Origin of the sequence: Salinarimonas soli (assembly GCF_008386575.1) — a bacterium.
GTDB classification, from domain to species: Bacteria; Pseudomonadota; Alphaproteobacteria; order Rhizobiales; family Beijerinckiaceae; genus Salinarimonas_A; species Salinarimonas_A soli.
The window spans coordinates 1-54458 of sequence record NZ_VUOA01000003.1 but is presented as its reverse complement, the minus strand read 5'-3'; the positions used below and the strand labels follow the sequence as shown (position 1 = coordinate 54458).

57 protein-coding genes are annotated in these 54458 nt (G+C 71.3%); 36 read left to right on the top strand and 21 right to left on the bottom strand.

Annotated elements, in window-relative coordinates; translation table 11 throughout:
* The first annotated feature begins 123 nt into the window (after positions 1–123).
* The 4 genes from F0L46_RS00840 to ade all read left to right on the top strand — a co-directional run bounded on the left by F0L46_RS00840 (position 124) and on the right by ade (position 4149).
* Positions 124–1740: an ABC transporter ATP-binding protein gene (locus tag F0L46_RS00840; protein WP_149815132.1), complete on the top strand. Its 1617-nt coding sequence runs from the start codon at positions 124–126 to the stop codon at positions 1738–1740.
* A 64-nt stretch (positions 1741–1804) separates the two neighbouring features.
* The gene (locus tag F0L46_RS00835) at positions 1805–2035 is read left to right on the top strand and encodes a type II toxin-antitoxin system Phd/YefM family antitoxin (RefSeq protein WP_210247581.1); all 231 of its coding nucleotides are present in this window, start codon (positions 1805–1807) and stop codon (positions 2033–2035) included.
* Positions 2032–2451, top strand: coding sequence for a type II toxin-antitoxin system VapC family toxin (locus F0L46_RS00830; RefSeq protein ID WP_149815131.1), 420 nt, complete (start codon positions 2032–2034; stop codon positions 2449–2451). The genes F0L46_RS00835 and F0L46_RS00830 overlap by 4 nt, the downstream gene beginning before the upstream one ends.
* Positions 2452–2454: 3 nt before the next feature.
* Positions 2455–4149: an adenine deaminase gene (ade, locus tag F0L46_RS00825; RefSeq protein WP_149815130.1), complete on the top strand. Its 1695-nt coding sequence runs from the start codon at positions 2455–2457 to the stop codon at positions 4147–4149.
* 10 nt (positions 4150–4159) lie between these two features.
* On the opposite strand, the gene F0L46_RS00820 is transcribed toward ade, so the two are convergent.
* Together F0L46_RS00820 and F0L46_RS00815 are read right to left on the bottom strand one after the other, a co-directional pair.
* The gene (locus tag F0L46_RS00820; RefSeq protein WP_149815129.1) at positions 4160–4912 is read right to left on the bottom strand and encodes a class I SAM-dependent methyltransferase; all 753 of its coding nucleotides are present in this window, start codon (positions 4910–4912) and stop codon (positions 4160–4162) included.
* A gap of 59 nt (positions 4913–4971) precedes the next feature.
* Positions 4972–6996 carry an AI-2E family transporter gene (locus F0L46_RS00815; RefSeq protein ID WP_149815128.1) on the bottom strand — a complete coding sequence of 675 codons (2025 nt, stop codon included), beginning with the start codon at positions 6994–6996 and terminating at the stop codon, positions 4972–4974.
* A gap of 179 nt (positions 6997–7175) precedes the next feature.
* Here F0L46_RS00815 and thrC point away from each other — a divergent pair, with 179 nt between their 5' ends.
* The 3 genes from thrC (at position 7176) to F0L46_RS00800 (ending at position 12948) form a co-directional block, all read left to right on the top strand.
* The gene (thrC, locus tag F0L46_RS00810; protein WP_149815127.1) at positions 7176–8591 is read left to right on the top strand and encodes a threonine synthase; all 1416 of its coding nucleotides are present in this window, start codon (positions 7176–7178) and stop codon (positions 8589–8591) included.
* Positions 8588–9877, top strand: coding sequence for a M16 family metallopeptidase (locus tag F0L46_RS00805; protein ID WP_149815126.1), 1290 nt, complete (start codon positions 8588–8590; stop codon positions 9875–9877). Before thrC ends, F0L46_RS00805 begins: the two co-directional genes overlap by 4 nt.
* 188 nt (positions 9878–10065) lie before the next feature.
* Positions 10066–12948 carry an EAL domain-containing protein gene (locus tag F0L46_RS00800; protein ID WP_438646652.1) on the top strand — a complete coding sequence of 961 codons (2883 nt, stop codon included), beginning with the start codon at positions 10066–10068 and terminating at the stop codon, positions 12946–12948.
* Between the two features lie 189 nt (positions 12949–13137).
* On the opposite strand, the gene F0L46_RS00795 is transcribed toward F0L46_RS00800, so the two are convergent.
* On the bottom strand, positions 13138–13749 hold the full coding sequence (locus tag F0L46_RS00795) for a YqgE/AlgH family protein (RefSeq protein ID WP_149815124.1): 612 nt from the start codon (positions 13747–13749) through the stop codon (positions 13138–13140).
* A gap of 127 nt (positions 13750–13876) precedes the next feature.
* Here F0L46_RS00795 and F0L46_RS00790 point away from each other — a divergent pair, with 127 nt between their 5' ends.
* Both F0L46_RS00790 and F0L46_RS00785 read left to right on the top strand, forming a co-directional pair.
* A complete protein-coding gene (locus F0L46_RS00790; protein ID WP_149815123.1) occupies positions 13877–14713 on the top strand; it encodes a protein-disulfide reductase DsbD domain-containing protein in 837 nt (278 codons plus the stop codon).
* Positions 14714–14761: 48 nt separating this feature from the next.
* Positions 14762–15247, top strand: a complete 486-nt coding sequence (locus F0L46_RS00785) for a peroxiredoxin (RefSeq protein ID WP_149815122.1) — start codon at positions 14762–14764, stop codon at positions 15245–15247.
* A 34-nt stretch (positions 15248–15281) separates the two neighbouring features.
* On the opposite strand, the gene F0L46_RS00780 is transcribed toward F0L46_RS00785, so the two are convergent.
* From F0L46_RS00780 to ispH, 4 genes are read right to left on the bottom strand one after another with little or no spacing between them, the layout of a single operon-like run.
* Positions 15282–15770 carry an NUDIX domain-containing protein gene (locus F0L46_RS00780; RefSeq protein ID WP_149815121.1) on the bottom strand — a complete coding sequence of 163 codons (489 nt, stop codon included), beginning with the start codon at positions 15768–15770 and terminating at the stop codon, positions 15282–15284.
* Positions 15770–16231: a ribonuclease HI gene (rnhA, locus tag F0L46_RS00775; RefSeq protein ID WP_149815120.1), complete on the bottom strand. Its 462-nt coding sequence runs from the start codon at positions 16229–16231 to the stop codon at positions 15770–15772. Before rnhA ends, F0L46_RS00780 begins: the two co-directional genes overlap by 1 nt.
* Positions 16228–17193 carry a homoserine kinase gene (locus F0L46_RS00770; protein ID WP_149815119.1) on the bottom strand — a complete coding sequence of 322 codons (966 nt, stop codon included), beginning with the start codon at positions 17191–17193 and terminating at the stop codon, positions 16228–16230. Before F0L46_RS00770 ends, rnhA begins: the two co-directional genes overlap by 4 nt.
* 3 nt (positions 17194–17196) lie before the next feature.
* On the bottom strand, positions 17197–18165 hold the full coding sequence (gene ispH, locus F0L46_RS00765) for a 4-hydroxy-3-methylbut-2-enyl diphosphate reductase (RefSeq protein WP_149815118.1): 969 nt from the start codon (positions 18163–18165) through the stop codon (positions 17197–17199).
* Between the two features lie 183 nt (positions 18166–18348).
* Here ispH and F0L46_RS00760 point away from each other — a divergent pair, with 183 nt between their 5' ends.
* From F0L46_RS00760 to F0L46_RS00745, 4 genes are all read left to right on the top strand, one after another.
* Complete coding sequence (locus tag F0L46_RS00760) at positions 18349–20169, top strand: monovalent cation:proton antiporter-2 (CPA2) family protein (RefSeq protein ID WP_149815117.1); 1821 nt, start codon at positions 18349–18351, stop codon at positions 20167–20169.
* Positions 20169–21527, top strand: coding sequence for an MATE family efflux transporter (locus F0L46_RS00755; RefSeq protein ID WP_149815116.1), 1359 nt, complete (start codon positions 20169–20171; stop codon positions 21525–21527). Before F0L46_RS00760 ends, F0L46_RS00755 begins: the two co-directional genes overlap by 1 nt.
* 244 nt (positions 21528–21771) lie before the next feature.
* Positions 21772–22662, top strand: a complete 891-nt coding sequence (locus tag F0L46_RS00750; protein WP_188311804.1) for a DUF937 domain-containing protein — start codon at positions 21772–21774, stop codon at positions 22660–22662.
* Positions 22663–22700: 38 nt separating this feature from the next.
* Complete coding sequence (locus F0L46_RS00745) at positions 22701–23138, top strand: hypothetical protein (protein WP_149815114.1); 438 nt, start codon at positions 22701–22703, stop codon at positions 23136–23138.
* A 215-nt stretch (positions 23139–23353) separates the two neighbouring features.
* Here F0L46_RS00745 and F0L46_RS00740 read toward each other — a convergent pair whose 3' ends face one another.
* Positions 23354–24610, bottom strand: coding sequence for a glycerate kinase type-2 family protein (locus F0L46_RS00740; RefSeq protein ID WP_149815113.1), 1257 nt, complete (start codon positions 24608–24610; stop codon positions 23354–23356).
* 178 nt (positions 24611–24788) lie between these two features.
* On the opposite strand from F0L46_RS00740, the gene F0L46_RS00735 reads away from it, so the two are divergent.
* From F0L46_RS00735 to F0L46_RS00710, 6 genes are all read left to right on the top strand, one after another.
* The gene (locus F0L46_RS00735; protein ID WP_149815112.1) at positions 24789–25073 is read left to right on the top strand and encodes a hypothetical protein; all 285 of its coding nucleotides are present in this window, start codon (positions 24789–24791) and stop codon (positions 25071–25073) included.
* Positions 25074–25136: 63 nt separating this feature from the next.
* Positions 25137–25487 (top strand): DUF6152 family protein, encoded by a 351-nt coding sequence (locus F0L46_RS00730; protein ID WP_149815111.1) that lies wholly within the window; start codon positions 25137–25139, stop codon positions 25485–25487.
* A 6-nt stretch (positions 25488–25493) separates the two neighbouring features.
* Entirely contained in the window at positions 25494–25955 is a 462-nt protein-coding gene (locus tag F0L46_RS00725) for a hypothetical protein (protein ID WP_149815110.1), read from the top strand.
* Positions 25956–26050: 95 nt separating this feature from the next.
* Positions 26051–26611, top strand: coding sequence for a polysaccharide biosynthesis/export family protein (locus F0L46_RS00720; RefSeq protein ID WP_149815109.1), 561 nt, complete (start codon positions 26051–26053; stop codon positions 26609–26611).
* A 43-nt stretch (positions 26612–26654) separates the two neighbouring features.
* On the top strand, positions 26655–27839 hold the full coding sequence (locus F0L46_RS00715) for a glycosyltransferase family 4 protein (RefSeq protein WP_240539795.1): 1185 nt from the start codon (positions 26655–26657) through the stop codon (positions 27837–27839).
* An 89-nt stretch (positions 27840–27928) separates the two neighbouring features.
* Positions 27929–29446, top strand: a complete 1518-nt coding sequence (locus F0L46_RS00710; protein WP_149815188.1) for an undecaprenyl-phosphate glucose phosphotransferase — start codon at positions 27929–27931, stop codon at positions 29444–29446.
* Between the two features lie 43 nt (positions 29447–29489).
* Here the strand turns inward: F0L46_RS00710 and F0L46_RS27560 are convergent, their stop codons facing one another.
* The gene (locus F0L46_RS27560; RefSeq protein WP_188311803.1) at positions 29490–30986 is read right to left on the bottom strand and encodes a CBS domain-containing protein; all 1497 of its coding nucleotides are present in this window, start codon (positions 30984–30986) and stop codon (positions 29490–29492) included.
* Positions 30987–31136: 150 nt separating this feature from the next.
* Between F0L46_RS27560 and F0L46_RS00695 the strand changes: the two genes are divergently transcribed.
* Positions 31137–31883, top strand: coding sequence for an SDR family oxidoreductase (locus tag F0L46_RS00695; RefSeq protein ID WP_149815107.1), 747 nt, complete (start codon positions 31137–31139; stop codon positions 31881–31883).
* A gap of 3 nt (positions 31884–31886) precedes the next feature.
* Here F0L46_RS00695 and F0L46_RS00690 read toward each other — a convergent pair whose 3' ends face one another.
* Entirely contained in the window at positions 31887–32642 is a 756-nt protein-coding gene (locus F0L46_RS00690; protein ID WP_149815106.1) for an SOS response-associated peptidase, read from the bottom strand.
* A gap of 113 nt (positions 32643–32755) precedes the next feature.
* Between F0L46_RS00690 and F0L46_RS00685 the strand changes: the two genes are divergently transcribed.
* Both F0L46_RS00685 and F0L46_RS00680 read left to right on the top strand, forming a co-directional pair.
* Positions 32756–33280: a hypothetical protein gene (locus F0L46_RS00685; RefSeq protein WP_149815105.1), complete on the top strand. Its 525-nt coding sequence runs from the start codon at positions 32756–32758 to the stop codon at positions 33278–33280.
* Positions 33281–33334: 54 nt separating this feature from the next.
* Complete coding sequence (locus F0L46_RS00680; protein ID WP_149815104.1) at positions 33335–33778, top strand: DUF1810 domain-containing protein; 444 nt, start codon at positions 33335–33337, stop codon at positions 33776–33778.
* A gap of 22 nt (positions 33779–33800) precedes the next feature.
* Here the strand turns inward: F0L46_RS00680 and corA are convergent, their stop codons facing one another.
* From corA to F0L46_RS00655, 5 genes are all read right to left on the bottom strand, one after another.
* On the bottom strand, positions 33801–34742 hold the full coding sequence (corA, locus tag F0L46_RS00675; RefSeq protein WP_149815186.1) for a magnesium/cobalt transporter CorA: 942 nt from the start codon (positions 34740–34742) through the stop codon (positions 33801–33803).
* 40 nt (positions 34743–34782) lie between these two features.
* Positions 34783–35634: an SDR family oxidoreductase gene (locus tag F0L46_RS00670; protein WP_149815103.1), complete on the bottom strand. Its 852-nt coding sequence runs from the start codon at positions 35632–35634 to the stop codon at positions 34783–34785.
* 31 nt (positions 35635–35665) lie between these two features.
* The gene (nfi, locus tag F0L46_RS00665; RefSeq protein ID WP_149815102.1) at positions 35666–36364 is read right to left on the bottom strand and encodes a deoxyribonuclease V; all 699 of its coding nucleotides are present in this window, start codon (positions 36362–36364) and stop codon (positions 35666–35668) included.
* 80 nt (positions 36365–36444) lie between these two features.
* Entirely contained in the window at positions 36445–36972 is a 528-nt protein-coding gene (locus tag F0L46_RS00660) for a SixA phosphatase family protein (RefSeq protein WP_149815101.1), read from the bottom strand.
* Between the two features lie 5 nt (positions 36973–36977).
* A complete protein-coding gene (locus F0L46_RS00655) occupies positions 36978–38465 on the bottom strand; it encodes a M81 family metallopeptidase (protein WP_149815100.1) in 1488 nt (495 codons plus the stop codon).
* Between the two features lie 160 nt (positions 38466–38625).
* Here F0L46_RS00655 and F0L46_RS00650 point away from each other — a divergent pair, with 160 nt between their 5' ends.
* Complete coding sequence (locus F0L46_RS00650) at positions 38626–39450, top strand: S1 family peptidase (RefSeq protein WP_149815099.1); 825 nt, start codon at positions 38626–38628, stop codon at positions 39448–39450.
* Positions 39451–39460: 10 nt separating this feature from the next.
* Here the strand turns inward: F0L46_RS00650 and F0L46_RS00645 are convergent, their stop codons facing one another.
* Complete coding sequence (locus F0L46_RS00645) at positions 39461–39973, bottom strand: flavin reductase (protein ID WP_240539794.1); 513 nt, start codon at positions 39971–39973, stop codon at positions 39461–39463.
* Positions 39974–40251: 278 nt separating this feature from the next.
* On the opposite strand from F0L46_RS00645, the gene F0L46_RS00640 reads away from it, so the two are divergent.
* Genes F0L46_RS00640 through F0L46_RS00620 form a run of 5 tightly spaced genes read left to right on the top strand, consistent with a single transcriptional unit; the run spans position 40252 to position 44593 of the window.
* Entirely contained in the window at positions 40252–41172 is a 921-nt protein-coding gene (locus F0L46_RS00640) for a branched-chain amino acid ABC transporter permease (RefSeq protein WP_149815098.1), read from the top strand.
* A 4-nt stretch (positions 41173–41176) separates the two neighbouring features.
* Positions 41177–42577 carry a high-affinity branched-chain amino acid ABC transporter permease LivM gene (livM, locus tag F0L46_RS00635; protein ID WP_149815097.1) on the top strand — a complete coding sequence of 467 codons (1401 nt, stop codon included), beginning with the start codon at positions 41177–41179 and terminating at the stop codon, positions 42575–42577.
* Positions 42577–43461: an ABC transporter ATP-binding protein gene (locus F0L46_RS00630; RefSeq protein WP_149815096.1), complete on the top strand. Its 885-nt coding sequence runs from the start codon at positions 42577–42579 to the stop codon at positions 43459–43461. The genes livM and F0L46_RS00630 overlap by 1 nt, the downstream gene beginning before the upstream one ends.
* Entirely contained in the window at positions 43458–44240 is a 783-nt protein-coding gene (locus tag F0L46_RS00625; protein WP_149815095.1) for an ABC transporter ATP-binding protein, read from the top strand. Before F0L46_RS00630 ends, F0L46_RS00625 begins: the two co-directional genes overlap by 4 nt.
* Positions 44240–44593, top strand: coding sequence for a DUF6867 family protein (locus F0L46_RS00620; RefSeq protein WP_149815094.1), 354 nt, complete (start codon positions 44240–44242; stop codon positions 44591–44593). The genes F0L46_RS00625 and F0L46_RS00620 overlap by 1 nt, the downstream gene beginning before the upstream one ends.
* Before the next feature lie 446 nt (positions 44594–45039).
* Here the strand turns inward: F0L46_RS00620 and F0L46_RS00615 are convergent, their stop codons facing one another.
* The 5 genes from F0L46_RS00615 to F0L46_RS00595 all read right to left on the bottom strand — a co-directional run bounded on the left by F0L46_RS00615 (position 45040) and on the right by F0L46_RS00595 (position 48336).
* Positions 45040–45759 (bottom strand): TetR/AcrR family transcriptional regulator, encoded by a 720-nt coding sequence (locus F0L46_RS00615; protein WP_149815093.1) that lies wholly within the window; start codon positions 45757–45759, stop codon positions 45040–45042.
* Positions 45760–45822: 63 nt separating this feature from the next.
* Positions 45823–46638 carry a pyrroline-5-carboxylate reductase gene (gene proC, locus F0L46_RS00610; RefSeq protein WP_149815092.1) on the bottom strand — a complete coding sequence of 272 codons (816 nt, stop codon included), beginning with the start codon at positions 46636–46638 and terminating at the stop codon, positions 45823–45825.
* Between the two features lie 72 nt (positions 46639–46710).
* Entirely contained in the window at positions 46711–47211 is a 501-nt protein-coding gene (locus F0L46_RS00605) for a type III secretion system chaperone family protein (protein WP_149815091.1), read from the bottom strand.
* Positions 47212–47487: 276 nt separating this feature from the next.
* Positions 47488–47751: an accessory factor UbiK family protein gene (locus tag F0L46_RS00600; RefSeq protein WP_149815090.1), complete on the bottom strand. Its 264-nt coding sequence runs from the start codon at positions 47749–47751 to the stop codon at positions 47488–47490.
* Between the two features lie 171 nt (positions 47752–47922).
* On the bottom strand, positions 47923–48336 hold the full coding sequence (locus tag F0L46_RS00595) for a flagellar assembly protein FliX (protein ID WP_149815089.1): 414 nt from the start codon (positions 48334–48336) through the stop codon (positions 47923–47925).
* Positions 48337–48561: 225 nt separating this feature from the next.
* Here F0L46_RS00595 and F0L46_RS00590 point away from each other — a divergent pair, with 225 nt between their 5' ends.
* The 8 genes from F0L46_RS00590 (at position 48562) to flaF (ending at position 54182) form a co-directional block, all read left to right on the top strand.
* Positions 48562–49689, top strand: a complete 1128-nt coding sequence (locus F0L46_RS00590; RefSeq protein ID WP_149815088.1) for a flagellar basal body P-ring protein FlgI — start codon at positions 48562–48564, stop codon at positions 49687–49689.
* An 85-nt stretch (positions 49690–49774) separates the two neighbouring features.
* The gene (locus F0L46_RS00585; RefSeq protein WP_149815087.1) at positions 49775–50134 is read left to right on the top strand and encodes a rod-binding protein; all 360 of its coding nucleotides are present in this window, start codon (positions 49775–49777) and stop codon (positions 50132–50134) included.
* Positions 50118–50600 (top strand): hypothetical protein, encoded by a 483-nt coding sequence (locus tag F0L46_RS00580; RefSeq protein ID WP_149815086.1) that lies wholly within the window; start codon positions 50118–50120, stop codon positions 50598–50600. Before F0L46_RS00585 ends, F0L46_RS00580 begins: the two co-directional genes overlap by 17 nt.
* 120 nt (positions 50601–50720) lie before the next feature.
* Complete coding sequence (locus tag F0L46_RS00575; RefSeq protein ID WP_149815085.1) at positions 50721–51098, top strand: flagellar protein FlaG; 378 nt, start codon at positions 50721–50723, stop codon at positions 51096–51098.
* 451 nt (positions 51099–51549) lie between these two features.
* Positions 51550–52413, top strand: coding sequence for a flagellin N-terminal helical domain-containing protein (locus F0L46_RS00570; RefSeq protein WP_188311802.1), 864 nt, complete (start codon positions 51550–51552; stop codon positions 52411–52413).
* A gap of 126 nt (positions 52414–52539) precedes the next feature.
* Positions 52540–53403, top strand: coding sequence for a flagellin N-terminal helical domain-containing protein (locus tag F0L46_RS00565; RefSeq protein WP_149815083.1), 864 nt, complete (start codon positions 52540–52542; stop codon positions 53401–53403).
* A 16-nt stretch (positions 53404–53419) separates the two neighbouring features.
* Positions 53420–53824 carry a flagellar biosynthesis repressor FlbT gene (gene flbT / locus F0L46_RS00560; RefSeq protein ID WP_149815082.1) on the top strand — a complete coding sequence of 135 codons (405 nt, stop codon included), beginning with the start codon at positions 53420–53422 and terminating at the stop codon, positions 53822–53824.
* Positions 53796–54182 carry a flagellar biosynthesis regulator FlaF gene (gene flaF / locus F0L46_RS00555; protein WP_149815081.1) on the top strand — a complete coding sequence of 129 codons (387 nt, stop codon included), beginning with the start codon at positions 53796–53798 and terminating at the stop codon, positions 54180–54182. The genes flbT and flaF overlap by 29 nt, the downstream gene beginning before the upstream one ends.
* Positions 54183–54458 lie beyond the last annotated feature (276 nt).

The following is a 54458-nucleotide window of genomic DNA, read 5'->3' as shown; positions in this document are numbered from 1 at the left end:
GGACGTGTCTCCACCTGAGACGCCCCCTCACCCTCGCGCTACCGCGCTCGCCTCAGCCCCCGGCAAGGGGGGCTGAGNNTCCCCGCGCGGCGGGGAGAGGAAACAGCGTCCGGAACCCCACCTATGACCGACCTCGCCCTCGACGTCCGCGGCCTCACCGTGCGCCTGCCCGCCGGGGCCGACCGGGCGCATGCCGTGGAGGAGGTCTCGATCCAGGTCAGGCGGGGCGAGATCGTCTGCATCGTGGGCGAGTCGGGCTCAGGCAAGTCCGTCACCGCCTTCACTGTGATGGGGCTCCTGCCGAAGGGCGACCTCGTGCCCACGGCCGGCGAGGTGCTGCTAGAGGGCGAGGACGTCCTCAAGGCCGCCCCCGCCCGCCTGCGGGAGCTGCGCGGTACCCGCATGGCGATGATCTTCCAGGAGCCGATGACGGCGCTCAACCCCGTCGTCACGGTGGGCGACCAGATCGACGAGGTGCTGCGCATCCACACGAGCCTCGGGCCGGCCGAGCGCCGGGCCAAGGCCCTCGACATCATGGGCGCGATCCGCCTGCCCGATCCGGAGCGGATCTACGCCTCCTACCCCCACCAGCTCTCCGGCGGCCAGCGCCAGCGCATCATGATCGCCGCCGCCATGGTGCTCGACCCGCATCTCCTCATCGCCGACGAGCCCACCACCGCCCTCGACGTCACCACCCAGGCGCAGATCCTCGCCCTCATCAGGGATCTCCAGGCCCGGCGCGGCACGGGCGTCCTCTTCATCACCCACGATTTCGGCGTGGTGGCCGAGATCGCCGACCGGGTCGTGGTGATGCAGCGCGGCCGGGTCGTCGAGGAGGGCCCCGCCGAGGAGGTGCTGCGCCGCCCGCGCCACGACTACACCCGCATGCTCATCGGCGCCGTGCCTGGCCTCGACCCTGAGCCCCGCGAGCCCGTCGCCGGCCCCGTGGCCCTGGAGACGCAGGCCCTCGACAAGACTTACGGCGCGGGAGGCCTGTTCGGCCGGGGGCGGGTCGTTCGCGCCGCAACGGACGTGCACCTCCAGGTGCGGCGAGGCGAGACGCTGGGGATCGTGGGGGAATCGGGATCCGGCAAGACCACGGTGGCCCGCTGCATCGCCCGCCTCGTCGACCCGACCTCGGGCGCGATCCGGCTCGGCGACGTGGACATCGCGCGCCTTCCCGAGCGGCGCCTGCGGCCCCATCGCCGGCGGGTCCAGATCGTGTTCCAGGACCCCTACCGCTCCCTCAACCCGCGCCGGACGGTCGGCGCCTCCGTGATCGAGGGGCCGATGAATTTCGGCCTCGCCCGCGACGCCGCCCTGGCGCGGGCGCGCCAGCTCATGGAGCTCGTCGGCCTCTCGCCGGACGCCCTGGAGCGCTATCCGCACCAGTTCTCCGGCGGCCAGCGCCAGCGCATCGCCATCGCCCGCGCGCTCGCCATGGAGCCCGAGATCCTCATCGCCGACGAGGCGGTCTCGGCCCTCGACGTCTCGGTGCAGGCGCAGGTGCTCGACCTCCTCGACGACGTGAAGCGCCGCTTCGACCTCGCGCTCCTCTTCATCACCCACGACCTTCGCGTCGCGGCCCAGATCTGCGACCGCATCATGGTGATGGAGCGCGGATTGGTGGTGGAGGCGGGCCCCACCCACCGGGTCTTCACGGCGCCGGAGCACCCCTACACGAGGGCGCTGCTCGCCGCGGCGCCGGGGCGGGGGTTCGGGTTCGGGCGGGCGGCTTGAGGGGGCGGGCTTCGCAAATCGCGCGCTCCGCCTTAACTTGAGACGAGCAAGGGAGGCTCCTCTCGTGATCGAGGTGGCGGTCAAGGACATGGACGAGCGCCTGGCGACCCTTCTGCGGTCCGTTCAGGCGGGGGAGGAGGTCGTCTTCACCCATGAGGGCCGAGAGGTCGCACGGCTCGTCGCGAGCACGCCTAATGATCGTGGCGACATTGTCGAGCGGTTCCGACGTGTGAGCGGAGGCGCGACGCTCGGCGGCCTTTCCATACGTGATCTTATTGACGAAGGCCGCCGATGAGCGTCGTCGTTCTCGACGCATCGGCGGCGCTCGCTTGGTGCTTCGATGAAGAGCGAACGCCGCAGACCGAAGCACTTCTGCGCCGTGTCGAAGCCGGAGGCGCGCTCGTGCCAAGCCACTGGCCGGTCGAGGTGGCGAACGCGCTTCTCGTCGCCGAGCGACGGCAGCGCCTCAAGGCCCCCGCCGTTGATGGCTTGCTGGAGTTGATCGCGTCGCTTCCCATCAGCCTCGACGGCCGCGCCGCCACGAACCTCTCCGGCTCGCTCCTCACGCTCGCGCGGGAGAGGTCCCTCACGGTCTACGACGCAGCCTATGTCGAGCTCGCCCAGCGAACCGACCTGCCCCTCGCGACCCTCGACCGTGCTATGGCGCGCGCCGCCCGCGACATCGGCGTCCCCCTGGCTCTGGAACCCTGATCCATGCCCCTCCCCGCCCGCATCGCCCAAGGCCGCGGCAGCGCCCCCGCCGATCTCGTGATCCGCGACGTGCGCCTCTTCGACCTCGTCACGGGCGACCTGATCCGCACCGACATCGCCGTGTGCGGCGGGACGATCGTGGGGACCTATGGGTCGTACCACGGCACGCGGGTGATCGAGGGCCGGGGGCGGATCGCGGTGCCGGGCTTCATCGACACGCACCTGCACGTCGAGTCCTCCCTCGTGACGCCGCTGGAATTCGATCGCTGCGTCCTGCCCCACGGGGTCACGACGGCGATCTGCGATCCGCACGAGATGGCGAACGTCATCGGCACGGGAGCCTTCGACTATTTCCTCGCCTGCGCCGAGCGCACGATCATGGACCTGCGGGTGCAGCTCTCCAGCTGCGTGCCCGCCACCCATCTGGAGACCGCGGGCGCGCGCATCGAGGCGGCGGACCTCGCGCCCTATCGCGGGCACCGGAGCGGCATCGGGCTGGCCGAGTTCATGAACGTGCCCGGCGTGCTCGGCGGCGATCCCGCCTGCCTTGCCAAGATCGCGCTCTTCGCCGACGGCCACGTGGACGGGCACGCGCCGCTCCTGCGCGGCCTCGACCTCAACGGCTACATCGCGGCGGGCATCCGCACAGACCACGAGACGACGACCTCGGACGAGGCCTTGGAGAAGATCCGCAAGGGCATGACGGTCCTCATCCGCGAGGGCTCCGTCTCCAAGGACCTCCATGCGCTCGCGCCCCTCCTCGACATCGCGACCTCGCCGTTCCTGGCGCTCTGCACCGACGACCGCAACCCCCTCGACATCGCCGAGGAGGGCCACATCGACCACATGATCCGCACCCTCATCGGGCTCGGGCGCCCGCCGCTCGCGGTCTATCGCGCGGCCTCGCTCACCGCCGCGACGGCGTTCGGTCTGCGCGACCGGGGCCTGATCGCGCCGGGACGCCGCGCCGACATCGTGCTCCTCGACGACCTGGAGGCCTGCGCCGTCTCGGACGTGATCGCGGCCGGGCGCCTGGTGGACGAGGGTCTATTCGCGACGCGCGGCAGCGTGGCGCCCGTGGGGCTAGACAGCGTCAAGGCGGCGCGGGTGAGCGCCGACGACTTCCAGGTCTCCGGAGGCCTCGGCGAGAGCTCGGTCATCGGTGTGGTGCCGGGCCGGATCATCACGGAGCACCTGCGCCTGACGCTGCCGAGCCGGGGCGGGGTGCGGCACGTGGATCTGGAGCAGGATGCCGTGAAGGTGGCGGTGGTGGCCCGGCACGGGGTCAACCGCAATATCGGGCTCGGCTTCGTGAAGGGGTTCGGGATGAAGCGCGGCGCCATCGCCTCCTCCATCGGCCACGACAGCCACAACATCTGCGTGGTGGGCGCAGACGATGCCGATATGGCGGCGGCGGTGAACCGGCTCATCGAGATCCAGGGGGGCTTCGCGGTCGTGAGCGACGGCGAGGTGCGGGCCGAGCTGCCACTCCCCATCGCGGGCCTGATGAGCGACCGATCCTATGAATGGGTGCGCGACGCGCTCCATCCCCTGCGGGCGGCGGCCAGGGACCTCGGCGTCGTCCTGCCCGAGCCCTTCCTCCAGGTCGCGTTCCTGCCCCTGCCGGTGATCCCGCATCTCAAGATCACCGATATGGGACTCGTGGACGTGGACCGTTTCGAGCTCGTGCGGGAGTAGCGTCCCGCCCTCAGACCCGGCCGGCCCGGAGCGACAGGGGAAAGCGCACGGGGCGTTCCCGGGCCGGATCTCCCCACACCCGGGCCAGCGCCTCCCGCGCCGCCGGGACGGGGCTTGCGCCCAGCGCCTTCTCGGCCGCGCGCACGGCCGACCAGGTGTCGAGATAGCCGACGAGCGCATCGAGGGTCCAGGCGAGCTCGATCGAGAGCGGTGGCGCCTCCAGCTCGGCGAAGGGGAAGGGCAGCGAGCGATAGCCCTCCTCCACGTGCCGGCGCTCGGGCGGCCAATAGGGTCCGACCACGGTCCAGTAGAACTCGGCGAAGACCGGATCGACGGTCTCGTCGATCGTGAGGATGCCGTAGGTGACGAGCGCCAGCACCGCGCCCGGCCGCGCCACCCGCCGGACCTCGGCATAGAACGGCTCAAGGTCGAACCAGTGGGCGGCTTGCGCGACCGTGATGAGATCGACGGAGCCGGAATCGAGTCCGCTCGCCTGGGCCGGCGTGACACGGTACTCCACCCTCTCGTGCGGCACCGCGCTCGCGATCTGCGCCGCGCTGGCATCCGTCGCGATCACCCGGTCGAAGCGCCGCGCGAGGAGCCCGGAGAGCTGGCCCGTGCCGCAGCCCGCATCGAGCGCGAGCGCCGTGCGGGGCGCCAGATCCGCCAGATAATCGACCAGAGCCGCCGGGTAGGTCGGGCGGCGGGCCGCGTAGAGGCTGGATGCTTGCGAGAAATGGTCCTTGAACCCGGATCCGGTCATGCGCGCCCTCCCGGCCGACTATGGCGCGAGGGCCGGGGGCGCGGCAAGCCTGCCGACGCTCAGGCGCCGGCGGGCTCCGTAGCGGGGCGGCGGATCACCTCGACATAGGTGGGGCCGGAGGCGGGCGGCGCGGCAGGGGCGGGCTCGGCATTGCCGGCATGGGCCGCCTCGAGGCAGGCCTTCACCCCGTCGCGCAGCGAGGAGACGTAGTAGTCCGCCCCGATGGACTTGCGCACCGCCTCGTCCTTGAGCGCCTTGTCCTCGGCGGGCCACAGGCCGACGAGCAGCGGCATCTGCGGCGCGCGCCGGCGCAGGCGGCGGATGAGGTAGCGCAGATGCGCAGGGTTGCCGCTGATCTCCAGGTACGAGATGCACACCATGGCGACGCCTTCGAGATCGAGCCCCATGACGTTGGAGCGGGAGACCGCCCCATGCGGCACTACCCGGGCGCCGAGACCGTGCTTGCCCAAGAGCTGGGACAGCATCGAGGCGGCGGCCTCGTCGAGGGGACCGCGTCCGGCGATGCACAGGACCGCGCCCTCGCGGCGCCAAGCCGGGTGCAGGGCCTCGGTCGGCGGGAGTTCGGGCGAGACGGAGGGTTTCTTGTCGAGCGCCCGCTCGTCCGGCGTGGGACCGGCCAGGTTCTCCGCCCCCTTCGCCACCTCGGCCGGGGGATCCTCGTCGTCGTAAGTGTCGAGGTCGCTCACGAGCCCCGCCACGGCGACGCGCATGCGCTCGAGCTGGGTCCGGGAGAGGACCCCGCGCAGGGCGTCGTTCGCGGCGAGCTGGAGCCCCTTCAGGGCCACCTCGTCGTAATAGGACGACAGGGAGCGGTCCTTGAGAAGCTGCTCGGCATATTCCTCGGCCTCGTCCGGGTCGCCCGCGAGCATGCGCTGATAGAAGTTCTCGGCGGGCGAGAGGGCCGGACGGTCGCCGAGGAGCACGTCGAGGAACTCCAGCCGCTCCACGTGGCGGCCGAGCACCACGAGGCACAGGGTGAGCGGCGTGGCGATGAGCAGGCCGAGGGGCCCCCACAGCCATGTCCAGAAGATCGCCGAGACCACGACCGCGAAGGGGGACAGGCCCGTGCTCTGGCCATAGACCAGCGGCTCCACCACGTGGCCCATGATCGGCTCGCCGATGGCGAAGAAGGCGATGGTCCACACGACCATGGTCCAGCCCGGATCGACGGCGGCGGCGAGAAGGACCGGGATCGCGCCCGCCACGAAGGAGCCCACATAGGGCACGAAGCGCATGAGGGCGGCGAAGATGCCCCAGAGGATCGGGCTCGGCACCCCGATGGCCCACAAGGCCACGCTCGTCATCACCCCGAAGCCCGCGTTCAGGGCGAGCTGGGTGAGGTAGTAGCGGCTCAGGCGCTGGGCCGCGTCGTCCATGGCCGCCGTGGTGCGGTGCAGGTCGCGGGCGCCGAACAGCCGGATCAGCCGGTCGCGAAGGTCCTCCCGCTGCATCAGGATGAAGACCACGATGACGAACACGATGCCGATGGTCGCGAGCGGATGCAGGATGGGCAGCAGGAAGCGCCGCGCGAGATCCAGCGCGCTCATCTCCGCCTCTTGCACCTCGACGGGCAGGGGCTTGGGAGGTTCGGGGCGGCTCGTCGGAGCGGCGCCCACCTCGGGCGCGGGCTTGTCCGCCGCCTCGCGCAGGTCGCGGCCTGCGTTGCGCAGCCGGTCGGAGAGGCGGCCGAGGACGCCGTTCTGGAGGCCCGACACCTTGGCTCGGATCGTGCTCTCGTAGCGCGGCAGGTCGGAGGCGAGGCTCGCCATCTGCAGGCCGATGACCGTCCCGAGCGACAGGACGATCCCCAGCGCGATCACCACCGCCGCGACCACGGCCGGCACGCGCGGCAGGTAGAACCGCCGCAGCAGGTCGACGAGGGGAACCAGCACGAAGCTCAGGAGCACCGCGAGCACGATCGGGATGAACACGTCGCGCCCGAAATAGAGCGCGGCGACGATCACCACGCCGACCGCGAGGTTCATGAGGCTGGCGAGGCTCGGGCCCTCGGGCGGGGTGACCGTGTTCTCGGACGGGGCAGGCGGGGCTGGAGCGTCGGCCATGGATCCTCGACCTCGCGGCAGGGTGACGCCGCACAAGGGCAACGCCGCTTGCGACATTTCGATCCAGCCGAGCTTCGGGCCTGAGCGCCCGCCCCGTGCACGGCGCGGGTCCGGCCGCGCTTGCCCTGGGGTGTCGCCCCGCCTAATGTCCGCGCGCTTTCTCCCAAAGGGACCGTTCCGTGCTCCACGTCTCCACCCGCGGCGAAGCGCCCCCCATCGGTTTCGCCGATGCCCTCCTGACGGGGCTTGCGCGCGACGGCGGGCTCTACATGCCCGAGCGCTTTCCCGTGCTCGCGCCCGAGACCATCGCGGGCTTCGCGGGGCGGCGCTTCGCGGACGTGGCGAAGACCGTGCTCGGCGCCCTCGTCGACGGGGAGCTCGCGGGGCCCGACCTCGACCGGATGATCGAGGCCTCCTACGCCACCTTCCGGCACCCGGCGGTCTGCCCCCTGGTCCAGATCGGCGACAACCTCTTCGTCCTGGAGCTCTTCCACGGCCCGACGCTCGCCTTCAAGGACGTGGCGATGCAGCTGCTGGGCCAGCTCATGGACCACGTGCTGCGGGCCAGGGGCCAGCGCGCCACGATCGTGGGCGCCACCTCCGGCGACACGGGCAGCGCGGCGGTCGAGGCCTTCCGCGGCCTGTCGCAGGTCGACGTGTTCATCCTCTACCCGCACGGGCGGGTCTCCGAGGTGCAGCGCCGGCAGATGACGGGCGTCGACGCCCCCAACGTGCACGCCGTCGCCCTGGAGGGCACCTTCGACGACGCGCAGGCGATCGTGAAGGGCATGTTCAACCATGCGCGCTTCCGCGACGAGATGCAGCTCTCGGGGGTGAACTCCATCAACTGGGCCCGGGTGGCGGCGCAGGCCACCTACTACTTCACCGCCGCCGCGAGCCTCGGCGGGCCCCACCGCCCCGTCTCGTTCTCCGTGCCCACGGGCAATTTCGGCGACGTGCTGGCCGGCTACGTCGCCAAGCGCATGGGGCTCCCCATCGAGCGCCTGATGGTGGCGACGAACGCCAACGACATCCTGGCCCGCACCCTGGAGAGCGGCGCCTACGAGCCGCGCGGCGTGGTGCCGACCGCCTCGCCCTCCATGGACATCCAGGTGTCCTCGAACTTCGAGCGCCTCCTCTTCGAGGCCTATGGCCGCGACGGCACCGCCGTGCGCCGCCTCATGGCGGGGCTCCAGCAGGGGCGCCGCTTCATGATCGAGGCGGGCCCCCTCCAGGCGATCCGCGCGGAGTTCTCCGGCAGCGCCGTGGACGAGGCCGCGACCGCCGACGAGATCGGCCGCACCTGGCGCGAGGCGGGCTATCTCCTCGATCCGCACACGGCGGTGGGCGTGCGGGCGGCCCGCGGCGGGCTCGGGCACGACCCCGCGACCCCCGTCGTGGTGCTCGGCACCGCCCATCCGGCGAAGTTCCCCGATGCGGTGGAGCGCGCCACGGGCGTGCGCCCGCCCCTGCCCCCGCATCTGGCCGACCTCATGGACCGGCCCGAGCGCTTCACGGTGCTCCCCGCCGAGCAGGGGGCCGTCGAGGCCTTCATCCGGGATCGCGGGCGCGCGGTCCGGGGCGCAGCGGCATGAACGCGGTTCTCTTCGGGGTGACCCCCGAGCCGCGGGTCACGCGGCTCGCCAACGGCTTCACGATCGCGACCGAGACCATGCCCCAGATCGCGACCGCCTCGGTCGGCGTCTGGATCGGGGCGGGCTCGCGCCACGAGCGCGAGAGCGAGCACGGCCTGTCGCATTTCCTGGAGCACATGGCCTTCAAGGGCACGGCCACCCGCTCGGCCCGCGCCATCGCGGAGGAGATCGAGAGCGTCGGCGGCGACATCAACGCGGCGACGAGCGTCGAGTATACGGCCTACACGGCCCGCACGCTCGGCGAAGACCTCGGCGTCGCCCTCGACATCCTCGGCGACATCATCACGGCCTCGGCCTTCGACGGGGCGGAGCTGGAGCGCGAGCGCGGCGTGGTCCTCCAGGAGATCGCCGCGGTCGACGACGACCCTGACGACCTCATCCAGGACGTGTTCGTCGAGACGGCCTTCCCGGCCCAGCCCATCGGGCGGCGGATCTTGGGCACCCGCACGACGGTGAAGGGCTTCACGGCGGACGCGATCCGCGCCTTCGTGGCCCGCGAGTACCGCCCCGACCGCATGGTGCTCGCGGCCGCGGGCGCCGTGGACCACGACCGCGTGGTGGAGACCGCCCGCCGCTTCTTCGAGGGCCTGCCCGCCGCCGGGCCCGGCGAGCCCGAGGCCGGCTTCTATCGCGGCGGCGAGGCGCGCCTGGAGCGCGACCTGGAGCAGGCGAACCTCGTGCTCGGCCTGCCCGGCGTCTCGTTCAAGGATCCGGCCCATTACGCGACGCAGATCCTCTCCCACGTGCTCGGCGGCGGCCTGTCCTCGCGCCTGTGGCAGGAGGTGCGCGAGACCCGGGGGCTCGCCTACGGCATCGACGCGTTCCACTGGCCCTTCTCGGATACGGGGCTCTTCGGCATCGGCGCCGGCACGGCGGGGGAGGACCTCGCGGAGCTCGTCGACGTGACGCTGGGCTGCCTCGACGGCGCGGCGCGGGGCACCGAGGCCATCGAGGTGGCGCGGGCCAAGGCGGGGCTCAAGGTCTCGCTCCTCGCGGCCCTGGAGGCGCCCGGCGGGCGCATCGAGCGCATGGCGCGCCAGCTCCTGTCCTGGGGCCGGATCATCCCCACGAGCGAGGTCGTGGGCCGGGTCGACGCGGTCGGGGTCGACGAGGTGCGCTCGGCGGGCGAGAGCGTGCTGCGCGGCCCCATGACGCTCGCCGCCATCGGTCCCATCCGGGGCCTTCCCAGCCGCGACCGGCTCAGCGGGGCGCTGGCCCGGCCGTGATCTGGCCGCAAACGGCGTCCATGCCTGCGACCCTGGCGGGGGAGCCCTCTCCCGCAGGCCGGCAGGCCGAGACTCCTGCGGACAAGCCCGGGGCCGGAGGCGCCCCTGCCTTGCCCTGGGGGCCTGCCGCCGGTACCACTCGTGAAGACCCGACCACCTCCGCCTTCCCGACGAAAGTTCTGGCAGCGTTGCGGCTCGTCCATCTCATCCTCGTCGCCACCCTGGCGCTCGTCGCGATCCTCGCGGCACCCCTCCCCGCGGGCGCGGTGGAGGCGGTCCGGGTGACGCCGGACGCCTCGGCCATCGACCTGACCCCCGCGATCGAGCGCTACCGCTCGGAGGGCGACGAGATCCGCATCTCCACCGCGCCCGGCCGCGACGGCATCGTGCGCCGCATCGCCGTGAAGGCCCGCGAGGCGGGCACCCGGCCCGAATGGATCGTCTTCGCGCTCACCAACGACACCGACGAGCAGATCGAGCGGCTGCTGGTCGCCCCCCACTTCCGGCTGGTGGGCTCAGGGGTGGTGTGGCCCGATCTGGGCTCCTCGCGGGTCGTTGCCATCACGGCGAGCGAGGGCTTCCGCCCGGAGCCCGAGGCCACGACCGACGCGGACGTGTTCACGATCACGCTGGATCCCGGCACCACGATCACCTTCGTGGCGGAGCTTCGCACCCCCAACGTGCCCCAGCTCTATCTCTGGGAGGGGGACGCCTACCGAGAGAAGGTGAACGGGCTCACCCTCTATCGTGGCATCATCATCGGCATCGCGGGACTGCTCGCCCTCTTCCTCACCATCATCTTCGTGGTGAAGGGCGCGCTGATCTTCCCCGCCGCGGCGGCGCTGGCCTGGGCTGTGCTCGCCTATGCCTGCATCGATTTCGGGTTCTTTCAGAGAGTGTTCCCCGTCAACGAGGCGGCCGAGCGCATCTACCGCGCCGCCGCCGAGGCGGTGCTCGCCGCCACCCTGCTCGTCTTCCTCTTCGCCTATCTCAACCTCAACCGCTGGCACGTGCGCTACAGCCACGTGACCGCGTTCTGGCTCCTCTTCCTCGCCGCCCTCGTGGGGCTTGCGGTGATCGACCCGCCCGTGGCCTCGGGGGTGGCGCGCATCTCCATCGCGGCGGTCGCCGGCATCGGCTTCGTGCTCGTGATGCATCTGGCGACCCACGGCTACGACCGGGCCGTGATGCTCATCCCGACCTGGCTCCTCCTCATCGCCTGGGTGGCGGCGGCGGGCTTCACGGTGACGGGGCAGCTCGCCACGGACCTCGTCTCGCCCGCCCTCATCGGCGGGCTCGTCCTCATCGTGATGCTCATCGGCTTCACGGTGATGCAGCACGCCTTCTCGGGCGGCGCCTTCGCGCAGGGTCACATGACCGACGCCGAGCGCCGGGCGCTCGCCCTGTCGGGGGCAGGCGACGTGGTGTTCGACTGGGACCTCGTGAGCGACCGGGTCTTCGTCGGCCCCGAGGTGGAGCAGCAGCTCGGCCTCAAGCGCGGCACCCTGGAGGGCTCGGCCTCCGAGTGGCTCGACCACATCCACCCCTTCGACCGCGATCGCTACCGCACCTCCCTCGACGCCGTGATCGAGCAGCGCCGGGGCCGCATCTGCCAGGACTTCCGGCTGCGCTCGGCCTCGGGGCCCTATCACTGGCTGCGCCTCAAGGCCCGCCCCATGGTGGGCACGGACGGCGAGGTGATCCGCATCGTGGGCACCGTGGCCGACGTCACGGAGGCGAAGACCGCCGAGGAGCGCCTGCTCCAGGACGCGGTGCACGACAACCTCACGGGCCTGCCCAACCGGCAGCTCTTCGGCGACCGCCTGGAGGCGGCCCTGGCGCTGGCGGGCGGCGACGAGTCGATCCGCCCCACCGTGATCGTCCTCGATCTCGACCGCTTCAACCAGGTGAACGAATCGGTCGGCCTCTCGGCGGGAGACTCCATCCTCCTCACCCTCTCGCGGCGCGTGGGGCGCCTCCTGCGGCCCCAGGACACCCTCGCCCGCGTCTCGGGCGACCAGTTCGCGGTGGTGCTCCTCTCCGAGCGCGAGCCCGACCGCGTGCTGGCCTTCGCCGACATGATCCGCCGCACCATCGCGACGCCGATCACCTACGCGGACCGTGAGATCTCGCTCACCGCCTCCATCGGCCTCACCCTCCACGACGCGGGAGCCGGCGCGCGGGGGGAGGAGTTCCTGCGCCAGGCCGAGCTCGCGATGGCCCATGCCAAGCGCCAGGGCGGCGACCGGATCGAGGTGTTCCGCCCCACCATGCGCTCGGACCGCGACGAGCGGCTGACCCTGGAGAGCGACCTGCGCCGCGCCCTGGACCGGGGCGAGGTGAAGGTGCTGTTCCAGCCCATCGTCCGGCTGGAGGACCGCACCATCGCGGGCTTCGAGACGCAGCTGCGCTGGGATCACCCCCGCCTCGGGCGGCTCGCGCCCGCCGCCTTCCTGCCGCTCGCGGAGGAGACGGGGCTCATCGTGAATCTCGGCATCTACGCCCTGGAGCGGGCCGGCCAGGAGCTCGCCGCCTGGCAGGCGGCGCTGGACGTCGAGCCGCCGATCTTCGCCACCGTCAACGTCTCGAGCCGCCAGCTTCTGCGCCACGACCTCCTCCAGGAGGTGAAGACGGTGCTGGCGCGCTCCGGGGTCCTGCCGGGCTCGCTGAAGCTCGAATTCGCCGAGAGCCTCGTGATGGAGAACCCGGAATACGCGGCCCAGATGCTCCTGCGCCTGCGCGACCTCGGGGCCGGCCTGTCGCTGGACGATTTCGGCACGGGCTACTCGTCGCTGAACTATCTCCAGCGCTTCCCCTTCGACACGATCAAGATCGACCAGTCCTTCGTGCGCCAGATCGGCAATGGCCGGCGCCCCGCAATCCTGCGCTCCATCGTGAAGCTCGCCCAGGACCTTGGCATGGAAGTGGTGGCCGAGGGCGCGGAGTCGGAGTCGGACGCGATCGAGCTCTACCAGCTCGGCTGCGAATACGCGGAGGGCGTGCTGTTCGGCGAGCCCCTGTCGCCCCTCCAGGCCCGCCAGCTCATGGGCGCGGCGCCCGAGGCGGCGTAGGGCCGAGGCCGTCGCCGTCCTCTGTCATTCCCGGGCTTGCCCCGGGGATCCAGGCCAACGGGTCGACTGGATAGCCAGGTCAAGCCCGGCCATGACACGCGCAAAAGTTCGAGAGAGCTGGTCTGAGGTGGCCACCCTCACCCCCTGGCACCGTTTGCATCCCTCTCCCATCCGGGAGAGGGGCGGATGTCACGCGTGGCCGGCGTTGGTGGAGAGCATGCGCGGGTCGATGCCGATGGCGCGCATGGCGCGCTCGTAGCGCTGGTCGAGGGGCGCGTCGAAGATGAGATCGGGCTCGGCGGGGCAGTTGAGCCAGCCGTTGTTCTGGATTTCGCTCTCCAGCTGCCCCGCGCTCCAGCCCGCATAGCCTAGGGCGAGGAGCGCGTTGTTGGGGCCCGTGCCGCTGGCGATGGCGCGCAGAATGTCGATGGTGGCGGTCAGGCAGATGCCGTCGTCGATGGGGAGCGTCGACTGCTCCAGGAAGAAGTCCGGGCTGTGCAGGACGAAGCCGCGGCTCGTCTCCACGGGGCCGCCCATCAGCACCTGCATGCGCTCCACCCGGTTCGGCAGGCGGATCGTGTCGGCCTTGGGGATGATGTCGAGCTGGACCAGGAGGTCGGGCAGGCTCAGGTCGGGCGCGGGCCGGTTGACCACGATGCCCATCGCCCCTTCGGCCGAGTGGGCGCAGACATAGATCACGCTCCGATGGAACCGCTCGTCCATCATGCCGGGCATGGCGACGAGAAGCTGACCGTCGAGGTAACCGGGCGACGCCTCGCCTTTGGAGCGTTGGATGCGCATGGGTCCATGCTACGCTGACACGGGTTCTTGTCCATCCCCGCGGCGCGCGAGTTCACGCGATCGTGGATGGCCGGGCCGGCACGCCGCCCGTATGGCATGACCCCGACAGGCCCGGATTGGTTCCACCATGGCTTCCTTGCGTTCCCTCGCCCTCCTCGCCGCCCTCACGGCGCTCGCCGCCCCCGCCCGCGCGGCCGACGCCTCGTCCTGGGACCGGGGCCATCACTCGCAGGCGCGGCTCGTGGGCGGCGGGCCCGTTCCGGGCGAGGCGGGGCGCCTCGCCGGCATCGAGATCCGGCTCGATCCCGGCTACAAGACCTATTGGCGCAATCCCGGCGACGCGGGGCTTCCGCCCGTCTTCGACTGGTCGGCCTCGCGCAACGTGCGGGGCGTCGAGGTGGTCTGGCCCGCGCCCCGGCGCCTCGACGATCCGGGCGGCGTCTCCTACGGCTACGAGGACGGCGTGACGCTGCCCCTCAAGGTGACGCCGGAGACGCCCGGCAAGCCCGTGGAGCTCGGCCTCTCGCTCCATTACGGGGTCTGCAAGGAGATCTGCATCCCGGCCCAGGCGAACCTCCGCCTGCCGCTCGCGGGCGACGGCGCGGGGGCGGCCCCGCTCCTGCGGGCGGCCCTCGAGCGCGCGCCGCGCCGCCAGGCCCCGAACGAGGGGGCGCTCGCGGTGGTGTCGGCGAGCGCCGCGGGCGGGCGGATCCGCGTCCTCGCCCGCAGCCCCGCCGGGGCGCAGCCCCAGCTCTTCGCCGAGGCGCCCGACGGCTGGTATCTCGGCGCCGTGGGCGCGCCCGTGCCGGCATCGGAGGGCGGCGCCAATGCCGCCTTCGAGGTCGAGGTGCTGGAGAAGCCGAAGGAGGCCGGAGGCGCCGTGCCCCTCACCTTCACCCTCGTCGCTGGACCCGATGCGGTCGAGACCGCACTGAGCCTCGACGCGGGCCTGCTGTCACGCTAAGCGAAGGGGACGGCGCGTTCGCGCCAGCCCTCGAGCGGAGACATTCCCATGACGATCCAGGTCGGCGACCGCCTGCCCCAGACCACCTTCCGCGTGATGAGCGCTGACGGCCCGGCTCCGAAGACCACCGACGACGTGTTCAAGGGCCGCAAGGTCGTGCTCATCGCCGTGCCGGGCGCCTTCACGCCCACCTGCCACCGCAACCATCTGCCGGGCTTCGTGACCCATGCTGACGCCATCAAGGCGAAGGGCGTCGACGCCATCGCGGTGACCGCCGTGAACGATGTCTTCGTCATGGACGCCTGGGCCAAGGCGAGCGACGCCGGCGGCAAGGTGGAGTTCCTCGCCGACGGCAACGGCGATTTCGCCAAGGCGGTCGGCCTCGCCCTCGACGGCTCGGGCTTCGGGCTGGGCACCCGCTCGCAGCGCTATTCCATGATCGTCGACGACGGCGTGGTCCAGGCCATCAACGTGGAGGACGCCCCCTCCAAGGCCGACGTCTCCGGCGCCGAGGCGCTGCTCAAGCAGCTGTGAAGACGAGCACCCCTCGCCCCTTGGGCGAGGGGTGTCACGTGAACTGGAACGCACCCGTCGCCTTGAACCGACCGTAGGCCGCGAGGGTGCGGGCCATGCAGGGCATCAGCTCGGGAAGCCCGTCGGGCGCGAACCAGCCCACCCGCAGGCTCTCGTCGTCCGCCACCCGGGGCGTGCCCGTGTAGGACGCCGCGTGGAAGAGCAGGGTGTGGTAGTGGCACACGTGCCCGTTCGGATAGGTCCAGACCTCGTGGGCGGGGTCGGACGCGAAGCCGAAGGCGGAGATGGCGCCGAGCACGAGCCCCGTCTCCTCCTCGACCTCCCGGATCGCCGCCGTCTCCAGCGCCTCGCCCTCGTCGGGCACGCCGCCCGGCAGGCCCCAGAGGCGGAAGTCGGTGCGCAGCTGGAGAAAAATCTCGCCCCGCTCGTTCTCGATCACCACCCGGGCGCCGGGCACGAGGAGCAGGCGCGAGCCCACCTCGGCGCGCAGGCGGCCGAGGTAGGAGTCGGAGAAGCCCGCCATCAGCGGCCGCCGGCGGCCTTGGCGGCCCGCATCTGGGTGATGGCGCTGCGCGCCAGGGCGTCGACCCGGTTGTTGAGCGCGTTGTCGGCGTGGCCCTTCACCCAGTGCCAGCGCACCTCGTGACGGTTGCGAGCCTCGTCGAGGCGCCGCCACAGGTCCTCGTTCTTCACGGGATCGCGCGAGGCCGTGCGCCAGCCGTTCGCCTTCCAGCCCTTGAGCCATTGCGTGATGCCCTGACGGACATATTGCGAGTCCGTGTAGACGTCGACGGTGCAGGCGCGGCTCAGAGCCTCCAGCGCCGAGATCGCCGCCATGAGCTCCATGCGGTTGTTGGTGGTGACGGGCTCGCCCCCCGACAATTCGCGCTCCTTGCCCTTGAACAGGAGCAGCGCCCCCCAGCCGCCCGGGCCCGGGTTCCCGGAGCAGGCGCCGTCGGTGTAGATCGTGACCGGTTCGCTCATCGTTGGAGCCCGTATTCGAAGGCGCTGGTGGCCTTGCCGTGGAAGGAGAGCTTGCGGTCGTATTCCAGCGGGTCCTTCGGCTTCACGAGGGCGCCGGGCGGGACGTTGAGCCAGTCGACGAGGCGGGTGAGCATGAAGCGCAGGGCCGACCCGCGGCAGAGGAGCGGCAGGGCCTCGACCTCGTCGGGCTCCAGGCGCCGCACTCGCTCGTAGCCCGCGATCATGGCCCGCCCCTTGGTGACGTTGAACGAGCCGTCGGGCTCGAAGCACCACGCGTTGAGGCAGATCGAGAGGTCGTAGGCGAGGGCGTCCGTGCAGGCGAAATAGAAGTCGATGAGCCCCGACACCGCCTCGCCGATGAAGAACACGTTGTCGGTGAAGAGATCGGCGTGGATCACGCCCGTGGGCAGGCCCGCGGGCCAGTGCCGCTCGAGCGCGTCGAGGGCCTGCGCGGCGCGCTCGCGAAGCCCCGGGGAGACCCGGTCGGCCTGGGCCTGCGCCGCCTCGAAGAGCGGGCGCCAGCCCGTCACCGAAAGCGCGTTCTCCCGGGTCATGGGAAAGTCCCGCCCCGCCGCGTGCAGGCGCCCCAGGGCCTCGCCGAGCGCCCCGCAATGGCGGGCGTTGGGACGGCGCACCGAGAGCCCCTCCAGGAAGCTCACGAGGGCCGCGGGCCGCCCGGCGAGCCGGCCCAGGGCCTCCCCGCGCCGGTCGAGGATCGGCAGCGGGCACACGAGCCCGTTGGCCGACAGGTGCCGCATGAGGCCGAGGAAGAACGGCAGGTCGGATTCCCGCACCCGCTTCTCGTAGAGGGTGAGGATGTAGGAGCCCCGCTCGGTATGGAGGGCGAAGTTCGAGTTCTCGACGCCCTCGGCGATGCCCTTGCAGGAGAGCACGCGGCCGATGTCGTAGCCGGCGACGAAGGCTTCGAGCTCCTCGTCGGACACTTCCGTGTAGACCGCCACCGCCTACTCCGCCGCCTCGCCGCGCAGCTCCCGCGGCAGGGGGAAGAACACGTCCTCGGTGACCGTCGTCACGGTCTGGACGGCCACGTCGTAGCGCTCGGCGAAGGCGTCGATCACCTCCTCGACGAGCACCTCGGGCGCGGAGGCGCCCGCCGTGATGCCGAGGCGCCGGATGCCGCCGAAGAGCGACCAGTCGATCTCCCGGGCACCGTTGACGAGCCGGGCGACCGGGCAGCCGGCCCGCTCGGCCACCTCGCGCAGGCGCTGCGAGTTGGAGGAGTTGGGCGAGCCCACCACCAGCACCCCGTCGACGAGGGGCGCCACGCGCTTCACCGCCTCCTGGCGGTTGGTGGTGGCGTAGCAGATGTCCTCCTTGTGGGGCGCGATGATCGCGGGGAAGCGCGCCTGGAGGGCCGCCACCACGGCGCGGGTGTCGTCCACCGAGAGGGTCGTCTGCGTCACGAAGGCGAGATTGTCGGTGCGCTCCGGGGACAGGCGCTCCACGTCCTCGACCGATTCGATGAGCGTGATCGCGCCCGCGGGCAGCTGGCCCATCGTGCCCACCACCTCCGGATGGCCCTCGTGGCCGATGAGGATCACGTGGCGCCCGCGCTTGTGATGCACCTCCGCCTCCCGGTGCACCTTGGTGACGAGGGGGCAGGTGGCGTCGATGGCGAACATGCGCCGCTCCAGGGCCGCCGCCGGCACCGCCTTGGGCACGCCGTGGGCCGAGAAGATCACCGGCCGGTCGCCGTCGGGGATCTCGTCGAGCTCCTCGACGAACACCGCGCCCTTCCGGCGCAGGCTCTCCACCACGTACTTGTTGTGGACGATCTCGTGCCGGACATAGACCGGCGCCCCGTGGAGCGTGAGCGCCCGCTCCACCGCGTCGATTGCCCGCACCACCCCGGCGCAGAAGCCGCGCGGCGCGCACAGGAGGATGTCGAGGGGGGGCTTGGAGGGCGCGGTCATGACGGAGGCGATGTGGCGAGAGCGGGGGCCGCGTGTCAAGTCGCCGTGGCGAACCGCGATGTCCCAGGCGGGCGGGCGCGAGGGCAGTCGCGCCCCACGTGCCCCAGCGCACAGCCCCTCCCCTCGCGTCATCCGGCGTGACGGTCTATGGGTGAGCCCCCCCGTTCGGATCCCCACCCGCCCATGGCCGGCACCGCCTCCCACGCCAGCTTCCTGCCCCCCGTCCTCGTGTTCTGCGCGGCCGCGGTCATCGCCGTGCCGATCGTCCGGCGGCTGGGGCAGAGCGCGGTGCTGGGCTATCTCGCGGCGGGGCTCGCGATCGGGCCGTCGGGCCTAGGTCTCGTGGGCGATCCGGGCACGATCCTCGGCGTCGCCGAGCTCGGGGTCGTGCTGCTGCTGTTCATCGTGGGGCTGGAGCTCAAGGTCTCCCGGCTCATGTCCATGCGCCGGGACATCTTCGGCCTCGGCCTGGCGCAGATGGCCGTGACGGGGGTGGCGGTGGGGCTCGTCGCGCAATGGGCGGGCTTCTCGCCGGCGGGAGCCGCGGTCGTCGGCATCGCCATCGCGCTCTCGGCGACCTCGATCACGCTCCAGATCCTGGAGGAGCGGCACGACCTGCATACGCCCTACGGCGAGCGCTCCTTTGCCGTGCTCCTGTTCCAGGACCTCGCCATCGCGCCCATCCTCGCCGTGGTGCCGCTCCTGGGGACGGCGGGGGCGGTGGGATCGCTCCCCGACGCGCTCACCGGCGTTTCGATCGCGCTCGGCGCCGTCCTCGCGGTGGTGATCGTGGGGCGCTACGGCCTCAACCCCTTCTTCCGCCTCCTCGCCGACAGCGGCGCCCGGGAGGTGCTGACCGCGAGCGCGCTCCTCGTGGTGCTGGGCGCCGCCCTCCTGATGCAGGAAGCGGGCCTGTCCATGGCGATGGGCGCGTTCCTGGCGGGCGTGCTCCTCGCCGAGTCGAACTTCCGCCACCAGCTCGAGGCCGACATCGAGCCCTTCCGCGGGATCCTGCTGGGGCTGTTCTTCATCAGCGTCGGCATGACCATCGACCTCGCGGTGGTGCGCCAGGAATGGCGCACGCTCCTTCTCGCGACGCCCGTCATCGTGGCCGGCAAGGCCCTCATCGTCGCCGTCCTGATGCGGACCTTCGGGTCGCCGTGGCGCGACGGCCTGAGGGCGGGCGCAGCCCTCTCGCCCGCGGGCGAGTTCGCCTTCGTGCTGCTGCCCCTGGCGGCGGGCTATGCGATCCTCTCCCCCTCCCAGGCCCAGCTCCTCACGGCGCTCGCCGCCTTCACCATGCTGGCCGGCCCCGTCGCGGCCAAGGCCCTCGACGGGTGGCTCGCGGGCCGGGGCGAGCCCGAGCCGGAGCCCGACAGCTTCGACGGGGCCGAGGGTGAGGTGGTGGTGATCGGGTTCGGCCGCTTCGGGCAGATCGTGAACCAGATCCTGCTCGCCCAAGGGGTCGACGTCACGGTGATCGACCTCAACGTCGACCGGATCCGCAACGCCGCCCGGTTCGGCTTCCGGGTCTATTACGGGGACGGCGGGCGGCTCGACGTGCTGCGCGCGGCCGGCGCCGGCCGGGCCCGCATGATCTGCGTGTGCATCGACGATCCGCCGGGCGCGACCCGCATCGTCGAGATGGTGCACCAGCACTTCCCCCAGGCCGCGACCTATGTGCGCGCCTATGACCGCATCCACGCGATCGACCTCATGAACCACGACGCGGACTTCATCGTCCGCGAGTCCTTCGAATCGGCCCTCGCCTTCGGGCAGGGCATGCTGGAGGGCTTAGGCATCGAGCGCGACCAGGCCCGCGCCGTCGTCGACGACGTGCGCCGGCGCGACACGGTGCGCCTCATGCTCCAGAGGACGGAGGGGATGATGGGCGGCCTCGACCTCCTGCACGGGGTCACGCCCGAGCCCCTGGTGGAGCCCAAGGCCAAGACGCGCGCGCTCTCGCCCGAGACGCGCGACATCATCGGCGACGAGAGCATCTGATGGACGCCCCTACCCCGCCGCCGCTTTCCGCGTCCGAGCCCCGCTTCGTCACGGGCTCGACGATGCGCCACGTGGTCGTGATGACCCTCACGGCGTCGGTCGGGCTGATGGCGGTGTTCGTCGTCGACCTGCTCTCGCTTCTCTACGTCTCGCGGCTCGGCGATCCGCGCCTGACCGCTGCCGTCGGCCTCTCCACCATCGTCCTGTTCATCGGCATCTCCATCAATGTCGGGCTCATGATCGCCGTGGCGGCCCTGGTCTCGCGGGCGCTGGGGCGCGGGGACAGGGCCCTGGCGCGCCGGCTCGCCGCCTCGTCCCTCGTGATCATGGCGATCTTCGCGGGCCTCGTCGTGGCCGTGATCTGGCCGCTTCTGCCCCGGGCGCTCGCCCTCATCGGCGCGGACGACGAGACCCGGGCCATCGCGGCGCGCTTCATCGCCATCACCCTGCCCTCCAACGTGCTCATGGCCCTCGGCATGGGCCTGTCGGGCGTGCTGCGGGCCGTGGGCGACGCCAAGCGGGCCATGTACGTGACGCTCGCGGGCGGGATCGTGACGGCGGGGCTCGATCCGCTGCTCATCTTCGGCCTGGGCCTCGGCGTCGACGGCGCGGCGGTCGCGACTGTGATCTCGCGGATGGTGTTCGCGTGGGTGGGCTGGCACGGGGCGGTGCGGGTGCACGATCTCGTGGCGCGCCCGCGCTGGGCCGACGTCGTGGCCGATGCCCGGCCCATGCTCGCCATCGCCCTGCCGGCGGTGCTCACCAACATCGCGACGCCCGTGGCGAGCGCCTTCGTGGCGGGGGTGATCGCGCGCTTCGGCGACACGGCGATCGCGGGCAACGCCATCGTCGACCGGCTCACCCCCGTGGCCTTCGGCGGGCTCTTCGCGCTGTCGGGGGCGGTGGGGCCGATCCTCGGCCAGAACTGGGGGGCGCTGCGCTTCGACCGGATGCGCCAGGCGCTGCGCGACGCGGTGGTGTTCACGGCGATCTATGTCGGGATCGTGTGGGCCGTGCTCGCGGCGGGAAGCGGCATGATCGTCGCCCTCTTCGATGCGCGGGGGCTCGCGGCGGAGCTCGTGACGTTCTTCTGCTGGGTCAGCGGCCCGATGTGGTTCTTCATCGGCCTCCTCTTCGTCGCCAACGCGGCATTCAACAACCTGGGCTCGCCGTTCCTCTCCACGGCCTTCAACTGGGGCCGGGCGACGCTGGGCACGGTTCCCTTCGCCTATCTCGGGGCGGCGTGGGCGGGGCCGGTGGGGGCGCTCGCGGGCGTCGCGCTGGGCTCGGTGCTGTTTGGCATCGCAGGGATCCTCACCGCCTTCTGGACCCTGCGGCGCCTCGAGCGCGCGGCCTGAGGGCCCGGCCGGTCAATGAGATTCTGGGTTGTTTCCTGGCGAGCGCGCCCGATCAGGCCACATTGCCAGACCCGACAACACGTGCTCGCAGGATCGATGCGGGACAAGCCGGGTGCCCGAAACCACTCGAATCTCACTCGCCGCGCATGGTCGGTCAGGCTCTGAGGGCCCGGCCGGGCGACAGTCTGGCGTTGCCCCGCGCCCCCCGGTCCCCTTAAGGTCGGACCGCCGTCGGAGAAGCGCCTTGCTCACCTTCCTGGACATCTGGAAATCGGCCCAGGCCGTCTCGACCCTGGAGACCGCGGGGCGCCAGTTCGGCCTCACCCCCGAGCAGGCCCGCACCGCGGCCGCGGCGCTCACCCCCGCCTTCCTCATGGCGCTCCAGCGCAACGCGCTCCAGAGCCCCGGGGCGTTCGCCGACCTCATGCGGCTCACCGGCACCGGCAGCTTCGCCTCGCTGCTGAGCCAGGGTTTCTCCGCCTTCACGCCCCAGCGCCGGGCGGAGGCCGACGACGCGGTGGGCCGCCTGTTCGGGCCCGAGGTGAGCCGCCTCGTGGCGCAGCAGACGGCCGCCATCGCCGGGATCGCCCCGGAGGCCATGCGCCAGCTCATGCCGCTCGCCACCGGCCTGATGTTCGGGGGCCTGTTCCAGAGCGCGGCCGAGCGCGGGTCCACCAACGTCTTCGCCCAGATGGCCGAGATGGCCCGCGCCGCGCCGCCGCGGCCCGAGCCCCCGCGAAATCCCTTCGCCGAGATGATGCGCCCGTGGTTCGCGGCACCCGCGCCGCCGGAGCCCTCAAGACGGGCGCCCGCGGCTCAGCCGACAGGGCGAAACCCTTGGGAGGACCTGTTCGGCATCATGTTCGGGCTCACCCCGAAGCCCGACGCGCCGCCCCCACCCGTACCCGCCGCCGCGCCCGATCCCCTCGGCGACATGATGCGGATGATGATGGGCCTGCCCTCGCCGCAAGCCCCTCCGCCGCCCGAGCCCGAGCCGGATCCCGCCCCGGACGCTGCGCAGGCCTGGGGACAGGCGCTGCGCGCGGGCCAGGAGGCGCAAAAGCGCCATCTTGAGGCGCTTCAGACAATCTTCGACCGGGCCTGGCGCCCCGCCGCCCGCGAGGCGGAGGGGTAGGCCCGGGGCCGCTCACCCCCCTGAACCGGACAAGCACGATGCGCCCATTCTCCGCTCTCACCCTGGCCGCCCTGATCGCGGGCGCCTCCGCCGCCATGACCGGCCCGGCCGCCGCCCAGGCACGCTTCGAGGGCAAGTGGACGATCCTGGGCATCGACGACGCCTCGCCGGTGAAGGAGGGCGCCGAATGGGTGGGGCGGACCATCGCCTTCAACCGCAACGCGGTGGTGGCGCCGAGCCCGCTCGACTGCGCCAAGCCCACCTACGAGTTCGTGCGCGTCCCACAGGGGGGCCTGTTCGCGGGCCTGATGTCGGAGACGGAGGCCCAGGCCTTCGCCAAGCGCCGCAGCCTGCCGGCCGAGACGGATACCCTGCGGGTGAGCTGCGAGAACGGGGTCAACGACTATCACGTCGTCGGCCAGCGCCTCGTCTTCATGCTGGACGGGGTGATCTACGTGCTGGCGCGCGCGCCTTGAGGGCGGCCTTGCTCAGGGGATGACAGGAGTTCCTTGGAGCGCCCTTCGAGGCTCCCCCGGATGGACCGGGGGTGCCCCCCTCTTCCAGTGGGAGAGGGGGGCGCGAAGTGCCAGGGGGTGAGGGGTGACCACGGGAAACCAGGGGTTTCCATCCCTCCATATTGAAAAGCCCGCGCCAGCGGGCGTCTCGAGGCCCACGCCACCTCGCACAGCCCCTAGACGCACAGAATCGCGCGAAAATCGTTCACGTTGGTGCCCGTCGGTCCCGTGACTACGAGGCCGCCCGCCCGCTCGAAGAAGCCGTAGGCGTCGTTGTCGGCGAGGTGCGCCGCGGCATCGATCCCGCGCTCGCGCGCCTGGCTCACGGTCAGGCCCGACACGATGGCGCCCGCGTTGTCCTGGGTGCCGTCGATCCCGTCGGTGTCGCAGGCCAGGGCGTGGACCCCCTCCCAGCCCTCCATCGCGATGGCGAGCGCGAGGGCGTATTCGGCGTTGCGCCCGCCCCGGCCGCTCCCGCGCAGGGTCACCGTGGTCTCGCCGCCCGACAGGATCACGAAGGGCCGCGCCATGCCGGCCTCGATCCGGGCGCGCAGCTCGGCGGCATGGGCTGCCGCGACGTCCCTCGCCTCGCCCTCGACCTGGTCGCCGAGCGAGATCACGGCCACGCCCCGCGAGTCCGCGAGCTCGGCAGCAGCCCGAAGCGAGAGGGAGGGCGCGGCGACAAGGTGGAACTCTCCATGGGGCAGGCCGCCGGGCTTGACGCTCTCGGCCTCGGGCGAGGCGAGGAAGGCGCGCAACGCCGGCGAGACCGCGATGGCGTGCCGGTCGAGGATCGCCCGCGCCTCGGCGCTCGTGGTGGGGTCCTCCACCGTCGGGCCCGAGGCGATGGCGTGGGCCAGGTCCCCCGGCACGTCCGACACCGCGAGGGTGACGACGCGCGCGGGCGCGGCGGCCCGGGCGAGGCGCCCGCCCGCCGCCATGGAGACATGCCGCCGGATCGTGTTCATCTCCGTGATCGACGCGCCCGAGGCCAGGAGCGCCCGGGTGAGGTCCTGGAGGTCGCTCAACGGGATCCCCGGCGGGGGCAGGGTCAGGAGCGCCGAGCCGCCACCCGAGACGAGGGCGAGCACCACGTCGTCGGGACCCAGGCCCGAGACGGCATCGATCAGCCCCTGAGCTGCCCGGGCGCCAGGCTCGTCGGGAACGGGATGGCTCGCCTCGACGACGGTGATTCGCTCGCACGGGACGCCATGCCCGTAGCGGGTGACCACGAGGCCCGCGAGGGGCCCGCTCCAGCGCTCCTCCACCACCCGCGCCATCTGGGCCGCGGCCTTGCCAGCCCCGACCACCACGAGACGCCCGCGCACGTGGCTCGGCAGGTGGCGCGCGATCTCCTCGGAGGGATCCGCGGCCTTCAGGGCCGCCGCGAAGAGGGCGTGCAGGAGAGCTTGCGGGTCGGGGAAGGAGGGCATGGCGGCTCGTGCGGCGTCGGGGACCAGCCTCGACCTTAGCCTAGTCCCGGCGCCGCGCGAAAGCGTGACCAGGGCAACGATGCCACACCTTCGCGCCGGTTCATCGCGACACACACCCGGGCCCTTGACGGACCCCGGGCGCGCCCCGAAGCGTTGATCAGGGGATTGGAGCATGTCCATGGCCGACAAGAGCGCGGAAACCTCGTCGAAACGGGGCACGATCGAGAAGCCCGTGCAGGAGCGGCTCGGCCGCGAGCTGCGCGTCGCCTACGGCACCATCGAGGCGAAGCCCGCCTTTCTCGGCGACCCTGCCCTGCCGCCCCAGTTCGACGAGCCCGTGCGGCGCCTGCACCGGGCCCAGAAGGCCCATGCCACGGGCGTGGCGGCGGTCGAGCGGGCGCTCTCGGGGCTCGGATCGGACGCCGACGAGCCCCCCGCCCCGCCCCGTCACGAAAAGCGCTGAGCCGACCTCCGGCTTGACGCCGTCCCCGATCGCGGCACGATGGGCCTCGACGGAGGACCGCCCATGACCGCTCGCCTCGCGCTCTGCACGATCATCGCCGTCCTCGGCGCGGGCGGCGCCCTCGCCCATCACGGCTGGGGCAGCTACGACGCCGCCAAGACCCTGCGCATCACGGCGCCGGTCGAGTCGCTGCAATGGCAGAACCCCCACGTCCACGTCATGATCCCGCACGAGGGCAAGACCTGGGAGGCGGTGCTGGCGCCGCCCTTCCGCATGAACGCGCGGGGCCTCGAGCCCGAGGCGATCAAGGCCGGCACGCCCGTCACCGTCGAGGGCTATGCCTCGACCAAGGTTCCCACCGAGCTGCGCGCCGAGCGCATCATCGTCGACGGCAAGACCTTCGAGCTGCGCTGACCCGCGATGTACCCCGAGATCCTCGCCGCCCTCGAGGCCTCGTGGCTCGGGAACGCGGCGCGCCACTCGCCGTGGCTGTTCACGGGGGCGAACCTGCTCCACGTGCTCGGCTCCGCCCTGCTGGTCGGCGCCATCGCGGTGTTCGACCTTCGGGTCCTGGCCGGGCGCGGCGCCTGGGAGACGGGACGGACTGCGATCCCGCTTGCCGCGGCAGGGCTCGCCCTCCAGATCCCCACGGGGCTCGTCCTGCTCGCCGTCGAGGCGCGGGCGTTGGGCCAGAACCCCGCCTTCCTCGCCAAGGCGGGCCTCGTCGCGCTCGGCGTCGCGAACGTCGCCCTGTTCCACGCCCGCTTCGGGGGGCCCCGGCGGGGCTTGCCCCTGCCCGGCGCGGCGCGGCTGCAGGCGGGGGTGTCGCTAGGCGCCTGGGTGCTCGCGCTGCTGGCGGGACGGCTCATCGCCTATCTGTGAGCGGGCGCGGCCGCGCCCGGGTGAGGGTTTGTTAACCTTGACGGCATTACGGTCGCCGCGACCGTTCCTCGATCCGACGTTCCCCTCAAGGTTCCATGAACCGGCGTTCCGTCCTCCTTCTCCTGGCCTCGGCAGGGTCCCTCGGCGCCTGCGTGTCGCAGCCGCTGCGGACCGGCAGCCTCGATGGGGCGTCCTCCGCGCCCTACACCCTGGCCTCGGGCGACCGCCTGCGCATCATCGTGTTCGGGCAGGAGAACCTCTCCAACATCTACGCCGTGGACGGCTCGGGCCGCATCGTGATGCCGCTCATCGAGGCGGTGCCCGTGGCGGGGATGAGCACGAGCCAGGCCGCCCGCGCCATCGAGGCCCGCCTGCGGGGAGGCTTCCTGCGCGAGCCCCGGGTCACCGTGGAAATCGACGCCTACCGGCCGTTCTTCATCCTCGGCGAGGTCACGAATTCGGGCCAGTTTCCGTTCGTCAACGGCATGACCGTGCAGACGGCGGTGGCGATCGCCGGCGGCTTCTCCCCCCGCGCAACGCGCACGACCGCCGAGATCTCGCGTCCGACCGGTGACGGGATCGTAACGGCTTCCGTGCCAATCACGGCTCCGGTGCGCCCCGGAGACACGATCGTCATCAAGGAGCGCTGGTTCTGACCCTCCGACCGAGCGGGGACGGCCTTTGACGACGGACACATCTTTGCGCATCCTCCACGTGCTGCGCGCGCCCGTGGGCGGCCTCTTCCGGCACGTGGTCGACCTCGCCCGCGAGCAGGCGGCTCGCGGCCACCAGGTGGGCCTGTTCTGCGACGCCAGCACCGGCGGCGAGCGTGCCGAGGCCATCCTGGCGGAGCTCGCGCCCGCCCTGGCGCTGGGCGTCGTGCGGGTGCCCATGCGGCGCAATCCGCACCCCTCCGACTTGGTGGCGCTGCTGGCGCTCCGGCGCGCCTACCTCGATCTTGAGCCCGACGTGCTCCACGGGCACGGCTCCAAGGGCGGCGCCTATGCGCGGCTCGTGACGGCGCCCTCCCGCGACGCCCGCACGATCCGGGCCTACACGCCGCACGGCGGCAGCTTCAACTACCAGCCGGGCACGCCCCTCCACCGCCTCTACATGGCGGCCGAGGGCCTGCTCGCGCGGCGCACCGACGTGTTCCTCTTCGAAAGCAACTTCATCGCCGGGCGCTTCCGGGCCTATGTGGGCGAGACCGACCGGCTGGTGCGCGTGGTGCTCAACGGCATCGGCGAGGCCGAGTTCGCCCCCATCCAGGCCTGCCCGAACCAGGGGGATCTGGTCTATGTGGGCGAATTGCGAGCCGCCAAGGGCGTCGACACCCTCATCGAGGCCATGGGCCTGCTTCAGCGGCGCGGCCGCCGGGTGACCCTGCATGCCATCGGCTCCGGCCCCGACGAGGCGGCCCTGCGGGCCCATGCCGAGCGGGTGGGCGTCGCCGACAACATCTCGTTCGCCGGCGCCATGCCGATCCGCCATGCGCTGGGGCGCGGGCGGGTCATGGTGGTGCCCTCCCGGGCCGAGTCCCTTCCTTACGTGATCCTCGAGGCGGCCGCTGCCGCGGAGCCCCTGGTCTCCACGGGCGTAGGCGGCATCCCCGAGATCTTCGGCCCGCACGCGGGCGCCCTCATCCCCGCCGACGATCCGGAGGCGCTTGCCGCCGCGATCCTCGCCAAGCTCGACGAATGCCCCGAGGCGAGGGCCGCGGCGGCCGCGGCGCTCAGCGCCTTCGTGCGCGGGCGCTTCTCGCTCGGCCAGATGGTGGAGGGCGCCATCGCGGGCTACCGCGCCGCGCGCGAGCGGCGCGCCATTCCCGCCGCCCGCCCGGGATTCGGCGCGCCCGTTAAGGCTTCCGTGAACGCCGGAGGGTAACGTCGCGTCAGCGCCGGGCCGCGCGGCATGGCCGTGCCGGCCCGAGCCCTGCCCAGACAGGTGACACCGTGATCGACATCCGGGATCTCATGGCCGCGGCCTCGACCATCGCCGTCGACGGCCGAGTCGCGCCGCCCCGCCCCGAGCGCCGGGCCGGCACCCCCACCGCCGAGGGCGTGGTCGGCACGCCCGCCGCCAAGCGCCTCTCGCCCGTGGTGATGACGGGCGCCGTGCGCATCGCGGAATTTGCCCTCTCCGTGCTGAGCGGCTTCGTCGTATACGAGTGGTACCTCGCCGAGCGGGGTTGGCCCGACCTCAACTACGCGGTGGGCGTGGTGGCGCTCGCCGTCGCGACGATCGTCGTGCTCCAGGGTCTCGGCGCCTATTCGATCCCCGCCTTCCGGGCCTTCGCCCGCACGGGCCTGCGCCTCTTCGGGGGCTGGAGCCTCGTCTTCCTCCTGGCGCTCGCCGCCCTTTTCCTCCTGAAGGCCGGCGAGCAGTTCTCCCGCGTCTGGCTCGTGGGCTGGTACGGGCTGGGGCTGGTGCTGCTGATCGCCGAGCGCCTGGCGCTCGCCTTCGCCGTGACGCGCATGACCCGCGCCGGCTGGTTCGACCGGCGCACCGCCATCGTCGGCGGCGGCCCGGTGGCCGAGGGCATGATCCGGGCGCTGGAGGCGCAGAGCGACACAGGGATTCGGGTCGTCGGCGTGTTCGACGACCGGGGCGACGAGCGATCCTCCGACGTGATCGCGGGCTATCCGAAGCTCGGCACGGTCGACGACCTCGTGGACTATACCCGCCGGACCCAGCTCGATCTCGTGATCTTCACGGTGCCGCTCTCCGCCGAGACGCGCCTTCTCCAGATGCTGTCCAAGCTCTGGGTGCTGCCCATCGACATCCGGCTTGCCGCCAACACCAGCAAGCTGCGCCTTCGCCCGCGCAGCTATTCCTATCTCGGCTCTGTCCCGGTCCTCGACCTGTTCGACAAGCCGATGGCGGACTGGGACCTCGTGGTGAAGTGGCTGTTCGACCGCATCGTCGGCGGCCTGCTCGTCGCGGCGCTCTCGCCCGTGATGATCGCGGTGGCGATCGCCATCAAGCTCGATTCCCGGGGGCCCGTGTTCTTCCGGCAGAAGCGCTACGGCTTCAACAACGAACTCATCGAGGTGTTCAAGTTCCGGTCGATGTATGTCGACCAGTGCGACGTCACCGCCTCGAAGCTCGTCACCAAGGACGACCCGCGCGTCACCCGCGTCGGCCGCTTCATCCGCAAGACCTCCCTCGACGAGCTGCCCCAGCTCCTCAACGTGGTGCTCAAGGGCGATCTCTCCCTGGTCGGCCCCCGTCCGCACGCCCTCCACGCCAAGGCCGCGAACCAGCTCTACGATCAGGTGGTCGACGGCTACTTCGCCCGCCACAAGGTGAAGCCCGGCATCACGGGCTGGGCGCAGATCAACGGCTGGCGCGGCGAGACCGACACCCAGGAGAAGATCCAGCGCCGCGTCGAGCACGACCTCTACTACATCGAGCACTGGTCCGTGTTCTTCGACCTCCAGATCCTCGCCGCGACTCCCCTGGCGCTGTTCAAGACCGAGAACGCGTATTGAGAGGCGGACGCCCCTCTCCCATGGGGAGAGGGGCGTCCGCCCCCTACCGCGTCGAATCCGTGTCGTCCGTCCGGCCCGTGGGCAGGGCCGCGTTGCGCTTGGTGCCGCCGCGCCCCGAGCGGCCGGAGGCGCCGCTCGTGCCCGTGGTGCCGCTTGCCGCCGAGGTGCCCGCCGGGCGCGGCGCGCCCTCGACGTCGACGGGCTCGCGGCCGTCGTCGGAGAGGTCGGAGGTGGCGTTGCCGAAGGTGGTCGCGCCCGCGCCGCCGGCCATCCATTGCACCCGGATGTCGTTCTGCACGTGGCGCACGCCGCGCACGCTCTCGGCCAGATCCTCGGCGTGGCGCTTGTCGCCCCGCGAGGCGACGCGCCCTGAAAGCCTGACCTCGCCGTTCTCCACGCTCACCTCGATGGTCGAGGCGTCGAGATGGGGATCGTCCGCCAGCACGTCGCTGACGTCCTCGCGAAGGCGCGCGTCCGAGCGCTGGTAGCCCTTGGGCCCCCGCCCGCGATGGCCCGGGTTCTCGTCGCCGAGCTCGGGGATGCGCCCGCCGCCGCCGCGAAACAGCGCCCGCTCGCCCCGGCGCTCCGCCTGGAGGCCGCGCCGGTCGCTCTGGATGCCCCGGTCGTAATCGGCGCCCCCGAGGCCTCGCTCGCGGGGCGAACCGTCGGGATAGGAGCCGAAATCACCGCCGATGATGCCCCCTCCCCCACCGTTGCCGCCGTAGCCCGAATAGCCCTCGCCGCCGAAGCCGCCGCGCATGCGCGCCCCTCCGCCCGCGCCGATGCCGCCCACATCGCCCTGCAGGGAGCCCTCGTCGTAGGCGACGTCGTTGCCGAAGTTGCCGTCGTCACCGTCGTCGTCGCCCTGGTCGCGGCTGAAGCCGAACTCCTCGTAGCCCTGCCCGACGAAGCCGAAATCGTCCTTGAAGCGCGCCGCGTCGTCCGCGTCGCGGTCGCGCCGCCGGCCGTCCCCACGCGGGGCGGGACGCTCCTCAAGGCCGCGGGTCCGCTCGGGCCGGCGCATGCGCCGCTCCAGCTCGCGCCGCTCGTCCTCGGTGAGGGGCGAGGGCCGCCGGGCGCGCGTCTGGTCGGCGCGGGCGCGGGAGAGCGTGCCCGAGCGGTCGGGGGCGGCGGGCGTCGAGATCCGCCGCAGGGCCTCGTCGGCGCCGGGCGCGTGGTCGGCAGCCAAGTCGCCGAGCGCTACGATCCCGACAAGGCGTCGCTCCCGGTCCACCACGGGCAGGCGGCGGATCTGCATCTCGCTCATGGTGCGGGCCACGTCCTCCGCCGAGGCGTCGGCGAAGCACCAGCGCACGTCGTGGCTCATCACCTCGCGCACCTGGGTGTCGTCCGGGGCCAGGCCCGCCGCGGTCGCCCGCACGGTGATGTCGCGGTCGGTCACCATGCCGACGAGGCGGCGCCCGTCGCAGACGGGAAGCACGCCGACATTGAGGTCGTCCATGAGGCGCGCGGCGTCCCGGATGGAGCGCTCGGGCTGGATCACCCGCACGTCCCGCGTCATCAGATCGGCGACTCTCATGGCATCCTCCGCGTCCGGGGCTTGTCGACGGTGGAGCCAACGACGGGCCTGTGGCGTGGTTCCCGGGCGGTGCGGGCGTCCGAGCCCCTTGCGCGGCCGCGCTCTGGCGGGCCACGGTGTCGCGAACGACGCGGCTCATAGGAGGACGGCATGGCAGGCATCGCGCTGGTGACGGGGGCGGGAACGGGGGTTGGCAAGGCGGCGGCGCTCGCCCTGTTCGGGGCGGGCTGGAGCGTGGCGCTCGCGGGCCGCCGGCGCGAGCCGCTGGAGGCCACGGCCGGGGAGGCGGGCGCCGGCGAGCGGGCGCTCGTGGTACCCACCGACGTCGCCGATCCGGCCTCGGTCGACGCATTGTTCCAAGCGATCGAGCGGCGCTTCGGCCGGCTCGACGTGCTGTTCAACAATGCCGGCATGGGGGCGCCCGCGATCCCGCTGGAGGACCTCACGGTCGAGCAGTGGCAAGCCGTGGTCGACGTGAACCTCACGGGACCCTTCCTGTGCACGCAGGCCGCCTTCCGCCTGATGAAGCGCCAGGAGCCCCGGGGCGGGCGGATCATCAACAACGGCTCCGTCTCGGCCTACGCCCCGCGCCCGAACTCCGCCCCCTACACGGCGACGAAGCACGCCATCTCGGGGCTGACCCGCGCCACGGCGCTCGACGGGCGCAAATACGACATCGCCTGCGGCCAGATCGACATCGGCAACGCCGCGACCGAGATGACCCAGCGCATGACGGAGGGCGTCCCCCAGGCCGACGGCTCGATGCGCCCTGAGCCCCGCATGGACGCCCGCCACGTCGGCGACGCGATCCTCCACATGGCGGGCCTGCCGCTGGAGGCCAACATCCTGTTCATGACCGTGATGGCGACGAAGATGCCCTTCGTGGGGAGGGGGTGAGCGCTAGAAGAGTGCCCCCTGCTCGTCCTCGTCGCTGGAGCGGGGCGCGCCCGGGCGGGTGCGGCTGGGTTCGGGGACGGGGCGCGGGGCGGGCTGGGCCAGGGGCTCCTGGACGCCGGGATCGTCGTTGCGCACGTCATTGACCCGCGGGCTCACGGGGGTGAGGTCGAGCCAGCCGTCGGGGCAGGGATGCACCAGCGCCATGGCCTGACGGTCGTCCACCCCGTCCACGTCGAGCCAGGGCGCGATCCCGGCGGCGTCGAGGATCGCGGGCATGCGGTCGTGGACCGCGCTCATGAGGCCGTTGGCGTCGGTGGTCACGATGGCGGCGGTGTCGATCTCGCCGCCCTGCGGATCGCTGTAGGTCTCCCACAGGCCGGCGAGATGCAGAGGTCCCCGGCTCGTGCGGCGGATGAGGAATGGCGCCTTGGCCTTGCCCTCCCGGCGCCACTCGTAGAACCCGTCGGCGAGCACGATGCAGCGGCGGCGCTTGAGGGCTGCGCGGAAGGTGGGCTTCTCGAGCAGCGTCTCGCCGCGGGCGTTGATGACGAGGGGGAAGGACTTCGGGTCCTTCACCCAGCCCGGCAGGAAGCCCCAGCGCGCGAGCCGGAAGTGCCGCGCCCCGCCCGCCCCGTGCACCAGGGCGATGGGCTGGGTGGGCGCCACGTTGTAGCGCGGGGGGAAGTTCGGCCGCTCGTCATAGCCGTAGGCTTCCCGGAAGGTCTCGGGCGCGAGGGTGATCGCGAAACGTCCGCACATGGTCCGTCCTCCGCTCCGCAGGGAAACCGACTGCCCCGCCCTGGCGCAAGGGCACGCGTTCCGCAGGGCGGATCGTCAACGGTTTATTGGCGGATCCGGTCTCACATGGTGCGATGCACCCGCCCGCGACGTGTCCCGCCGAGCCGCCCTCCGCCGCGCCCCCGCCGCGCGACGACGAGGCGATGCCGGCCGGGCTGTCGAACGACTACCTCAACCATTTCAGCGAAGCCCTGATGCTGATCGAGCTCGCGGCGGCCGATCCCGGCATCGCGGCCGATCTCGCGGCCTGGCGGCCGGTGGGCTACCGGGCGCATTTCGAGGCCTCGCGCCTGCGCCGGGCGGGAGCGGCCATCGCCGCCTACGACGCGCTCGACCCCGCCGCCCGCGCCGGCTTCGAGGAGCTCACGGGGGCCATGAACCGCCTGGTGCGCACCGCCGTGCTGGCGCTCCAGCCTCCTTGCGAGGCGGAGGACGCCGCGATCGTCGCCGTAGTCACGGCGCCGGCGCTCCGCCGCCTCGTCGGCCGGGCGGGCGCCTTCCTCGCCTCGGGCGGCGCGGATCTCGCCCACGAGGGCGAGATCGAGGAGGCCCAGACGGTGATCGACCGCCTGATCGAGCGCGCGGGTAGCGGCGACTGACGGATCCGGGTGCGACCCCGGCGGGTTACTTTCGCCTGGACCGGGACCGACGCCATGACCGACACGGACGCCTTCGACCTCGACCGCTTCGTGACCGCCCAGGCGCCGGCCTATGCGGGCGCGCTCGCCGAGCTGACGGCCGGTCGCAAGCGCGGTCACTGGATGTGGTTCGTCTTCCCGCAGCTGCGGGGCCTCGGGCACTCGCCCATGGCCGAGCGCTACGGCGTCGCGTCGATCGCGGAAGCGCGGGCCTACCTCGCCCATCCCGTGCTCGGGCCGCGGCTCGTCGCCTGCACGAGGACCATGCTCGCCGTGGAGGGCCGCTCCGCGCACGACATCCTCGGCTCCCCCGACGATCTCAAGTTCCGCTCCTCCATGACGCTGTTCGAGGCGGCGGCCGGGGGGAGCGAGGACGTGTTCGGCCGGGCGATCGAGCGCTTCTATTCGGGGAAGCGGGACGAGCGGACGCTCGACCTACTCCGGCGCGGGGCGGGCTGAGCGGCCAAGCCTAGGCCCGCGCTCAAAGCCACCCCTTCCAGCGGAAGAACAGGTAGGGCGTGATCATCGCCACGACCATCAGGACGAGCGCCATCGGGTAGCCGAAGGTCCAGTCGAGCTCGGGCATGTGCTTGAAGTTCATGCCGTAGATCGAGGCGATGAGGGTGGGCGGCATGAACACCACCGACACCACCGAGAACAGCTTGATGATGTTGTTCTGCTCGAGGTTCACGAGGCCCAGCGTCGCCTCCAGCAGGAACTGGATCTTGCTCGACTGGAACGTGGCGTGCTCCTCCAGGGACTGGAGGTCGCGCAGGGTGGTGCGCACGTTCTCGCGCAAATCCGCGGGCACCCGCGCGGCGCGGTAGCTCGCGGTGAGGAAGAGCAGCACGCGCTCGATGGAGACGAGGCTCTCGCGCTGCTTCGAGATCAGGTCGCCGAAGCGCCCGAGCGCGCGCAGCGTGTCGCGGAACTCCGTCTTCTTGCGGCCGGGCTTCGCCTGGTTGAAGATCTCGCTGGAGAGCCGGTCGATGCGCTCGGCCGTGATCTGGAGGACGTCTGCCGCCCGGTCGATCACCGTGTCGACGAGACCCGCCAGGATGGCTTCCGCCGTGACGCCGCATCCGCCGGGCCGGCTCGCCCGCTGCGCGAACATGCCGAAGGCTTTGGGCTCGTCGTAGCGCACCGTGACGAGATGGCTGTCCTTCAGGATGAAGGTGACCCCCGTGAGCACGGGGTCGTCCGTGTCGGCCCGGCAGACCAGGCGAGCCGTCATGTAGCGCGCCCCGTCCTCGGCATACATAATCTCGGAGGGCTCGATGTCGAGCATCTCCTCCCGGGTCGGAATCGAGATGCCGAGGAAGGTCTCGACCTTGCGGTCCTCCTCCCGGCTCGGCTCGATGAGGTCGAGCCAGAGCACGTCGGCGGGAATGGGCTCGGACGCCGGGAGCGCGCGGCGCTCCATCCCGGCGGGACCGATGGAGGTCAGGACGAGGATCACGGGGTCAGACCGCCCCTGCCGGCGCCTGCGAGTCCTCGGGCACGAAGAAATCGGGCATCAGGGGGCCGTTCGGGTCGACGCGGTAGCGCGCGAAATCCGTCACGCCCTCGCCCGCCATGAACGTGTCGTCGATGATGAACTGGCCCGTGAACTCCCGGGCGGGCTTGGCGAAGATCATGGCGGCGGCGTCGGCGAGGATCTCAGGGATCCGGCTCGCCTGGACGATCTGGTCGCCGCCGAGCAGGTTCTTCACCGCGCTCGTCGCGATGGTGGTGCGGGGCCACAGGGCGTTCACCGCGATGCCCTTGGGCCGCAGCTCGCCCGCGAGCCCCAGCACGCACAAGGACATGCCGTACTTGGCGAGGGAATAGGCCAGGTGCGGCGCGAACCACTTCTCCTTCATGTCGAGGGGCGGCGACATCATCAGGATATGGGGGTTTTGCGCCTTCTCCAGGTGGGGGATGGCGTATTTCGACACCATGAAGGTGCCGCGCGTGTTGATCTGGTGCATCAGATCGAAGCGCTTCATGTCCATGATGGAGGTGGGCGCGAGGTTGATCGCGCTGGCGTTGTTCACGACGATGTCGAGGCCGCCGAAGGTGTCCACCGCCTTGGCGATCGCGCCCTTCACGGCCTCCTCGTCGCGCACGTCCACGAGGAGCGGCAGCGCCTTCCCGCCGGCGGCCTCGATCTCCTCGGCCGCGGAATAGATCGTGCCGGGCAGCTTCGGATGCGGCTCGGCGGTCTTCGCCGCGATGACGACGTTCGCGCCCTCCCGCGCGGCCCGAAGCCCGATGGCGAGGCCGATCCCGCGCGAGGCGCCGGTGATGAAGAGCGTCTTGCCTGCAAGCGACATGGTTCCTCCCGGGGTTGTTGCGGCCTTTGTATCAGGAGGACGGCGCGGGGGAAGAGGCCTGGCCGCCGGGCACGAAGGCGCCCGCCGCCTTGTGGGCGAGGCGGATCGGCTCGGGCAGGCGCCATTTGGGGCTGCAGCGCATCACCATCTCGACGGCGCTGGGGATGTCGGCGAGGTGGCCGGGCGAGATGAACATCGGGTTGGTGCGCGCCCGGGTGCGCACGGCCGCGCCGATGGTCTCGCCCCGGTGGACGAGCGGCACGTGTGCGCCCCGCTCCTCGGGCAGATCCGAGAAGCGCCCCACGAGGAGCGTCTTGCCGCACCCGATGGTGGGCCGCTCCAGCCACAGGCCCATATGGCAGGCGATTCCCATGCGCCGGGGATGGGCCGTCCCCATGCCGTCGACGAGGAAGACGTCGGGCTCGGATTGAAGCCTCGCGAAGGCCTCCTCCAGGACGGGCCCCTCACGGAAGCTCAGCAGGCCCGGCACGTAAGGAAACGGGGTCGGCGCCCGCGCCAGCACCGTCTCGACGGGCTCGAAGCCCGGATAGGTCGCAACCACCACGGCGGCCTGCGACTCGTTCTCCTTCACGCTCACGTCCACGCCCGCCACCAGGCGCACCGCGTCGAGATCGAGGGGCTGCGAGACGATCTCGGCCCGCAGCCGCTTCTGGATCGCCACGGCCTCCTCGGGGGTCACGGTCCAGGAATGGCGGGGATGGAGGCGCATGAAGGGGGAACGCCCGGGCGGGCGGCGCGGGTTCCGCCCTCCCGCCTGCAGGCTTTAAGACGGCCTCGACACGCCCCGCCTCAGAGCTCGTCCTCGCCCGCCCCGATGACCTTGGGGGTCACGAAGCGGTCGAGGCGTCCGCCCCGGAAGTCGACCTCGGCCCAGGTCTCGGCGGGGAAGTCGATCACGGCGAGGCCGGCCGTGGGATATTTCTGGCTCATGCGGGCGAAGGCGTAGCGGTCGCCGTGCCCCACGAGGTGGGCGGCGAGATCCTGCGTGCCGGGATTGTGGCCGACGAGAAGAAGGCCCCGCACCCCGTCGCCCACCTCCCGGATCACCTCCAGGAGGCGCTCGGGCGACGCCTCGTAGATGCGGTTCTCCACCCGCACCTCGACCATTCCCAGCGCGGGCGCCACGAGGTCCCAGGTCTGGTCGGTGCGCCGGGCCGGGGAGACGAGGGCGAGATCCGGCAGGAGGCCCTCCTCGGCCATGTAGCAGCCCATCCGGGGCGCGGCCTCCATACCACGCTGGGCGAGGGGCCGGTCGAGATCGGGCATGCCGGCGGGCCAATCGGATTTCGCGTGACGGAGCAGCATCAGGCGGCGCATGGCGGTCAGCCCCCCGGTCGCAGGCGAAGGCCCGGCCGGGCCTTCGTGAAGGGGAAGCTTGCGGGATCCTCCGGGTTCACCCCGGGGCTCAGCGTCACGATCACCCGCTCGGCGATCTCCTGATAGCCGGAGCGGAAATGCGCCGAGCTCTTGAGGGCCACGATGGCGCGGGAGCCGAGATCCACCCCCAGATGCGTGAAGACCTCCCGGTGGATCGGCTGCTGGCGGATGGTGGCGACGAGCACCTCGACCCCGTCCCGCCGCAGGAGCGCCGTCGGCCCCATCTCGGTCTCGGCGGCGCGCAGCATGGGCGAGGTGCCGCGAAAGCGGCCCTTCGAGAGCGCCGCGACCGTCCAGGGTCCCGCGACGGGCTCCTGCCCGGGCCCCTCCCCGCCCCCGCCGAGCCGGTCCACCGTGCCGCCCGGGCCCGCCTCGTGGGCAAGGCGCGCGGCGAGAGGATCGTGGACGATGCCCAAAACCGCGCGCTCGGCGCCCTGGCGCAGGAGCTCGCGGATGAGGCCCGTGGTGCTGGAGGGCGCGCCTGCGCCGGGATTGTCCTGGGTGTCGGCGAGCACCACTGGGCGGCGGGCGCCCGAGGCCGCGATGCGCATCGCCTCCGCCACCGCCTCCTCCGCCGGCAGGGGCCGGTGGGCCGCGAAATCGCCCTCGGCCGCGAGCAGGAGCCCGAAGAGCCGGTCGGCGGCGGCATCGACGGAGGCCTGGTCGGCCCCGTAGGCGAGGACGGTCGGGCCGACGTCGGGGATGTCGGCGGGCGGGAAGCCCATGTTCAGGGACAGATGCACCCCCGTCTCGGCCTCAATGGCCTCGAGCGCCCGGTAGAGCCCCCCTGAGGGCTCCGTGAGGGTGCAGCCCGTGGTGACGGGGACGAGATAGGGTGCCTGGCGGGTGGCGCGGGCCGGACGGCCGCCCCAGGCCAGCACCCGGTCGAGCCAGGCCATGCACCGCCCGCCCGCGGCGCCCCAGTCGATGTGGGGATAGGTGCGGTAAGACGAGGCGAAGTCGGCGAGGCCCACCATGGCGGGCGAGATGTTGCCGTGGAGATCGAGGGAGACGAGGATCGGCACGCCTTCCCCCACCACCGCCCGCATCCGCCGCAGGAGCTCGCCCTCGCCGTCGTCGTGGCTCTGCGTCACCATGGCGCCGTGGAGCTCCAGGTAGACGACGTCCGCCCGGGCCCGGGCCAGATCCTCGGCGAGCCAGGCGCTCATCCGGTCGAACGCCTCGTCCTCGACGCGCCCGCCGGGCATGGCGCAGCCCCAGGCGAGCGGCACCACCTCGTGCCCCGCGGCTTGCGCCGCCGCGATCACGTGCGAGATCCCGAGATTGAGGCCCCGGAAGGTGTCGGGGATCGCCTCGCCGCGGGTGACCGTCGGCCAGGGGCCCGCCTCCACGAAGTCCCGCCAGGCGGTCGGGCGCGCCACGAAGGTGTTGGTCTCGTGCAGGAAGCCGCCGACGGCGATGCGAAGGCCCATGGGCGTTCTCTCCGGACGGCGCTCGGGGCGCCCCCGCCTTCATGGCAGAGCGCGGGGCCGGGCTCAATCGCCTCCGCGCCCCGGCGGGCAGGAACCCGGGCCGAGCCCGGGCGTTGGCTAGCGCTTGCGCCGCCCCACCGCTCCGGTCACACTGCCCGCCATGCGCCTCACCCTTGCCGCCATCGCTCTCGCGGTGCTCACCCTTCCGGCCGGCGCCGTGGTGCGCGGCGAGCCCTCGCGCGATCCCGACGGGCTGCGCACCATCGTGGTGCGCGTGGAGAACTCCGACGGCGAGCTCTGCTCGGGCGCCCTCATCGCGCCCGACATCGTGCTGACCGCGGCTCATTGCGTGCTCCAGCGCTCGCGTTACCGGGTCGTGACGCTCGACCGCTCCTTCCGCGCGCGCAGCTCGGGCGCCTCGCAGGTGGCGATCCACCCCGCCTTCGTGCCCGGCACGACCCCGCGCGGCCAGCCCGGCGTCGACCTCGCCCTCATGCGGCTCGACAGGGCGCTGGGAGCGGACTTCACCCCCCTCGATCCCCGCGCCGCCGTGTCGGTGGGCATGGGCGAGCCCCTCGTGCTCGCGGGCTACGGCATCACGGCGGAGGGCCGCAGCGGCACCGCCCGGACGCTGCGCCAGACGAACCTCGTGGCGCTCGGGCCCCTCCAGGTGGCGAACCGCGTCCTCGTCGGGGTGGACCCCGAGCGTTTCGCGGCCCGCACGGGCGCGGGCGCCTGCCGCGGCGACTCCGGCGGCCCGATCCTGCGGCGCGAGGGCGGGTCCTACCGGCTCCTCGGCGTGGTGAGCTGGTCGAGCGGCGCCTTCGAGGAGCGCCGCCCCACCGCCTGCGGCGGCTACACGGCGATCACCCCCGTGACCGACCACATGCGCTGGATCGTCGACCAGGCGGCCCTCATGAGCGCCTACGGCTCCGGCGGCGCCGTCTCGCGGGTTCCCCCGGTCCAGGACTGGACGGCCCGCTGAGGGCAGGGTTCTACAATCCGTGAAATCGCCGGCCGCGATATACGAGCGCGGGCTGCGCCGGCCCGAGATGGACCCCGACCACCTCGCCGAAGATCACGAGATGGGTGGCCAGGGGCCGGGCCTCGATCACGCGGCAGTCGAAGCCCGCGATCGCCGTCTCCAGCACGGGCGAGCCCGTGACGAGGCGCGTCCAGCGCCCGAGGCGGAAGCGGTCCTCGCCATAGATCCCCGTCCGCCCGGCGAAGGCCGCCGCGAGCTCCTCGTCGGCATGCGACAGGGTGCTCACGCCGAAGACACCGTTCTCGATCAGCCGGCCGCAGGAGCGGTTGGCGCCGTTGGCGCAGACGAGCAGGGTCGGCGGTGTGTCGGCGACCGAGGTCACGGCAGTGGCGGTAAAGCCGCCGCTCCCGGCGGGTCCGTCGGTGGACACGAGATGCACGGCGCCCGGCACGCGGCTCATGCCGTCGCGAAACAGCGCGGGCTCGACGGGCGCGGGGTCGGCTTCGGCGGTGAAACGGTTCAAACGAGACCTTTCCGGGGTGCTCCGCGTCCGGGTGAGGCGGCGGCGCGAGCGCCCGCACGGTACGCCCTGGATATGTGTTGCCCGCCGCGCTTGAAAAGAGCCCCGGCGCGCGCCGCCCGCGCGGCCTCCATGCCGCAGGGACACGGCAAAGCATTGTGGATCGGCACGCGGGTTGCTAGAGACCCGCCTCGACCGCTCTGGCAGCGGGCGTACATTGCGTGCAAGATCGCCGCGGAACCGCCGCGGGCGGTCCACGGGACGAGAGGACGGCGCCGCCCATGGAAGTGTTCGTGCAGCAGCTCATCAACGGGCTGACGCTCGGGTCGATCTACGGCCTGATCGCGATCGGCTACACGATGGTGTTCGGCATCATCGGCATGGTGAACTTCGCCCATGGCGACGTCTTCATGCTCTCCGCCTTCATCGCGCTGATCGTGTTCCTGGTGCTCACCACCTGGCTCGGCGTCACCTCCATCGCGCTGGCGCTCCTCGTGGTGCTCATCTGCGCTATGGCCCTCACCTCCCTGTGGGGCTGGGCCACGGAGCGGATCGCCTACCGTCCCTTGCGCGGCTCGTTCCGCCTCGCCCCCCTCATCTCGGCCATCGGCGTCTCGATCTTCCTCGCCAACTTCGTCCAGGTGACGCAGGGCGCCCGCAACAAGCCCACCCCCCCCATGGTGCGGGAGGTGATCGTCCTGTGGGAGGGCGCCAACGGCTACGCCGTGGCCCTGTCCTACAAGCAGATCATCATCATGGCGACGACCGCCGTGCTGCTCGGGATCTTCTGGTACCTCGTGCAGCGCACCTCGCTCGGCCGCGCCCAGCGCGCCTGCGAGCAGGACCGCAAGATGGCGGCGCTGCTCGGCATCGACGTCGACCGCACGATCTCCCTCACCTTCGTCATCGGCGCGGCGCTCGCCGCGGTCGCGGGCACCATGTACCTCCTCTATTACGGCGTGGTCTCCTTCGCCGACGGCTTCGTGCCGGGCGTGAAGGCCTTCACGGCGGCGGTGCTGGGGGGCATCGGATCCCTGCCCGGCGCGGTGCTGGGCGGGCTCATCATCGGCCTCATCGAGACCTTCTGGTCGGCCTATTTCTCCATCGAGTACAAGGACGTGGCCGCCTTCTCGATCCTCGCCATCGTCCTCATCTTCATGCCGTCGGGCCTGCTCGGCCGGCCCGAGGTCGAGAAGGTCTGATCCGATGAACGCACCCCACGCCATGACGGCCGGCACGGCGGCTCCCGCCACCGCGCGCTACGACTGGGGCGCCGCCCTCAAGGATGCGAGCCTCGCGGCCCTCGTCACGCTCGGCCTGTGCATCCCCATCGTCCTCTTGCGCACCGATCAGGGCGCGGGCGTCGACCTGCTGCTCAGGCCCCGCATCGGCATGGTGGCGTCCTTCGTGGCCGCCGTCTTCGCCGCGCGCCTCCTGCACCACGTGCTGCTCGCCCGCCGCGCCGGGCGTCCGCTCGTCGAGCAGAAGGCGGAGGTTCGCACCACGCCCAACGCGGTGCCCTGGGCCAAGATGGGGCTCTACGCCTTCATGGGCGTGGCGATGAGCTTTCCCCTCATCGTGTTCCTCATCCAGGGCGGCTTGAGCGAGTCCCGCTACTGGGTGGACCTCGGGATCCTGGTGCTCACCTACGTGATGCTCGGCTGGGGCCTCAACATCGTGGTGGGCCTCGCGGGCCTTCTCGATCTGGGCTACGTCGCCTTCTACGCGGTCGGCGCCTATTCCTACGCGCTCCTCTCCACCACGTTCGGCCTGTCCTTCTGGATCTGCCTGCCGCTCGCCGGCATCCTGGCGGCGTTCTGGGGCATGCTGCTCGGCTTCCCCGTCCTGCGCCTGCGGGGCGACTACCTCGCCATCGTGACGCTCGCCTTCGGCGAGATCATCCGCCTCGTGCTCATCAACTGGGTGGACTTCTCCGGCGGCGGCGCGGGCATCTCGTCGATCCCGCGCGTCACCTTCTTCGGGGTGCCGTTCTCGGCGGACGAGGGCGGCTTCGCCTCGCTGTTCGGGCTCACCTTCAGCCCCATGCACCGGGTGATCTTCCTCTACTACCTCATCTTAGGTCTCGCGTTCCTCACCGCCTTCGTGACGCTGCGCCTGCGCAAGCTGCCCGTCGGCCGGGCGTGGGAGGCGCTTCGCGAGGACGAGATCGCCTGCCGGTCGCTCGGCATCAACACGACGAACACCAAGCTCACGGCCTTCGCCACGGGCGCGATGTTCGGCGGCTTCGCGGGCTCGTTCTTCGCGGTGCGCCAGGGCTTCATCAGCCCGGAGAGCTTCACCTTCCTCGAATCGGCGGTGATCCTCGCCATCGTGGTGCTGGGCGGCATGGGCTCGCAGCTCGGCGTGGCGATCGCGGCGATCGTCATGGTGGCGGGCCCCGAGCTCCTGCGCAATCTCGGCTTCCTGAAGGCCGTGTTCGGCGAGAGCTTCGACCCGAACGAGTTCCGCTTCCTCATCTTCGGGCTGGGCATGGTGGCCATGATGATCTGGCGCCCCCGCGGCCTCATCTCGGAACGCGAGCCCACGGCCATCCTCAAGGAGCGGCGCGCGATCTCCGGCTCCCACGTCAAGGAAGGGCACGGCTGATGAGCGCGTCCGTCACCACCGCCCCCGCGGCCGCCGGCACCGCGCTCTGGGAGCGCGATGCGGTTCTCGCGGTGGACCACCTCACCATGCGCTTCGGCGGCCTCGTCGCCGTGAACGACCTGTCGTTCCGGGCGGGGCGCGGGGACATCACGGCCCTGATCGGCCCCAACGGCGCCGGCAAGACCACGGTGTTCAACTGCATCACGGGCTTCTACAAGCCCACGGAGGGCATGATGACCCTGCGCCAGGAGGAGGGCGCCACCTACCTCCTGGAGCGCCTGCCGGGCCATTCCGTGAACTGGAAGGCCCGCGTCGCCCGCACCTTCCAGAACATCCGCCTGTTCACCGGCATGACCGTGCTGGAGAACCTGCTCGTCGCGCAGCACAACAAGCTCATGATCGCCTCAGGGTTCAGCGTGCTGGGGCTGCTGGGCATCGGCCCCTACCGGGCCGACGAGGCCAGGGCGATCGAGAAGGCGAAGTACTGGCTCGACAAGATCGGCCTCACCGACCGGGCCGACGATCCGGCGGGCGATCTCCCCTACGGCGACCAGCGCCGCCTCGAGATCGCGCGCGCCATGTGCACGGACCCGATCCTGCTCTGCCTCGACGAGCCGGCGGCGGGCCTTAACCCGCGCGAATCGAACGAGCTCAACCGGCTGCTCCTCGACATCCGCCGGGACCAGGGCACCTCGCTGCTCCTCATCGAGCACGACATGAGCGTCGTCATGGAGATCTCGGACCACGTGGTCGTGCTCGACTACGGCACCAAGATCGCCGACGGCACGCCTGGCGAGATCCGCGACGACCCGAAGGTGATCGCGGCCTATCTCGGCGTCGAGGACGACGAGGTGGAGAAGGTCGAGGCGGAGGTGGGCGTATGAGCGTCGGCGGCATCAACGTTCTGGTCGACGAGACCCGCGCGATCCAGGACGGCAAGCGCGCGCCGCTCCTGAGCGTGCGCGGCGTGAAGACCTATTATGGCAACATCATCGCCCTCAAGGGCGTCGACCTCGACGTGCACGAGGGCGAGATCGTCACGCTCATCGGCGCCAACGGCGCCGGCAAGTCGACCCTGATGATGACGATCTTCGGCAGCCCCAGGGCGCGCGAGGGCCGCATCACCTATGCGGGCCAGGACATCACCCGGGTGCCCACCCACCACATCGCCCGGATGTCGATCGCCCAGTCGCCGGAGGGGCGGCGCATCTTCCCGCGCATGACCGTCTACGAGAACCTGCAGATGGGCGCCTCCGTGAACGGGGGCACGCATTTCAAGGAGGACCTCGACCGGGTCTGCGACCTGTTCCCGCGCCTGCGCGAGCGCCTGTACCAGCGCGGGGGCACGATGTCGGGCGGCGAGCAGCAGATGCTCGCCATCGCCCGCGCGCTCATGAGCCGCCCGCGGCTCCTCATGCTCGACGAGCCCTCGCTCGGCCTCGCGCCGCTCATCGTGAAGCAGATCTTCTCGGTGGTGAAGGAGCTCAACGAGCGCGACGGGATGACCGTCTTCCTCGTGGAGCAGAACGCCTACCACGCCCTGAAGCTGGCGCATCGCGGCTACGTGATGGTCACGGGCACCATCACCATGACGGGCACCGGGCGCGAGCTCCTGGAGAACCCGCAGGTCCAGGCGGCTTACCTCGAAGGCGGGAGGCACTGATGCAAGGCATCCTCTACGAAGAGCCCTCGTTCTTCCTGTTCGCGCTGGTCACCGTGATCATGGGCGGCTGGGCTGCCTGGATGACGGGGCGGGCCTGCGCGCTCACCTGGCGGGCCCTGTGGGCGGCCGTGCTCTATCTCCTGATCCTGGCCGGTGCGGTGCGCTTCATCCACTTCGCGCTGTTCCACGGCACGCTGCTGTCGCTGCACTATTACGTGGTCGACGCGATCGTGCTCCTCGTCATCGGGCTGATCGGCTTCCGCTATACCCGCACGACGCAGATGACGAGCCAGTACCGCTGGCTCTACGAGCGCTCGGGCCCGCTCTCCTGGCGCGAGCGCGCCGGGGCCTGAAGGGGCCGGAACGCGGGGTGGGGGCGGAGACGAGCTCCCCTTCGCCCTCATGCTGAGGAGCCAGCGCCAGCGGGCGTCTCGAAGCACGCAGGCCGCACACCACTTCGGTGAGGAGATTCCTGGTGCGCCTTTCGGGGCTCCTCAGGATCAAGCCGGGCGCGCTCCCCTCTCCCATGGGGAGAGGGGCCGGGGGTGAGGGGGTACCACGCTGGTCCAGGGCACCTCCTCCCTCATGCTGAGGAGGCCTGCATGGCGGGTCGTCTCGAAGCACGCAGGACGCTTGCCACAGCCGGTGAGAAATCCCTGGAGCGCCCTTCGAGGCCCGCCTGCGGCGGGCACCTCAGGACGAGGGTGACGAGTGGGATGCCGGCAGCCCCCTGATCCCGAGGTGCGGACCGTAACGGAGCCTCGCAGCCCGCACCACGCCCGTGAGCCGGAGCGCCCCCTCAGATCGACGGATCGTAGCCCTGCGGCGCCTCGTCGGCCATGTCGTGCGGCGCGGGTCGGGTGCGGGCGCGGCGGCGCATGCGGTTGCGACCGTCGAAGAAAGCCTGGCCCACGGCGCGCAAGGGGGCCGTGAAGCGGCGGACGTCCTCGGCGCGTTCCAGCACCCGCTCGCCCCGGCGCAGCTCGCGGTCGAGGCGGGCCATGGTGCGGGCGAGATCCTCGCTGTCGTCCTCGAACCAGGTCTCCATCGTGTTGGAGAACACGATCACCGCACCCTGGAGCTTCAGGGTGCCGAGCGGCCCCTCCGTCGAGATGTTGGCCGCCGCCAGCATGAAACGCATGGAGTTGAGGGCAACGCCGTTGAGGGCCGCGAGCGTCAGCGGCTCGCCGCGCACCCCCGCCATGATCCGGCGCAGGGCCCGCTTGTAGGGGGTGAGGGCATCGATGCGGCGCATGAACACGTCGAACAGGCGCTCGCGCGCCGGCTCGCCCGCGAGGTCATCGCCGCCCTGGCGCAAAACTTCCAAGTCGATCTTGCGGGAGAAGGCGCCGAGCACGGCGCCCTTGGAAGGGAACCACTCGCGGAACTCGGCGAGCGAGATGCCGGCGGCCTCCGCGATGTCGGTGATCTCGATGTCGTCCCACGGCCGGTCGGCCGCCAGCCGCATCAGGGTCTCGACGACGTCGTCGCGGGTCGCACGCTTCGTCTCTTCGGCCATGAACGCTTCTCCCTCTACCCTGCCCCTCAGGTAGGGCCGAGGGGGCCCGGTTGGAACGGAGCCCTAGCCGGAAAGCGCCTCGGCGCGCCGCTTCGCCGCAGCGACGGCCTCGGTCATGAGCGGCGCCATCCCGCCCTCCCCCATCAAGACCTCCAGGGCCGCGGCCGTGGTGCCCCCGGGCGAGGTCACGTTCTGGCGCAGCACGTCGGCGCCAAGATCGCTCGCCTCCAGGAGCCGGCCCGCCCCGGTCACGGTGGCGCGGGCGAGCCGCAGGGCGAGATCGGGGGGAAGGCCTGCCTGCGCGCCGGCCTCGGCCAGGCACTCGACGAGATGGAAGACATAGGACGGCCCGGAGCCCGACAGAGCCGTCACCGCGTCGATGAGGTCCTCCGAGGGCAGCCACTCGACGATGCCGTTGGCGGCAAGCAGCGCATGGGCTCGCGCCCTGCCCTCCTCCGTCACCGCCTCGTTGGCGAAGGCGCCCGTGGCCCCGGCCCCGATGCTGGCGGGCAGGTTCGGCATGGCCCGAACCACGGCGCGCACCGTCGGGACGCGGCGCAGGAGGTCGGCGATGGTCTTGCCCGCGAGGATCGAGACGAGAACCGTGTCGGGCGAGACGATCCCCTCGACGAGGGGCGCCACGGCCTCCAGCGTCTGCGGCTTCGTCGCGAGCACGAGGACGGCGGGCGGGGCGATCTGTTGGGGGTTCAACGCGAGGCCGCGGGCGGCGCAGAGCGCCTGGATGGCGTCGGAGGGGTGGGCGTCGAAGACGCTGACCGCGTGCGGCGGCAGGCCGATGGAAAGCCAGCCCTCCAGCATGGCGCCGCCCATCTTGCCGGCGCCGACGAGGGCGAGGGACGGCGGCAGGGCGGCGTTCATGAGGGCCTCACGGTTGGAGGCGCCCGGGAGCTTGAGCGCCGCACCCTGTCTAGAGCGCGGCGGCAGCGGCGATCAAGCCTCGCCTTCGGTCTCGAACAGGACGGCGTCGAGGGCCTCCCGGGGGCTCTTGCCGGCCCAGATCACGAACTGGAACGCCTGGTAATAGCGCTCGCAGGCGTCGATGGCGGCCTTCATGAGCATTTCGCATTGGCCGTGCGTGGGCTCGGCGCCCCCCGCCAGGATGAGGGCGTGGCGGTACATCACCACGTTCTCGGCGTTCCAGAGGTCGAAATGGCCGACCCAGAGCTGCTCGTTCACGAGGGAGACGAGCTGGAGGATGTCGTTGCGGCGCCGGTCCGGCACCTTGAGATCGAAGGCGCAGGCGATGTGCAGCGCCTCAACGTCCTCGATCCAGGTGAACGCGACCTGGTAATCGGTCCAGCGTCCCGCCACCGCCACGGACATCTCGTCGATGTCGAAGCGGTCGAAGCTCCAGTGCTTGTGCGAGGCCAGGCGCTCGACCACGTCGAGGGGATGCTCGCTGCGGTCGGTGTCGATGTGAAGCTGGGTCATGTCGGTCCGGGCTCGTCGAGCGAAGGGGGAAGGAAAGCGGACGCGAGAACTGTTCGGCGCCGTGAAAGCCCGCCCTTCGGCCGGCCTCACAATATTCGTCCGAGACTTCCATTCTTGGAGCGGGCCTGCACCGCCGTCTCGACACGAATCATCAGCGCTTCGACTATAGTCCGCCCGACTCCCGTCTTTCGAAGTTGACAAGAGAGTCGTGGATTCGGGGGCGCCGTACAATCCGGCGAGATCCTCTGTCCACAAGCCTCACGTGAGAAATACGATCTAAGCCTTTGCTTCGAGGGCAGCGATGCGGCTCTCAAGGTCGGCCAGGCGCCCGGCGAGGCGGTCGGCCTCCTCCCGCGCCGCGACGGCGAGGTCGCGCTGCGCCTCGAACTCCTCGCGGGTCACGAGGTCCATCTCGCGCAGGAAGCGCTCCATCTGCCCCCGCGCCACCGTCTCGGCCTCGCGGCGCAGGCCCTGCGCGGCGCCCGCCATGTCGGTCACGAGGCGCGAGAAGTCGTCGAGGATGCGGTTGCTCTGGGTCATGCCGTCAGGTTTCGTCCTCCGGGACTCCGCTGTCAATCGCAACGGGTCCGCGGTCCACGTGATGTGGGAATCACGGGGACGAAGGGCAATGGCGCCTTCCGACGGGCGGCCAACGGGTTCGCGGCGCTGGGCGCCCTTCGCCGCGGCGCTTTGACTCAGGGGCGGATGGGGCTAGCGGGCCGCGAGCTTGGCGATCTCGACCTGCGCCCTGAGCTCGATATGGGCCAGGAGATCGTCGAGGCCGGGATCCCCGGTGGTCTCGCCGCGCTCGGCCAGGCGGGCGACGAGGGCCTTGAGGTCGCCGACCCCGATGCGGCCGGCGAGAAGCCCCGCCTTGAGGCGGTCCAGCGCGTCGAGAAGGTCGTGTCCGCGCTTGAGGGAGCGGCGGCGGCGCTCGCCCGGATCCCCCTCCCCCTGAAGGGCGAGGATCGCGTCCATGGTGGCGAGCGGCGCGCTCGCGGCGGGGCCGGAGGTCTTGGCGGCACTGGCGCCCGAGGTGGGGCTGAAACGCTCGGCGCCCGCCGCGCGCCGCTGGGGCGCGGCGGCGGTCAGGGGAGGCGCGAAGAACTTGGGATCGACCCGCATGGTGGTTGAGGCTGCTCCTGAGCCGTCACTGTCCGTCGGCGCGGTTAACGAAGCATGAAACACCCGGCAAAACCTGCCGCCCCGGCAGGACCGACCCGGTCGGCGGAGCCGGGCACTCGACGGAGGCGCCGGCCAAAACTCATAAGCGACAGTGACTTGTCCCCGTTCGCCGCGATGGCACGCCCTTCGCTTGGGAGAGGCGAACCCTGCACGCGGACCCGCCCCATGCGCTTTCTTCCCCCCAGAGCCCTCCGCCGGATCGCCGCCGCGGCTCTCGGCCTGCTGGTGGCCGGGGAGCCGGCTTTCGCGCTCTCCCGCATCAAGGACCTCGCCCAGGTCGAGGGCGTGCGCCAGAACCAGCTCGTGGGCTACGGCCTCGTGGTGGGCCTCAACGGCACGGGCGACACGCTCAACAACGCCCCCTTCACCCGCCAGAGCCTCCAGGCGATGCTGGAGCGGCTCGGGGTCAACACGCGGGGCACCAACCTGCGCACCGCGAACGTCGCGGCCGTCATGGTCACGGCGAACCTCCCCGCCTTCTCGACGCAGGGCACGCGCCTCGACGTGACCGTGTCGGCGCTGGGCGATTCCAAGTCGCTCCAGGGCGGCACGCTGCTCGTGACGCCGCTGCTCGGCGCCGACGGCGAGGTCTATGCCGTGGCGCAAGGCTCCGTGGCGATCGCGGGCTTCGCGGCGGAGGGGGAAGCCGCGAAGATCACCCGGGGCGTCCCCACCGTGGGCCGCATCTCCAACGGCGGCCTCATCGAGCGCGAGATCGAGTTCAAGCTCAACGTCCAGAAGGGCGTGCGCCTGGCGCTCCGCAATCCCGACCTGACCACCTCGAAGCGCATCGCGGCCGCCATCAACGACTTCATGGGCGCCGACACCGCCGAGCCCACCGACCCTTCCACGGTCGCGCTCCAGATCCCGCCCCGCTACCAGGGCAACCTCATCCGCCTGCTCACCGAGATCGAGCAATTGCGCGTGGAGCCCGACCAGACCGCGAAGATCGTCATCGACGAGCGCTCCGGCATCATCGTCATGGGCAAGGACGTGCGGGTCTCCACGGTGGCCGTGGCTCAGGGCAACCTCACCGTCACCATCGCCGAGCAGCCGCAGGTCTCCCAGGCCCAGCCGCTCGCCCAAGGCGGCCAGACGGTGGTGGTGCCCCGCACGGGGGTGAAGGTCGACACGGACGAGGGCAAGAAGCTCGCCGTGGTGCGCGACGGCGTGAGCCTGCGCGAGCTCGTCGACGGCCTCAACGCGCTGGGCGTCGGCCCGCGCGACCTCATCTCCATCCTCCAGGCCATCAAGGCGTCGGGCGCCCTCCAGGCCGACATCGAGGTGATGTGATGGCCACCAACAGCTTCCTCCACGCGATGGCCGACATCGTGACGATGCCCCGCCTCCCCTTCCCTCCAGCGACGGAGTCCGCCCCATGGTAGCCCCGCTTGCCGCCAACCTCGCCTTCAAGGGCGCGCTCGGGCTCGCCCGCGCGGCGCTCGGCGACGCCTCGCCGTCCGCCGGTCCCAAGGGCCCGCGGGACGCCAAGGCCCAGAAGACCGCCGACGATTTCGAGACCATGTTCCTGGAGCAGATGCTCGACCGGATGGTGGAGACCGCCGGTGCCGAGGGTCCCTTGGGTGAAAATGGGACGGGCGGCGGCGTCTACCGGTCGATGCTCGTCAAGGAATATGCGGGCGCAATCGGCAAGTCCGGCGGCGTCGGCCTATCGGACTCGGTTTATTCGGAGATTCTCAAGCTGCAGGAGGGACACGCAGATGTGGGCCGCTCATGAACCCCCGCAGCCGGCGCCGCGGGTGACCACCCGCGAGGAGGCCGAGCGCCTCGTCGGCTCCGTCCTCGACGGGCTCGCCGGGCTCGAGAAGCTTCTCGAGATCGAGACCGCCCATCTGCGCGCGGGCCGCATCAACGACGCGCTCGCGCACGGGGAGCGTAAGGGGGAGCTCACGGGCGCCTATCTGCGCGGCCTGGAGGCCGTGAAGGCGAACGCCGTGGCGCTGGCCCGCTTCGCGCCGCAGAGCCTGGAGCGGCTCAAGGCCGCCCATACGGGCTTCGGCCGGGTCGTCGAGGTCAACCAGGTGGTGCTCGCCACGGCGCGCGCCGTGTCGGAGAGCATCGTCAAGGGCATCAGCGACGAGATGAACCGGTCGAGCGCCCCCCAGGGCTACGGCCCGGCGGGAGCCTATGGCGCGGGTCGCCCGAAGCCCGGCGCGCCCCTCGTCCTGTCACGCCAATTGTGACCCGTTTCGATTCAGTCCCGCGTGGCGCGAATTAACCATCCGTAGAAACCTCTGATTCAGTGACGGATGGTAAAGCTCGCGGTGCAGTCACGGGACTGCGCTTGAGCGAGGGCCACTGCCATGGACAGCGGCAACAGCACGAAGCCGGCCGCCGGGCCGATCACGGCGGCACCGAGACCCGATCCCACCGCCTCCTTCCGGGCGGTGAGGACCGACCTGCGCCCGGCCGACACCGTCCAGCAGGCCGCTCCGATCGAGGCCGTGCGGTTCGACCCGAGCGACGGCCTGCGCGAGCGCGCGATCCTCGACCAGGTCCTCACCCGCGCCGTCGAGCGCCGCACCGAGCTCGACGAGCGCACCAAGGGCCTCGTCTACCGCGTGAGCGACGCCCGCACGGGCGAGGTCGTGGCCCAGTACCCCACCGAGCAGATCCTGAAGCTGCGCGCCTATCTCCGCGACGCGGCCGAGCCCAAGGCCACCGCCGGCACGGTCGCGTGAGCTGACGGCGGATCCCGCGATCCGGGACGTTGCGCGGATCTTGGAGGCTACCCCATGTGGAGGGCCGACCGTCCGACCTCGTCCTGAGGCGCCCCGCGAAGCGGGGCCTCGAAGGGCGCTCCAGGGATCTCCCTCCGGCTGCGGAAGCATGGTGCGTGCTTCGAGACGCCTGCTGACGCAGGCTCCTCAGCATGAGGGAGAGGGCAGCCTCACGTTCCGGGCCCGACGCAGAGGGCCGCGCCCGCGGGCTGCCGGTGCGTGCACACAAGCCCACCTGCCCGTTTACGAACCATCAACCAACGCCGAAGTCCACGCGCCGCAGGCCCCGACAGGGGGCAGATCCCACGATCGGGGCAAGCTTTCCTTCATTCCTGCGGGCCGATGATCGTCCGCAGTCGAGCAGAACCGCTCGATGCGTCACCGACGCGCACCATCCAGAAAGGACACGATCATGGCTTCCGCTATCTCTCTCTCGACGGCGATGCGCAGCAACCTGCTCTCGCTGCAGAACACCCAGGACGGCATCACGCTCACCCAGAATCGCCTGGCCACCGGCCTCAAGGTCTCCTCGGCGCTCGACAACCCGCGGAGCTTCTTCCAGGCTTCGTCCATGAACAACCGCGCCAGCGACCTGGCCCGGCTTCAGGACAGCATGGGCCTGGCGATCAAGACCTTCGAGGCGGCCGACAAGGGCATCAAGGCGATGACCAAGCTGGCCGAGAACATGGCTGCCGTCGCGAAGTCGGCCCTGGACTCGACGACGGTCACGGCCCGCACCGACTTCCAGACGCAGTTCGAGGAGCTGCGCAAGCAGATGGCCGCGGTTGCAGCGGACTCCGGCATCAACGGCATCAACCTTCTTGGCGGTGACACGCTGACCACCGAGTTCGACGAGAAGGGCACGAACAAGCAGACGGTCGCGGGCAAGGACTACCGCAGCTTCAACGCGACCACGGCCTATGTCGCAACCGATACCGCGGGCGTCGTCGGCGTGACCCAGGCGACGACTTGGACCACGGTCGACGCGACCGGCGACACCGCCATCAAGGCGTCCGCCGATCTCGTCAAGAAGGCGATCACGACCCTGCGCGACCAGGCGGCCGTATTCGGCTCGAACCTCACCGTGGTGAAGGTCCGCGAGGACTTCACCAAGGAGATGATCAACACCCTGAAGGGTGCTGCCGACGGCCTGACCCTGGCCGACCAGAACGAGGAGGCGGCGAACCTCCTCGCGCTCCAGACCCGCCAGCAGCTCGGCGTCCAGGCGCTGTCGCTGGCCAACCAGTCGCAGCAGGGCATCCTGCGTCTCTTCTGAGACGCGCGGGCCCGAGCGGTCATCGAGGCGACGGCGCGAGCCGTCGCCTTTTTTCATGCCGTTTACGGAGGATTAAGACTAACCGTTTACCGTCTTTCGAAAGAGTTCCTGTGCCGAGGATCGCGCATGTCGAACATCACTCTCTCATCCCCGGTGCGTAACACCGTCCTGACCCTGCAAAACATCGCGGGAACGCAGGCGACCGTGCAGAACCGCCTGGCGACCGGGCTCAAGGTCTCCTCCGCACTGGACGATCCGCGCAACTTCTTCCAGGCCTCCGCGCTCAACAACCGTGCCAGCGACCTGGCCCGGCTTCAGGACAGCATGGGCCTAGCGATCAAGACCTTCGAGGCGGCCGACAAGGGCATCAAGGCGATGACCAAGCTGGCCGAGAACATGGCCGCGATCGCCAAATCGGCCCTCGACGCGACGACCGCCACCGCCCGCACCGACTTCCAGACGCAGTTCGAGGAGTTGCGCAAGCAGATGGCCGCAGTTGCTGCGGACTCGGGCATCAATGGCGTGAACCTGCTCGGCGGCGATGTCCTCACCACCGAGTTCGACGAGAAGGGCATCAACAAGCAAGCCGTGACCGGCGTCGATTGGCGCAGCTTCAACGGCACCTCGGCCTATGTCGCGACCGACGCCGCGGGCGTGATCGGCGTCACGCAGGCGACGGCCTGGGGCGCGATCACCCCGGCTGCCGACACGGCCATCAAGGCTTCCGCCGACCTCGTGAAGGCAGCCATCACGAAGCTGCGCGACCAGGCGGCGGTGTTCGGCTCGAACCTCACCGTGGTGAAGGTCCGCGAGGACTTCACCAAGGAGATGATCAACACCCTCAAGGGCGGCGCCGACGGCCTGACCCTGGCCGACCAGAACGAGGAGGCCGCTAACCTTCTGGCCCTCCAGACCCGCCAGCAGTTGTCGCAGCAGGCCCTTTCCCTCGCCACCCAGTCCGAGCAGGGCATCCTGCGGCTGTTCGGCTGAGCCCGCGGGGATCGCAATGGCCCTCAAGGTCGAGCTCAAGCCGCACGAGCGCATCATCCTCGGGCAGGTCGTGGTTCGCAACGGCGACACCCGGGCGAAGCTCTTCGTGGAGGGCCGCGTGCCGATCCTGCGGGAGAAGGACATCCTCACCGCCGAAACGGCCGACACGCCGGCCAAGCGAATCTATCTTGCCGTGCAGCTCATGTACCTGGCCGAGGATATCGGCGAGCAGCACAAGGTCTACTTCCAGCTCGTCCACGATTTTCTTGGCGCCGCTCCCAGCGCGCTTCCCATCGTCGACGCGATCAACAACCAGATCTTAAGCGGGGAGCTCTACAAGGCTCTCAAGGAAACCCGTCGCCTGGTGGCGTACGAAGCGGAGTTGCTGGCCCATGCAACAGGCAGCCCAGGCCTACGGTAAGGTCGCTCAGCAGACGCTGGGCCCGCGCGAGCTCGAGGCCCACGTCCTCCTCAAGGCCGCCACGCGCCTCCAGCGCGTCCGCGACGCCTGGGACGAGCGGCAGGGCGAGCTCGACGAGGCGCTCACCTATAATCGCAAGCTCTGGACGGTGCTCGCCACCGCCGCCACGGCCGAGACGAACCCCCTGCCCCGCGAGATCAAGCAGAACATCGGCAATCTCGGCATCTTCATCTTCAAGCGGACCGTCGAGGTGATGATGCAGCCCTCGCCCGAGAAGCTCGACGCCCTCGTGAACATCAACCGCGAGGTCGCCGCCGGGCTGCGCGCCATGCCGGCGGCCCCTCCCACGGGCGCCTGATCGGGCGCAAGCCGCGACATCGACGAGGGGCGGGTCCAGGGGGCCCGCCTTTTTCGTTTGCGCCCGATGGAGCCCGCAGGCGCGGGACGACGGCGCCGCTGCCGCGGCTAATTCTTGCGCTGGGTCCCGGATCTGCACCTCGCTTCGCGAGGCTTGTCCGGGAAAGTGGCGTTGGAATTGGTCCAGAGGTCGCCAGAACCTCAACCGCACTTTCCCGGCCAAGAGGAGCGGAGGCTTTAGCCGAAGCGGATCGCTGATCGGGGATCCAGCGCAAGA

Excerpts from the sequence above, each read along its gene's own strand:
- F0L46_RS00840 (WP_149815132.1), top strand. The coding sequence starts at position 124 with ATGACCGACCTCGCCCTCGACGTCCGCGGCCTCACCGTGCGCCTGCCC.
- F0L46_RS00830 (WP_149815131.1), top strand. The coding sequence starts at position 2,032 with ATGAGCGTCGTCGTTCTCGACGCATCGGCGGCGCTCGCTTGGTGCTTC.
- ade (WP_149815130.1), top strand. The coding sequence starts at position 2,455 with ATGCCCCTCCCCGCCCGCATCGCCCAAGGCCGCGGCAGCGCCCCCGCC.
- F0L46_RS00820 (WP_149815129.1), bottom strand. The coding sequence starts at position 4,912 with ATGACCGGATCCGGGTTCAAGGACCATTTCTCGCAAGCATCCAGCCTC.
- F0L46_RS00815 (WP_149815128.1), bottom strand. The coding sequence starts at position 6,996 with ATGGCCGACGCTCCAGCCCCGCCTGCCCCGTCCGAGAACACGGTCACC.
- F0L46_RS00805 (WP_149815126.1), top strand. The coding sequence starts at position 8,588 with ATGAACGCGGTTCTCTTCGGGGTGACCCCCGAGCCGCGGGTCACGCGG.
- F0L46_RS00795 (WP_149815124.1), bottom strand. The coding sequence starts at position 13,749 with ATGCGCATCCAACGCTCCAAAGGCGAGGCGTCGCCCGGTTACCTCGAC.
- F0L46_RS00790 (WP_149815123.1), top strand. The coding sequence starts at position 13,877 with ATGGCTTCCTTGCGTTCCCTCGCCCTCCTCGCCGCCCTCACGGCGCTC.
- F0L46_RS00785 (WP_149815122.1), top strand. The coding sequence starts at position 14,762 with ATGACGATCCAGGTCGGCGACCGCCTGCCCCAGACCACCTTCCGCGTG.
- F0L46_RS00780 (WP_149815121.1), bottom strand. The coding sequence starts at position 15,770 with ATGGCGGGCTTCTCCGACTCCTACCTCGGCCGCCTGCGCGCCGAGGTG.
- rnhA (WP_149815120.1), bottom strand. The coding sequence starts at position 16,231 with ATGAGCGAACCGGTCACGATCTACACCGACGGCGCCTGCTCCGGGAAC.
- ispH (WP_149815118.1), bottom strand. The coding sequence starts at position 18,165 with ATGACCGCGCCCTCCAAGCCCCCCCTCGACATCCTCCTGTGCGCGCCG.
- F0L46_RS00760 (WP_149815117.1), top strand. The coding sequence starts at position 18,349 with ATGGCCGGCACCGCCTCCCACGCCAGCTTCCTGCCCCCCGTCCTCGTG.
- F0L46_RS00755 (WP_149815116.1), top strand. The coding sequence starts at position 20,169 with ATGGACGCCCCTACCCCGCCGCCGCTTTCCGCGTCCGAGCCCCGCTTC.
- F0L46_RS00745 (WP_149815114.1), top strand. The coding sequence starts at position 22,701 with ATGCGCCCATTCTCCGCTCTCACCCTGGCCGCCCTGATCGCGGGCGCC.
- F0L46_RS00740 (WP_149815113.1), bottom strand. The coding sequence starts at position 24,610 with ATGCCCTCCTTCCCCGACCCGCAAGCTCTCCTGCACGCCCTCTTCGCG.
- F0L46_RS00735 (WP_149815112.1), top strand. The coding sequence starts at position 24,789 with ATGGCCGACAAGAGCGCGGAAACCTCGTCGAAACGGGGCACGATCGAG.
- F0L46_RS00730 (WP_149815111.1), top strand. The coding sequence starts at position 25,137 with ATGACCGCTCGCCTCGCGCTCTGCACGATCATCGCCGTCCTCGGCGCG.
- F0L46_RS00725 (WP_149815110.1), top strand. The coding sequence starts at position 25,494 with ATGTACCCCGAGATCCTCGCCGCCCTCGAGGCCTCGTGGCTCGGGAAC.
- F0L46_RS00720 (WP_149815109.1), top strand. The coding sequence starts at position 26,051 with ATGAACCGGCGTTCCGTCCTCCTTCTCCTGGCCTCGGCAGGGTCCCTC.
- F0L46_RS00710 (WP_149815188.1), top strand. The coding sequence starts at position 27,929 with ATGGCCGCGGCCTCGACCATCGCCGTCGACGGCCGAGTCGCGCCGCCC.
- F0L46_RS27560 (WP_188311803.1), bottom strand. The coding sequence starts at position 30,986 with ATGAGAGTCGCCGATCTGATGACGCGGGACGTGCGGGTGATCCAGCCC.
- F0L46_RS00695 (WP_149815107.1), top strand. The coding sequence starts at position 31,137 with ATGGCAGGCATCGCGCTGGTGACGGGGGCGGGAACGGGGGTTGGCAAG.
- F0L46_RS00690 (WP_149815106.1), bottom strand. The coding sequence starts at position 32,642 with ATGTGCGGACGTTTCGCGATCACCCTCGCGCCCGAGACCTTCCGGGAA.
- F0L46_RS00685 (WP_149815105.1), top strand. The coding sequence starts at position 32,756 with ATGCACCCGCCCGCGACGTGTCCCGCCGAGCCGCCCTCCGCCGCGCCC.
- F0L46_RS00680 (WP_149815104.1), top strand. The coding sequence starts at position 33,335 with ATGACCGACACGGACGCCTTCGACCTCGACCGCTTCGTGACCGCCCAG.
- corA (WP_149815186.1), bottom strand. The coding sequence starts at position 34,742 with ATGGAGCGCCGCGCGCTCCCGGCGTCCGAGCCCATTCCCGCCGACGTG.
- F0L46_RS00670 (WP_149815103.1), bottom strand. The coding sequence starts at position 35,634 with ATGTCGCTTGCAGGCAAGACGCTCTTCATCACCGGCGCCTCGCGCGGG.
- nfi (WP_149815102.1), bottom strand. The coding sequence starts at position 36,364 with ATGCGCCTCCATCCCCGCCATTCCTGGACCGTGACCCCCGAGGAGGCC.
- F0L46_RS00660 (WP_149815101.1), bottom strand. The coding sequence starts at position 36,972 with ATGCGCCGCCTGATGCTGCTCCGTCACGCGAAATCCGATTGGCCCGCC.
- F0L46_RS00655 (WP_149815100.1), bottom strand. The coding sequence starts at position 38,465 with ATGGGCCTTCGCATCGCCGTCGGCGGCTTCCTGCACGAGACCAACACC.
- F0L46_RS00650 (WP_149815099.1), top strand. The coding sequence starts at position 38,626 with ATGCGCCTCACCCTTGCCGCCATCGCTCTCGCGGTGCTCACCCTTCCG.
- F0L46_RS00640 (WP_149815098.1), top strand. The coding sequence starts at position 40,252 with ATGGAAGTGTTCGTGCAGCAGCTCATCAACGGGCTGACGCTCGGGTCG.
- livM (WP_149815097.1), top strand. The coding sequence starts at position 41,177 with ATGAACGCACCCCACGCCATGACGGCCGGCACGGCGGCTCCCGCCACC.
- F0L46_RS00630 (WP_149815096.1), top strand. The coding sequence starts at position 42,577 with ATGAGCGCGTCCGTCACCACCGCCCCCGCGGCCGCCGGCACCGCGCTC.
- F0L46_RS00625 (WP_149815095.1), top strand. The coding sequence starts at position 43,458 with ATGAGCGTCGGCGGCATCAACGTTCTGGTCGACGAGACCCGCGCGATC.
- F0L46_RS00620 (WP_149815094.1), top strand. The coding sequence starts at position 44,240 with ATGCAAGGCATCCTCTACGAAGAGCCCTCGTTCTTCCTGTTCGCGCTG.
- F0L46_RS00615 (WP_149815093.1), bottom strand. The coding sequence starts at position 45,759 with ATGGCCGAAGAGACGAAGCGTGCGACCCGCGACGACGTCGTCGAGACC.
- proC (WP_149815092.1), bottom strand. The coding sequence starts at position 46,638 with ATGAACGCCGCCCTGCCGCCGTCCCTCGCCCTCGTCGGCGCCGGCAAG.
- F0L46_RS00605 (WP_149815091.1), bottom strand. The coding sequence starts at position 47,211 with ATGACCCAGCTTCACATCGACACCGACCGCAGCGAGCATCCCCTCGAC.
- F0L46_RS00600 (WP_149815090.1), bottom strand. The coding sequence starts at position 47,751 with ATGACCCAGAGCAACCGCATCCTCGACGACTTCTCGCGCCTCGTGACC.
- F0L46_RS00595 (WP_149815089.1), bottom strand. The coding sequence starts at position 48,336 with ATGCGGGTCGATCCCAAGTTCTTCGCGCCTCCCCTGACCGCCGCCGCG.
- F0L46_RS00590 (WP_149815088.1), top strand. The coding sequence starts at position 48,562 with ATGCGCTTTCTTCCCCCCAGAGCCCTCCGCCGGATCGCCGCCGCGGCT.
- F0L46_RS00585 (WP_149815087.1), top strand. The coding sequence starts at position 49,775 with ATGGTAGCCCCGCTTGCCGCCAACCTCGCCTTCAAGGGCGCGCTCGGG.
- F0L46_RS00580 (WP_149815086.1), top strand. The coding sequence starts at position 50,118 with ATGTGGGCCGCTCATGAACCCCCGCAGCCGGCGCCGCGGGTGACCACC.
- F0L46_RS00575 (WP_149815085.1), top strand. The coding sequence starts at position 50,721 with ATGGACAGCGGCAACAGCACGAAGCCGGCCGCCGGGCCGATCACGGCG.
- F0L46_RS00570 (WP_188311802.1), top strand. The coding sequence starts at position 51,550 with ATGGCTTCCGCTATCTCTCTCTCGACGGCGATGCGCAGCAACCTGCTC.
- F0L46_RS00565 (WP_149815083.1), top strand. The coding sequence starts at position 52,540 with ATGTCGAACATCACTCTCTCATCCCCGGTGCGTAACACCGTCCTGACC.
- flbT (WP_149815082.1), top strand. The coding sequence starts at position 53,420 with ATGGCCCTCAAGGTCGAGCTCAAGCCGCACGAGCGCATCATCCTCGGG.
- flaF (WP_149815081.1), top strand. The coding sequence starts at position 53,796 with ATGCAACAGGCAGCCCAGGCCTACGGTAAGGTCGCTCAGCAGACGCTG.